The 57,671-nt window shown below is 60.0% G+C and carries 49 protein-coding genes, 3 tRNA genes and 7 pseudogenes (2 of these 59 cut by a window edge); 37 read left to right on the top strand and 22 right to left on the bottom strand.

What is annotated here, in order from left to right:
• Nucleotides 1-624, top strand: the 3' portion of a protein-coding gene (locus QFZ54_RS13275) for a MarR family winged helix-turn-helix transcriptional regulator (protein WP_307087785.1). It extends 318 nt beyond the left edge of the window; 624 of the gene's 942 nt are visible here — the last part of the coding sequence; its start codon lies beyond the left edge, outside the window; it ends in the stop codon at nt 622-624.
• 63 nt (nt 625-687) lie between these two features.
• Nucleotides 688-763, top strand: a tRNA-Val gene (locus QFZ54_RS13270).
• 169 nt (nt 764-932) lie between these two features.
• On the opposite strand, the gene QFZ54_RS13265 is transcribed toward QFZ54_RS13270, so the two are convergent.
• Nucleotides 933-1,529, bottom strand: a complete 597-nt coding sequence (locus QFZ54_RS13265) for a hypothetical protein (protein WP_307087783.1) — start codon at nt 1,527-1,529, stop codon at nt 933-935.
• 1,071 nt (nt 1,530-2,600) lie between these two features.
• Here QFZ54_RS13265 and QFZ54_RS13260 point away from each other — a divergent pair.
• Both QFZ54_RS13260 and QFZ54_RS13255 read left to right on the top strand, forming a co-directional pair.
• The gene (locus QFZ54_RS13260; RefSeq protein ID WP_307087781.1) at nt 2,601-3,152 is read left to right on the top strand and encodes a helix-turn-helix domain-containing protein; all 552 of its coding nucleotides are present in this window, start codon (nt 2,601-2,603) and stop codon (nt 3,150-3,152) included.
• Nucleotides 3,153-3,558: 406 nt separating this feature from the next.
• Nucleotides 3,559-3,635: transfer RNA gene (locus QFZ54_RS13255), tRNA-Pro, on the top strand.
• An 897-nt stretch (nt 3,636-4,532) separates the two neighbouring features.
• Here the strand turns inward: QFZ54_RS13255 and QFZ54_RS13250 are convergent.
• The 5 genes and pseudogenes from QFZ54_RS13250 to QFZ54_RS20415 form a co-directional block, all read right to left on the bottom strand.
• Nucleotides 4,533-4,625 (bottom strand): annotated as a pseudogene (locus tag QFZ54_RS13250) (sugar phosphate nucleotidyltransferase); the annotation flags it as partial.
• A complete protein-coding gene (gene rfbD, locus QFZ54_RS13245) occupies nt 4,622-5,524 on the bottom strand; it encodes a dTDP-4-dehydrorhamnose reductase (protein WP_307087779.1) in 903 nt (300 codons plus the stop codon). The gene rfbD and the pseudogene QFZ54_RS13250, both read right to left, overlap by 4 nt.
• A complete protein-coding gene (gene rfbB, locus QFZ54_RS13240; protein WP_307087778.1) occupies nt 5,521-6,576 on the bottom strand; it encodes a dTDP-glucose 4,6-dehydratase in 1,056 nt (351 codons plus the stop codon). The genes rfbD and rfbB overlap by 4 nt, the downstream gene beginning before the upstream one ends.
• 11 nt (nt 6,577-6,587) lie before the next feature.
• Nucleotides 6,588-7,139, bottom strand: a complete 552-nt coding sequence (rfbC, locus tag QFZ54_RS13235; RefSeq protein ID WP_307089450.1) for a dTDP-4-dehydrorhamnose 3,5-epimerase — start codon at nt 7,137-7,139, stop codon at nt 6,588-6,590.
• 509 nt (nt 7,140-7,648) lie between these two features.
• Nucleotides 7,649-8,044 (bottom strand): annotated as a pseudogene (locus QFZ54_RS20415) (transposase); the annotation flags it as partial.
• 614 nt (nt 8,045-8,658) lie between these two features.
• Between QFZ54_RS20415 and QFZ54_RS13230 the strand changes: the two are divergent.
• From QFZ54_RS13230 to tnpC (QFZ54_RS13205), 5 genes and pseudogenes are all read left to right on the top strand, one after another.
• Nucleotides 8,659-9,825 carry a nucleotide sugar dehydrogenase gene (locus QFZ54_RS13230; protein WP_307087776.1) on the top strand — a complete coding sequence of 389 codons (1,167 nt, stop codon included), beginning with the start codon at nt 8,659-8,661 and terminating at the stop codon, nt 9,823-9,825.
• A 4-nt stretch (nt 9,826-9,829) separates the two neighbouring features.
• Nucleotides 9,830-10,843: a GDP-mannose 4,6-dehydratase gene (locus QFZ54_RS13225; RefSeq protein WP_307087774.1), complete on the top strand. Its 1,014-nt coding sequence runs from the start codon at nt 9,830-9,832 to the stop codon at nt 10,841-10,843.
• Between the two features lie 133 nt (nt 10,844-10,976).
• Nucleotides 10,977-11,402 carry a transposase gene (locus QFZ54_RS13220; protein ID WP_307087772.1) on the top strand — a complete coding sequence of 142 codons (426 nt, stop codon included), beginning with the start codon at nt 10,977-10,979 and terminating at the stop codon, nt 11,400-11,402.
• 16 nt (nt 11,403-11,418) lie between these two features.
• Nucleotides 11,419-11,745 (top strand): IS66 family insertion sequence element accessory protein TnpB, encoded by a 327-nt coding sequence (gene tnpB, locus QFZ54_RS13215; RefSeq protein ID WP_307087770.1) that lies wholly within the window; start codon nt 11,419-11,421, stop codon nt 11,743-11,745.
• Nucleotides 11,746-11,827: 82 nt separating this feature from the next.
• A pseudogene (gene tnpC, locus QFZ54_RS13205) lies at nt 11,828-13,097 on the top strand (IS66 family transposase); the annotation flags it as partial.
• Between the two features lie 54 nt (nt 13,098-13,151).
• On the opposite strand, the gene QFZ54_RS13200 reads toward tnpC (QFZ54_RS13205), so the two are convergent.
• From QFZ54_RS13200 to tnpA, 4 genes are all read right to left on the bottom strand, one after another.
• Nucleotides 13,152-13,403: a hypothetical protein gene (locus QFZ54_RS13200; protein WP_307087767.1), complete on the bottom strand. Its 252-nt coding sequence runs from the start codon at nt 13,401-13,403 to the stop codon at nt 13,152-13,154.
• The gene (gene tnpC / locus QFZ54_RS13195) at nt 13,403-15,067 is read right to left on the bottom strand and encodes an IS66 family transposase (RefSeq protein ID WP_307087765.1); all 1,665 of its coding nucleotides are present in this window, start codon (nt 15,065-15,067) and stop codon (nt 13,403-13,405) included. Before tnpC (QFZ54_RS13195) ends, QFZ54_RS13200 begins: the two co-directional genes overlap by 1 nt.
• An 88-nt stretch (nt 15,068-15,155) precedes the next feature.
• On the bottom strand, nt 15,156-15,503 hold the full coding sequence (gene tnpB / locus QFZ54_RS13190; RefSeq protein ID WP_307087761.1) for an IS66 family insertion sequence element accessory protein TnpB: 348 nt from the start codon (nt 15,501-15,503) through the stop codon (nt 15,156-15,158).
• Complete coding sequence (gene tnpA, locus QFZ54_RS13185) at nt 15,500-15,859, bottom strand: IS66-like element accessory protein TnpA (protein WP_307087759.1); 360 nt, start codon at nt 15,857-15,859, stop codon at nt 15,500-15,502. The genes tnpB (QFZ54_RS13190) and tnpA overlap by 4 nt, the downstream gene beginning before the upstream one ends.
• 83 nt (nt 15,860-15,942) lie before the next feature.
• Between tnpA and QFZ54_RS13180 the strand changes: the two are divergent.
• A pseudogene (locus QFZ54_RS13180) lies at nt 15,943-16,241 on the top strand (transposase domain-containing protein); the annotation flags it as partial.
• 93 nt (nt 16,242-16,334) lie between these two features.
• On the opposite strand, the gene QFZ54_RS13175 reads toward QFZ54_RS13180, so the two are convergent.
• The 3 genes from QFZ54_RS13175 to QFZ54_RS13165 all read right to left on the bottom strand — a co-directional run bounded on the left by QFZ54_RS13175 (nt 16,335) and on the right by QFZ54_RS13165 (nt 19,424).
• A complete protein-coding gene (locus tag QFZ54_RS13175; protein WP_307087757.1) occupies nt 16,335-17,177 on the bottom strand; it encodes a beta-1,6-N-acetylglucosaminyltransferase in 843 nt (280 codons plus the stop codon).
• A 14-nt stretch (nt 17,178-17,191) separates the two neighbouring features.
• Nucleotides 17,192-18,238 (bottom strand): glycosyltransferase family 4 protein, encoded by a 1,047-nt coding sequence (locus tag QFZ54_RS13170; RefSeq protein ID WP_307089446.1) that lies wholly within the window; start codon nt 18,236-18,238, stop codon nt 17,192-17,194.
• Nucleotides 18,239-18,365: 127 nt separating this feature from the next.
• Nucleotides 18,366-19,424, bottom strand: coding sequence for a glycosyltransferase family 2 protein (locus tag QFZ54_RS13165; RefSeq protein ID WP_307087755.1), 1,059 nt, complete (start codon nt 19,422-19,424; stop codon nt 18,366-18,368).
• A 540-nt stretch (nt 19,425-19,964) separates the two neighbouring features.
• On the opposite strand from QFZ54_RS13165, the gene QFZ54_RS13160 reads away from it, so the two are divergent.
• The 11 genes from QFZ54_RS13160 to QFZ54_RS13110 all read left to right on the top strand — a co-directional run bounded on the left by QFZ54_RS13160 (nt 19,965) and on the right by QFZ54_RS13110 (nt 33,426).
• Nucleotides 19,965-22,262, top strand: a complete 2,298-nt coding sequence (locus QFZ54_RS13160) for an O-antigen ligase family protein (protein ID WP_307087753.1) — start codon at nt 19,965-19,967, stop codon at nt 22,260-22,262.
• 51 nt (nt 22,263-22,313) lie between these two features.
• Nucleotides 22,314-22,940: an acyltransferase family protein gene (locus tag QFZ54_RS13155; RefSeq protein WP_307087751.1), complete on the top strand. Its 627-nt coding sequence runs from the start codon at nt 22,314-22,316 to the stop codon at nt 22,938-22,940.
• Between the two features lie 28 nt (nt 22,941-22,968).
• Nucleotides 22,969-23,385, top strand: coding sequence for a hypothetical protein (locus QFZ54_RS13150; RefSeq protein ID WP_307087749.1), 417 nt, complete (start codon nt 22,969-22,971; stop codon nt 23,383-23,385).
• A gap of 197 nt (nt 23,386-23,582) precedes the next feature.
• Nucleotides 23,583-25,775, top strand: a complete 2,193-nt coding sequence (locus QFZ54_RS13145; RefSeq protein WP_307087747.1) for a GumC family protein — start codon at nt 23,583-23,585, stop codon at nt 25,773-25,775.
• A 58-nt stretch (nt 25,776-25,833) separates the two neighbouring features.
• Complete coding sequence (locus QFZ54_RS13140) at nt 25,834-27,069, top strand: glycosyltransferase family 4 protein (RefSeq protein ID WP_307087745.1); 1,236 nt, start codon at nt 25,834-25,836, stop codon at nt 27,067-27,069.
• Nucleotides 27,066-28,373 (top strand): O-antigen ligase family protein, encoded by a 1,308-nt coding sequence (locus QFZ54_RS13135; RefSeq protein WP_307087743.1) that lies wholly within the window; start codon nt 27,066-27,068, stop codon nt 28,371-28,373. Before QFZ54_RS13140 ends, QFZ54_RS13135 begins: the two co-directional genes overlap by 4 nt.
• A gap of 33 nt (nt 28,374-28,406) precedes the next feature.
• Nucleotides 28,407-29,537 (top strand): acyltransferase family protein, encoded by a 1,131-nt coding sequence (locus QFZ54_RS13130; protein ID WP_307087741.1) that lies wholly within the window; start codon nt 28,407-28,409, stop codon nt 29,535-29,537.
• A 166-nt stretch (nt 29,538-29,703) separates the two neighbouring features.
• Nucleotides 29,704-29,979 carry a hypothetical protein gene (locus QFZ54_RS13125; protein WP_307087739.1) on the top strand — a complete coding sequence of 92 codons (276 nt, stop codon included), beginning with the start codon at nt 29,704-29,706 and terminating at the stop codon, nt 29,977-29,979.
• A gap of 225 nt (nt 29,980-30,204) precedes the next feature.
• Complete coding sequence (locus QFZ54_RS13120) at nt 30,205-30,864, top strand: polysaccharide biosynthesis/export family protein (RefSeq protein ID WP_307087737.1); 660 nt, start codon at nt 30,205-30,207, stop codon at nt 30,862-30,864.
• Nucleotides 30,865-30,939: 75 nt separating this feature from the next.
• Nucleotides 30,940-32,151 (top strand): glycosyltransferase, encoded by a 1,212-nt coding sequence (locus QFZ54_RS13115; protein WP_307087735.1) that lies wholly within the window; start codon nt 30,940-30,942, stop codon nt 32,149-32,151.
• 576 nt (nt 32,152-32,727) lie between these two features.
• Nucleotides 32,728-33,426, top strand: coding sequence for a class I SAM-dependent methyltransferase (locus tag QFZ54_RS13110; protein ID WP_307087733.1), 699 nt, complete (start codon nt 32,728-32,730; stop codon nt 33,424-33,426).
• A 1,257-nt stretch (nt 33,427-34,683) separates the two neighbouring features.
• Here QFZ54_RS13110 and QFZ54_RS13105 read toward each other — a convergent pair.
• Nucleotides 34,684-35,874, bottom strand: a complete 1,191-nt coding sequence (locus QFZ54_RS13105; protein WP_307087732.1) for a glycosyltransferase family 4 protein — start codon at nt 35,872-35,874, stop codon at nt 34,684-34,686.
• Between the two features lie 50 nt (nt 35,875-35,924).
• Complete coding sequence (locus QFZ54_RS13100) at nt 35,925-36,974, bottom strand: polysaccharide pyruvyl transferase family protein (RefSeq protein WP_307087729.1); 1,050 nt, start codon at nt 36,972-36,974, stop codon at nt 35,925-35,927.
• Nucleotides 36,975-37,148: 174 nt separating this feature from the next.
• On the opposite strand from QFZ54_RS13100, the gene QFZ54_RS13095 reads away from it, so the two are divergent.
• Both QFZ54_RS13095 and QFZ54_RS13090 read left to right on the top strand, forming a co-directional pair.
• The gene (locus QFZ54_RS13095; RefSeq protein WP_307087727.1) at nt 37,149-38,675 is read left to right on the top strand and encodes a lipopolysaccharide biosynthesis protein; all 1,527 of its coding nucleotides are present in this window, start codon (nt 37,149-37,151) and stop codon (nt 38,673-38,675) included.
• Between the two features lie 650 nt (nt 38,676-39,325).
• The gene (locus QFZ54_RS13090) at nt 39,326-40,480 is read left to right on the top strand and encodes an acyltransferase family protein (protein WP_307087725.1); all 1,155 of its coding nucleotides are present in this window, start codon (nt 39,326-39,328) and stop codon (nt 40,478-40,480) included.
• A gap of 143 nt (nt 40,481-40,623) precedes the next feature.
• Here the strand turns inward: QFZ54_RS13090 and QFZ54_RS13085 are convergent, their stop codons facing one another.
• The gene (locus QFZ54_RS13085; RefSeq protein ID WP_307087723.1) at nt 40,624-40,929 is read right to left on the bottom strand and encodes a hypothetical protein; all 306 of its coding nucleotides are present in this window, start codon (nt 40,927-40,929) and stop codon (nt 40,624-40,626) included.
• A gap of 10 nt (nt 40,930-40,939) precedes the next feature.
• Nucleotides 40,940-41,071: pseudogene (locus QFZ54_RS20410) on the bottom strand (hypothetical protein); the annotation flags it as partial.
• Between the two features lie 115 nt (nt 41,072-41,186).
• Here QFZ54_RS20410 and QFZ54_RS13080 point away from each other — a divergent pair.
• Both QFZ54_RS13080 and QFZ54_RS13075 read left to right on the top strand, forming a co-directional pair.
• Nucleotides 41,187-41,917, top strand: a pseudogene (locus QFZ54_RS13080) (M13-type metalloendopeptidase); the annotation flags it as partial.
• A gap of 210 nt (nt 41,918-42,127) precedes the next feature.
• Nucleotides 42,128-42,192 (top strand) — tRNA-Val (locus QFZ54_RS13075).
• Nucleotides 42,193-42,198: 6 nt separating this feature from the next.
• On the opposite strand, the gene QFZ54_RS13070 is transcribed toward QFZ54_RS13075, so the two are convergent.
• On the bottom strand, nt 42,199-42,759 hold the full coding sequence (locus tag QFZ54_RS13070) for a helix-turn-helix domain-containing protein (protein ID WP_307087721.1): 561 nt from the start codon (nt 42,757-42,759) through the stop codon (nt 42,199-42,201).
• 85 nt (nt 42,760-42,844) lie between these two features.
• Between QFZ54_RS13070 and QFZ54_RS13065 the strand changes: the two genes are divergently transcribed.
• From QFZ54_RS13065 to QFZ54_RS13055, 3 genes are all read left to right on the top strand, one after another.
• On the top strand, nt 42,845-43,306 hold the full coding sequence (locus QFZ54_RS13065; protein ID WP_307087719.1) for a DUF6456 domain-containing protein: 462 nt from the start codon (nt 42,845-42,847) through the stop codon (nt 43,304-43,306).
• A 39-nt stretch (nt 43,307-43,345) separates the two neighbouring features.
• Nucleotides 43,346-44,284 (top strand): diaminopimelate epimerase, encoded by a 939-nt coding sequence (dapF, locus tag QFZ54_RS13060; protein ID WP_307089444.1) that lies wholly within the window; start codon nt 43,346-43,348, stop codon nt 44,282-44,284.
• Between the two features lie 83 nt (nt 44,285-44,367).
• Nucleotides 44,368-44,922 carry a fasciclin domain-containing protein gene (locus QFZ54_RS13055; protein WP_307087717.1) on the top strand — a complete coding sequence of 185 codons (555 nt, stop codon included), beginning with the start codon at nt 44,368-44,370 and terminating at the stop codon, nt 44,920-44,922.
• Between the two features lie 203 nt (nt 44,923-45,125).
• On the opposite strand, the gene QFZ54_RS13050 is transcribed toward QFZ54_RS13055, so the two are convergent.
• Nucleotides 45,126-46,391 carry a NupC/NupG family nucleoside CNT transporter gene (locus tag QFZ54_RS13050; protein ID WP_307087715.1) on the bottom strand — a complete coding sequence of 422 codons (1,266 nt, stop codon included), beginning with the start codon at nt 46,389-46,391 and terminating at the stop codon, nt 45,126-45,128.
• A gap of 139 nt (nt 46,392-46,530) precedes the next feature.
• Here QFZ54_RS13050 and QFZ54_RS13045 point away from each other — a divergent pair, with 139 nt between their 5' ends.
• From QFZ54_RS13045 to QFZ54_RS13020, 6 genes are all read left to right on the top strand, one after another.
• Complete coding sequence (locus tag QFZ54_RS13045) at nt 46,531-47,178, top strand: queuosine precursor transporter (protein WP_307087713.1); 648 nt, start codon at nt 46,531-46,533, stop codon at nt 47,176-47,178.
• A 256-nt stretch (nt 47,179-47,434) separates the two neighbouring features.
• The gene (gene argB, locus QFZ54_RS13040; protein ID WP_307087712.1) at nt 47,435-48,352 is read left to right on the top strand and encodes an acetylglutamate kinase; all 918 of its coding nucleotides are present in this window, start codon (nt 47,435-47,437) and stop codon (nt 48,350-48,352) included.
• A gap of 222 nt (nt 48,353-48,574) precedes the next feature.
• Nucleotides 48,575-48,877: a YggT family protein gene (locus QFZ54_RS13035; protein ID WP_093398362.1), complete on the top strand. Its 303-nt coding sequence runs from the start codon at nt 48,575-48,577 to the stop codon at nt 48,875-48,877.
• Nucleotides 48,874-49,185, top strand: coding sequence for a DUF167 domain-containing protein (locus QFZ54_RS13030; RefSeq protein ID WP_307087708.1), 312 nt, complete (start codon nt 48,874-48,876; stop codon nt 49,183-49,185). Before QFZ54_RS13035 ends, QFZ54_RS13030 begins: the two co-directional genes overlap by 4 nt.
• On the top strand, nt 49,182-50,057 hold the full coding sequence (folD, locus tag QFZ54_RS13025; RefSeq protein WP_307087707.1) for a bifunctional methylenetetrahydrofolate dehydrogenase/methenyltetrahydrofolate cyclohydrolase FolD: 876 nt from the start codon (nt 49,182-49,184) through the stop codon (nt 50,055-50,057). The genes QFZ54_RS13030 and folD overlap by 4 nt, the downstream gene beginning before the upstream one ends.
• A complete protein-coding gene (locus tag QFZ54_RS13020; RefSeq protein ID WP_307087706.1) occupies nt 50,054-50,674 on the top strand; it encodes a MarC family protein in 621 nt (206 codons plus the stop codon). The genes folD and QFZ54_RS13020 overlap by 4 nt, the downstream gene beginning before the upstream one ends.
• Before the next feature lie 136 nt (nt 50,675-50,810).
• Here the strand turns inward: QFZ54_RS13020 and QFZ54_RS13015 are convergent.
• Nucleotides 50,811-52,599, bottom strand: a pseudogene (locus tag QFZ54_RS13015) (AcrB/AcrD/AcrF family protein).
• 124 nt (nt 52,600-52,723) lie between these two features.
• Between QFZ54_RS13015 and QFZ54_RS13010 the strand changes: the two are divergent.
• Nucleotides 52,724-53,149: a GtrA family protein gene (locus tag QFZ54_RS13010; protein ID WP_307087704.1), complete on the top strand. Its 426-nt coding sequence runs from the start codon at nt 52,724-52,726 to the stop codon at nt 53,147-53,149.
• A 15-nt stretch (nt 53,150-53,164) separates the two neighbouring features.
• Nucleotides 53,165-53,893, top strand: coding sequence for a class I SAM-dependent methyltransferase (locus QFZ54_RS13005; RefSeq protein WP_307087702.1), 729 nt, complete (start codon nt 53,165-53,167; stop codon nt 53,891-53,893).
• 199 nt (nt 53,894-54,092) lie between these two features.
• On the opposite strand, the gene QFZ54_RS13000 is transcribed toward QFZ54_RS13005, so the two are convergent.
• Both QFZ54_RS13000 and QFZ54_RS12995 read right to left on the bottom strand, forming a co-directional pair.
• Nucleotides 54,093-55,130, bottom strand: a complete 1,038-nt coding sequence (locus tag QFZ54_RS13000; protein WP_307087700.1) for a glycosyltransferase family 2 protein — start codon at nt 55,128-55,130, stop codon at nt 54,093-54,095.
• Between the two features lie 47 nt (nt 55,131-55,177).
• Entirely contained in the window at nt 55,178-57,283 is a 2,106-nt protein-coding gene (locus QFZ54_RS12995) for a RelA/SpoT family protein (protein ID WP_307087698.1), read from the bottom strand.
• A gap of 185 nt (nt 57,284-57,468) precedes the next feature.
• Here QFZ54_RS12995 and QFZ54_RS12990 point away from each other — a divergent pair, with 185 nt between their 5' ends.
• A protein-coding gene (locus QFZ54_RS12990) for a winged helix-turn-helix transcriptional regulator (protein ID WP_307087697.1) crosses the window boundary here: on the top strand, nt 57,469-57,671 show its 5' end (the start). 277 nt of this gene lie beyond the right edge of the window; 203 of the gene's 480 nt are visible here — the first part of the coding sequence; its start codon is at nt 57,469-57,471; its stop codon lies off the right edge, out of view.

Below are 57,671 nucleotides of genomic sequence, written 5' to 3'. Positions count from 1 at the left end.
ACGCTGGGCGGCAGCACGCGGCTGCTGGTCGATCCGACGGTCGGCGATTGCGTGGCGGCAATCGTGGTCGCTGCCGAGGCGGCGCGTATCCCGGCAGGCGTGTTCGATGTTCACCGCGAGACAGACGGTAGGCGGCTCGAAAGACTGAATACCGAAGTCGCGCGGATCGCCGAGGCGCTCGCTCGACTGACGCGAGCGGAGATCGAGGGGGACGCACCCGCTGCGCCGATTGTCGGCGACCGTACCAATCGTTACGGCGCGCCGCCCGCTTTGGCCGAGCCGAGCGCGGCGGATGTCCGTCGAGCGATCCGCGCACGGCGATTGCGCGACCAGTTCTTCGGCGCGACGCTGTTTGAGGATCCCGGCTGGGACATGCTGCTCGATCTCTACGCTGCCGAACTGGAGCGGGGGCGTGTTTCGGTGTCGAGCCTGTGCATCGCCGCCGCGGTTGCGCCCACCACCGCACTGCGCTGGATCGCACGAATGACCGACACCGGATTGTTCGAACGCCGCCCCGACATGCACGACCGACGCCGCGCATTTATGGTGCTCTCCGACCGCGCGAGCGAGGCGATGCGCGGCTATATTGTGGCCACCAAGCGAGCCGACCTGCGAATTCCGTGACGACCCGCGCCCTTTTAGCTTGCCCCGGCCGCCCGGCTTTGGCATCCGACGTCCACCCGAGAGGGGCGATTAGCTCAGTTGGTAGAGCGTCTCGTTTACACCGAGAATGTCGGCGGTTCGAGCCCGTCATCGCCCACCAAATTCCTAAGTAAAATCAATGGCTTGGTTACTGTAGCAGGTCGGCTCTGATTTAAAAAATCTGCCGATGGACAGCAAATGGACAGCAAACGGACCGACGATTGGAATGCGTCGCGTAGAGTGCGACTTGGATTTTGCGCCGCGACGTTGCGAGATCGCTAACCCTGTCTCTATATTTGGATCGCCGTCGGACCGCCTCCGAGAATGATCACGATGGTTGCTGGTCGACGACGTCCACCGCGATGACCGCTACCGGCGCGTTCCCGATCTTCACGACGGTGTCGCGCGGACCAGTTTTGGGCATTCTGGTTCACCTCCATCAGTAGCGCCTGAAGCGTGGTGACCGCTTCAGCGAGATAGCGCGGATCGTATTTGGCGTAGACGGCAGTCATACGTTCCAAATCGGCCGGTCGATGACCAAGCAGAACCGAAATCTGTTCCGCCGGCACACCTCTGCGCCGCAGTTCTGTGGCCACGGTGTGCCGGATCGTTTTCGGAATGTACTGGACTGGCAGCTCCAACGCCCGGCGCATGGTCCGCCAAGCCCTGCCTCTCGATTTCGGCGGCGGACTATTCTCACCTTCGGCCAGAGTCTGTTGGCGCCAGTCGTCAAGCATCTTTGCAAGTGCGGGCGCGGCGGCGACAACGGGATTGTGCTTCTTCGTTCGAGGTGCACCCTCTGGATGAGTATATATAAGTCCATCTTTCCACTGCACGAGCGGATCGAAAGCTAGTGCGGCTTCCGGACGGCAAGCGGTTCCGATCATGAGCCATAGCCAACGGCCGAAGCCCTTCGTCGGAGTCCGACGACACCTGCGAAGCGTACCCGGCAACGGCGCCCAACTCATCGAGCGACATCCTTACGTCTCTCGGAGGCGAGCGATGTTCCTTCGCTACGCTGGGCACTTTTGGCGCGGACGGTACCCGCTCCATCTCCACGGCGTGGTTCAGGGCGGCTCGAACGTCGTCGATGTTTCGCTGAGCGCTCTCGCCCTTAACGCCCTTCGAAACGAGGCGCCTTTCTTGCCCTAGCCAATCGACGGTGAAGGAGTGGGGCTCCATCCGCCAATTGATGAAGCGCCTGAAGACAGTGCGCGTGAGTTCGGAAAACCGCACTCGAACGCGGACCGGGTTCTGTAGAAGGAAACCGATAAACGCCCGGAGGCTTCAGGCAATCGTGTCCGGATTTCGTGTGTGTCGACCGTGTTCCTTCCAGTGAAGGAACAGATGGGGGAGAACCTCAGCGTCTTCGCTGCTCTGAAGCCCCATGGCGCGTTTGGTCTCGACGAACGCATGGATCGCCGCCTTAGCGGCCGCTAGGTCGCGAGTCCGAGTGCTTTTATATACGACCGATCGTCCGTCGGCGGACTTTGTCGCGATCTGCCAGATGCCGGCTGCATTCCCATCGCGGCGTTGGTCGAGCCAGTGTTCCCCGGCGGAATACGGGCTAGTATCTCTTGCCAATTCGTGAGTTCCTCATTTTCTGCGCGGGTCACGAGATTCAGAGCGCCCAGGTGTGCGAGCAACTGTAGTTCGGCGAGCGTCAGGTGAGCTCCGGTTCCGTTCTTCAGTGCGTGCCGATACTTGTGCGCTATCGTCGAAGCGGTTGCTTGGCCGGATGCCGGACCGGCTGACGCTTGCAGCGCGCTGACCTCCTTCCTTCTCCACTCTTTCATCGATCCTGTTTCCATGCCCGACCCTTCCAGACCACGCCTCGGCGGGTGCATCCTTCTAGCAACAAGGGTTGGCTTCTTCGGGCCTTGTGTAAGAAAGTCCGGTCTGATATGTCATTTTTTTGGGCTTGAGCCATCTGCCCGAACCATTTTCGGCAGGGTGCTATGATGTTGAAAGCGGAGAAGCGCGTATTTTCCGCGGTATCCAGCGGCACGGCAGTAGTTGATTCAGGCACCACCTTTGCCGACCGCGTAGCCAAAGCAAGATCGCGCCTCGGTCTGACGAAGCGCGAGCTAGCGTCGAAGGCGGGCTTGGCGCCCCGTACCGTGACGAGAATCGAGGCGGGTGCTCCCGTGTCGTCGGAAAGCAAGCTGGCACTGGAGCATGCGCTGGGGCTTCTGCCGCCGACCGGCGAAGTCGGTGGCGACGCAGATCGCGACATGAGCGACGTCGCAATCGGCCGACGACTGCGCGATCTGCGTCGTGCCCGCGGATCGCTTCCTCTGACCTATCTGGGTCATGCCCGCGAGCCGCTACCTCTGTCCCATCTGGCCTGCATGCTCGGGAATCTCACCGAGGCATCACTCTCGCGGATCGAACGGGGCGTTTGCCGTCCTCGACAAGGATGGTCCGACTTCTTGACCGACGACTATGCGAAAACTCTGGGATTCGCCTGTGCGAAGGATCTGGGGGACGAAATCGGCGTCGAAACCTGAACGACTAAGCGGAAGAGGTGGCCCCTCGAAATGCCGACCTGCCCCTCGAGGTATGGATCTTCAGCGAGGGCAATAGGGCCCCTCGCATGCCGAGGCTGCGGGCCATCGCGGAGGCGAAAGCGTGGCTGGTTACCGAGCTTCTAAGGATCGAACCGTCGGCGGCTGTCAAATTCGTGAAAGTGGGGCGGACCTAAGCGGCGACAGACGCGTCCTGGCTGGTCCAGGGCGTCGCTATCGTCTGACCCGTATCCTTACCGCCTTCGCGCAGAAGGCGAAGGGGTAGCGGCAGAAGCGAGGGAGTGTACGGCATCTTTGACGCGACCCGCGGAACGTCATCGCAGCATTCTGGCATTGCAATGACAGGACGCTTGCGTATTTGGCCATGTTTCCCTAACCGCATCGCTGTCGGGGAGTGGCGCAGGCTGGTAGCGCACCTGGTTTGGGACCAGGGGGTCGCAGGTTCGAATCCTGTCTCCCCGACCATATTATGAAAGTGATTATTTTTCAGCATCTTAACGTCTGCCGCTGTGGCAACTGACGTGGTATTTGCTGTAGCAAGTCTGTATGATCCGCGCATTAAACGATAAAGACCTCGGTCCAGACTCCGCGCTTTGGTTGTCGATCCTACTGGCAGTTCGAATTGCAATTATGCGTGGCCCCTTCCTCACGCCGATTTTGACGGATGGGAACGTCATTGCCGTGAAGAACATTGTCTGGCGATAGAGACGACGCGGTGGATGGATGACGCTTCCACGCATGCTCATGCCCAATGGTCGACCACCCACTCAATTCTCACTGCCGAAGAGGTAAGAGCAATCTATGAAGCGCGCGCGACCCTTCGTCGGCATTTCGACAAGGGAACTGACTGGCGCGCTTTGTGTCGTGCGACACGCACTTACTGCACCACTGGACGACACAATAGCATCCTGTCCTATGAACCCTTTACCGCACGAATCATCGGCGGGGAGTAAAACGACTATGGGGACGACCAACACCGCCGCGACGGTCACGACGGCCGACATTCTTGAATTGAATGCGATCGGGGATGTCACATTTGCCGATTGGTTCCCGAGCCACCGCCCCGGCGACACTGTCCCACCGACGCCGCCTCAACACGTTGCGCTTGTAGCGAGTGCCATTGGGCTGCGCCAGAGAGCGGCGCTGCGACCTATCAGCCAAGTAGTTGCAATTGGAACGGCGCGCTTACCCCGGTCTTGAAAGGGCATACCCTAATTGAACCAGGGCGGAATTCGCCAATATCGCGCCGCCACCTGTTATTCTATTTAAGTTGTAAATCAAAAATTGAAGTAAATTGACTACCTTACGAATAATTAGAGCTGTGTAGAATTGACAACTATCGTGGCGGTACGGTTATTACAACTTGTCGTAGACCGGCAGCAGCTGCTTGTTGACCGCCAGCGTTGCCGGATGGAGGCGCGTGCCCGAACCGCCTGCGAGAATGATGCCCTTCACGCGCGTGTCTCCTTGTTGGGTGCCCCGAGCAGTTCGTCGAGGATGTTGCCGAGCGCGGTCTGCCACGCTGGCGGATGAATGCCGTAGTCGCGGCTGATCGCGTCATGGCTGAGCAGTGAATTGGCGGGCCGCGTCGCCGGCGTCGGGTATTCCGCGGTGGTGATACCCTGCACCTCGGCGCTGGCCCCGCCACGTGCGGCGCTCTGCGCGAAGATCTCGCGGGCGAAGCCTGCCCAGGTGACCGCGCCCGCGTTACTGAAGTGGTAGGTCCCGGTCGGCGCCGCGGGATCCTCGACGAGGCGCATCGTGATCTTTGCAAGCGCGGCTGCAAGATCGGTCGCCGATGTCGGGCTGCCGTGCTGGTCGTCGACTACGCGCAACGTAGGGTTGGTCGCACCGACGCGGAGCATCGTCTTGACGAAATTGTTGCCGTGGGCGCTGACCACCCAGGCGGTGCGGACAATCGCGTACCGTGCGCCCGAAGTGCGCACCGCGAGTTCGCCGCCAAGCTTTGAGCCACCGTACACACCGAGCGGGGCGACCGGATCGGTCACCTCCCAAGCACCATCGCGCGCGCCGTCGAAAACATAGTCGGTCGAGACCTGGACGATCGGGATATTGGCCTTGGCGCAGGCTTCCGCAAACGCCGCAGGCGCCATCGCGTTGACGGCCCAGGCGGTGACGATGTCGCTCTCGGCCTTGTCGACCGCGGTATAGGCGCCGGCCGAAATGACTGCAGCCCATGGCTGTGACGCGACCATCGCGGTGATCGCTGCCGTATTGCGCAGGTCGAGTTCGTCGATGTCGATCGCGGTGACTGCCCAGCCTTCGGGCCAAGCGTAGCGCTTAAGCTCGGTGCCAAGCTGGCCATTACCGCCGGTGACGAGGATCTGTTTCATACAGACAGTCCGCGGCGTTGATCAGCCTTGTGCTCGGCAACGATCGCTTCCCACCAGCCCTGGTTGTCGAGATACCAGGCGACGGTCTTCTCGATCCCCGTCTCGAACGTCTCCGCAGGCTCCCAGCCGAGCTCGTTCTTGATCCGGCTCGCGTCAATTGCATAGCGCTTGTCGTGACCAGGGCGGTCAGCGACGTACGTGATCTGCGTCGCATACGACTGACCGTCAGCACGCGGGCGCAACCGATCGAGGATCGTGCAGACGGTCTTCACGACCTCGAGGTTCTGCTTTTCGTTGTTTCCGCCGACATTGTAGGTCCGGCCAGGCTCACCCTTTTCGAATACCGCATGCAGCGCACGAACGTGATCCTCGACGAACAGCCAGTCGCGGACCTGATCGCCCTTGCCGTATACCGGAAGATCGGCACCGGCGAGCGCCTTGACGATCATCAGCGGGATCAGCTTTTCGGGGAAGTGATACGGCCCGTAATTGTTCGAGCAGTTGGTGATCAGCACCGGCAGCCCGAAGGTGTGACCCCAAGCGCTGACGAGGTGGTCCGAGCCGGCCTTCGACGCCGAGTAAGGCGAACGCGGATCGTACGGCGTCTCTTCGGTGAACAACCCGGTATCGCCGAGCGACCCGTAGACCTCGTCGGTCGAGATATGATGGAAGCGGAACGCTGCCTTCGCTTCGTCGTCGAGGCCGAGCCAATAGGCGCGCGCCTCGCTCAGCATCGTGAAGGTGCCGACTACGTTGGTCTGGACGAACGCGCCGGGTCCATCGATCGAACGGTCGACATGGCTTTCGGCTGCGAGATGCGTGACAATCTCGGGCTTGAACTCGGCGATCGCGGCCTTGACGGCGTCTGCGTCGCAGATGTCGCCCTGGACGAAGCGGTAACGGTTCGAACTCGCCACGCGCTCGACCGTCGACAGCGTGCCGGCATAGGTCAGCTTGTCGAAGTTGAGGACTTCGTGCTCGGTGTTCTCGATCAGGTGCCGGACGAGGGCCGAACCGATGAAGCCGGCCCCGCCGGTGACGAAGATGCGCATGAAACTATCCTTCAGGCGAGCGGCGCCAGCGGGCGGCCGTCATAGGGAAAGGGGCTGTCGAAATCGGCGAGCAACGGCTGCACCGCATCCTTCGGCGAAAGCTCGGGCGCGGTGCCGGCAGGCATCGGCCAGTCGATGCCGATCGCGGGGTCATCCCAGCGGATGCCGCCATCGTTCTCGGGCGCGTAGGTGTCCGAGCATTTGTAGCTGACTTCGCAATTGTCCTCGAGCGTCACGAAACCGTGCGCGAAGCCGATTGGAATAAACAGCTGGTGACCGTTCTCCGCCGACAGCTCGGCACCGACCCACTGGCCGTAGGTCGGCGAGCCCTTGCGGATGTCGACAGCCACATCGAAGATCGCGCCCCGCACGCACCGCACCAGCTTGTCTTGCCCACGGGGCGGTGTCTGGAAATGCAGACCGCGCAACGTGAATGCCGGCACCGACAGCGAGTGATTGTCTTGCACGAAGGTGCACGGAATACTGAGCTTTTCGAAGGCAGGCACCGAATAAACCTCGGTGAACCATCCGCGGCTGTCGCCGAAGCGCTTAGGGACAAGTATCTGAACAGAGAATTAGGAAACGACCATAGGTAAGGCTAGCGCGATTAGCGTCCTCCTGCAATGGTCACTCTAATTCTCGCAATACTAAGTCAGAGGTCACATCATATGCCGAATGTATAAAGCGTTCGGAGTATGTCGGAGGGGTCGTATTGTCAATTTAAGCCGCGATACCATTGGTTTGCATCAGCATGATATTAATCTTCGGCTTCAGCGGACGGGATTTTGCCGATGGGCGCGATCAGTCGGCGATGGCGGAAGTGGCCGATCCATTCGGGCACGGCATATTCGGCAGCTACGAAGCTGCGCTATGGCCTGCGCCGGTGAGTCGCCACGGATATGTAAAAGCCTGTTGATCGCCCCGGTCGGAGTGTCGTTGTCGCTGTCTCCGACATTACCGATCAAGAACTTAATACTGATTCGATAATGCGCTCGGTGTACTTCATTAAACAGTATTGAAAGAATTTAATAAGTCACTGCAACGCTTTAGAAGCGAGAAAAGGCGATTGAAATCAGGAAGCTGCCTGAGTAAAAATGTAACGCCCAAAGCATGCTCGACGCTGGAGGTAAGACCGCCGGTTAACGTGATGAGGCGGGCATAGCGCCGTTTTGACGCGGTATCGTACGCGCCCGCCTGCTACGGAGTGCTTCACGCCTGCTCTCGACTGCCTCACAATAAACATCACCGTGTTTGCCGTAGTTCGACACCGGCTAGTGACCTTCCGATAGCCGCATGCCTCCAGCACCGCGTTAATGAAATCGAGCTGGCCGTTGTCGCCCATCCGGTGGAAATGATATTGCACCGTCGTGATGGGCGGTAAGTCCTTAGACAGTTGCGCCCATTGGCACCCTGTCGATGCGATATACCGGATCGCTTCCCACAGGTTCTGCGCGCGGGCGTCCCATCTTGGAGGTTCGCCTCAATAATGGCCGGACAATAGCCCATTCCTCGGCGGTTCAGTCGCTTGCGTAGCGCAGCTTGCTTTTGTCATACTCGCGCCGAGCGGTTTTAGGCTAGCCCATGTGGGCCCCGCCAGCCCCCGGTGAAACACAAGTTATTGAAATCGCCTAACACAGTCTTCGGTCAGGCTCCAACATATCGATATCGTCCTGACGATTCAGTACTGCCAAGTGTCCAAGTGGCCGCCCTGTAATAAATTGCATACAATTAGGGCTTGATGGCCTGCGGCCAAGATTGTGTGGTCGAGAGACGGTTCTACAAAACAAAATATGGGCTAATCTGAACGCGTTGGAAGGATTATGATGCCTTTTCCTTCCTACGATACTGGTGTTCGTCGCAGCCTTTCCTGTAAATTGGCGATTATCTACATTCGAGATTAACAAGTTTCTGTTCTCACCAAATGCAAACTCGTATATGTCTCGATTATGCAGTTGCAGCATAGTGCAGTGTGTCTGTCGCATTTGGCATCGAGAACCATGTGGCAATCGAGCAAGAATAGACGAGCGATCGTGGGGGGCGGTGAATGCGGCAAGAAATTTCGAGTGATGCGGGGAACGATGGATGAAGATCGCAGTGTTTGGGCTCGGCTATGTCGGACTGTCCAACGCAGTCCTCCTGGCTCAGCACAATGAGGTCGTCGCGGTCGATATCACTGCCGGCCGGGTCGATATGGTCAACGCGCGGAAATCGCCCATTGTTGATGCCGAACTGGAAGAGTTCCTCGCGACCAAGCCGTTGAACCTGACTGCCACACTCGATCCGCAAACGGCGCTGGCCTGGGCAGACTACGTAATCGTCGCCACCCCGACGAATTACGACGTCGACAGCAACCAATTCGACACGTCGTCGGTCGAAGCAGTGATCCGGACTGCTACGGCGGGCAACCCGCAAGCCACCATCGTCATTAAGTCGACCATCCCCGTCGGCTTCGTCAAGGACGTGCGTCAGCGGCTGGGGACCGAGCAAGTCATCTTCAGTCCCGAGTTCCTGCGGGAGGGCAGGGCACTGTACGACAACCTCTACCCCTCGCGCATCATCGTAGGCGAGCGGTCCGAACGCGCGCGGATCTTCGCCGACTTGCTGCTACAGGGCGCGCAGAAAAGCGATGTCCAGGTCCTGTTCTGCGATTCCAATGAGGCCGAGGCAGTCAAGCTGTTCGCCAACACCTACCTTGCCATGCGCGTGGCGTTCTTTAACGAACTGGACAGCTACGCTATCGGCCTCGGCATGGACACCCGCCAGATCATTACCGGCATCGGCCTCGATCCGCGTATCGGTGCGCACTATAACAACCCCAGTTTCGGTTACGGCGGCTATTGCCTGCCAAAAGATACCAAGCAGCTGCTGGCCAACTACTCCGATGTGCCCCAGAACCTGATCCGTGCGATCGTCGACGCCAACCGCACCCGCAAAGACTTTCTCGCTGAAAAGATCATCGCCAAGTCACCCCGCAGGGTCGGCGTGTTTCGCTTAGTGATGAAGGCGGGATCGGACAATTTCCGCGACTCGTCGATCCAGGGTATCATAAAGCGGATAAAGGCCAAGGGCATCGAAGTGGTGATCTACGAGCCGGCAATGCAGGAGAACGAGTTCTTCGGCTCAAAGGTTGTTCGCGATCTGGCCGCGTTCAAGGAAGACTGCGATATCATTCTTGCCAACCGCATGGCGCCCGAGATTGAAGATGCCGCCGAGAAAATTTTCACCCGCGACTTGTTCGGATCGGATTAAACCCATGCGTACCGCCCTCGTCACCGGCTCGGCCGGCTTCATCGGGTCCTTCGTCTGCGAGCGATTGCTCCGCGACGGGTTCCGCGTCATTGGCCTCGACGCGATGACCGACTATTATGAGGTGTCGCTCAAGCAACGGCGCCAGGCCCGGTTACTCCAGTCTGAGCACTTCCAGGCGATCGAGGACTATGTCGAGACGCCCGATCTGCTGATGGAGATTTTTGCGCGTGAAAAGCCCGACGTGGTGATTCACCTCGCCGCTCAGGCGGGCGTGCGCTACTCGATTGAGAACCCGCGGTCCTATCTGGAAAGCAACATCGTTGGCACGTTCGAGTTGCTCGAAGCCGCGCGCGCTCATCCACCTGAGCACCTGCTGCTCGCCTCTACCTCTTCTGCCTTTGGCGCCAACACCGAGATGCCTTACCGGGAAACCGATAAGGCCGACCACCAAATGTCGTTCTATGCGGCCACCAAGAAGGCGACCGAGAACATGTCGCACAGCTATGCGCACCTGTTCGGCCTGCCGGTGACGATGTTCCGATTTTTCACTGTGTACGGCCCGTGGGGCCGCCCGGACATGGCTCTGTTCAAGTTCACCAAGGCGATCCTCGCAGGCGACCTGATCGACGTTTACAACTACGGTGATATGAAGCGCGACTTCACTTACGTCGAGGATCTTGTCGAAGCTATCCGCCTGCTGATCGACACCCCCCCCGTCCGCCCCATCAATGGCGAGGCCGTTCCCGAAGGCGACAGCCTGTCGCCCGTCGCCCCCTGGCGCGTGGTCAACATCGGCAACTCCGACGCGGTGCAACTCACCGATTTCATCCAAACGATCGAAGATGCCACCGGACGCAAGGCGGAGCGCAACCTTATGCCGATGCAAGCCGGCGATGTGCCGGCAACGTGGGCGGACGCGAACCTGCTAAAGTCGCTCACTGGATACTCGCCCAAGACAGGCGTGCGCGAGGGTGTGACGAAGTTCGTTGAGTGGTATCGAGAGTATTATGGCAAATGAAATGGCGTGGCGTGCTTAAATGCCGCCGATTGAATATCTCTGCAAAATTCTAATCGTAAGTAAGCGTGGTCTGAAGGTCGCCTTGTAGGGGAGCGTTCAACGGGTTGATGGCGGCTCTTTGAACGGGGCCGTAATGTCAGACGAGATCACCGAACCACCCGCAGATGTAGTGACCGGTCGTATGAGTGGTCGTATCGAGATTGTCGGGCGGGTGTCGGGCCGGCGCCGCTGGACGGTCGAGCAGAAGCTGGCGATCCTGCGCGATGCATTTGGGCCGGATGGATTGGTCCGGGCAGCGGTCGAGCGCCACGAGATTGGCAACGGCGCGATCTACACTTGGCGGCGCCAGGCGATGTCGGGTGCACTGAGTGGAGTGCCGGCCCGGCCCCAGACCGCATTTGCCGAAGTCCGGGTCAGCGATCCGCCCGTGATGCTGTCGGCGCCGCCGTCGAGGTGGCAGCGGACGCCCGGACCACGGGGCATATCGGCATCGAGCTGCCGTCGGGTGTGCGACTGGCGGTCGATGGCACGGTCGACGCCGAGGCGCTATCGCGCGTGATCGGCGTGCTGGCGCGATGATCCCGCAGCCGACATCGACGCGGATATTCCTGGCGTGCGGCGTCAACAACATGCGCAAGGGCTTTGATGGCCTGGCGGTATTGGTGAAGCAGTTGCTCCGGGAGAAACCACATTCCGGTGCGCTGTTCGCGTTCCGTAGCAAGCGCGGCGGCCTGATCAAGTTGCTGTGGTTCGACGGTCAGGGCCTGTGCCTGTTTTCGAAGCGGATGGACCGGGGGCGTTTTGTCTGGCCAGTGACCGCGACCGGCACAGTGACGCTTACATCGGCGCAGGTATCGATGCTTCTAGAGGGCGTCGACCGGCGCCGCCCAGAGCGGACATAGACACCAACATTGGCAGGCTAAAAACGTAGCTTTTCCGCCATTTTTGCTCGGGTGAAAGTGCGCGAACTGCTATAAAAATGAGGTGTCGCAAGCCCCTCTTGCCCCATCTGATGCCGAGGCCCGGATTGCCGTGCTGGAGGCGTCGCTCGCCCGGGCCAATGCAGCACTTGCCGCCCGCGACCTGCTCATCGAGACACTGCGTGGACAGATCGCCCGGCTGCGGCGGATGCAGTTCGGCGCATCCTCCGAGAAGCTGACGCGCGAGATCGCCCAGCTCAAACTCGCGCTTGAGGAACTGGAAACCGAGAGCGCAGTCCCGGACGGAGATCGGCGCGACCTTGTCAGACACGCCCGTGCGGCTCGCACCAGTCCGTGTGTTGCCCGACCACCTGCCTTGCCAGGAGGTCGTCCACGAACCCGCGTCCGGCGCCTGCACATGCCCGGACTGCGGGGGTGCTCTACGCCGCCTCGGGCAAGACGCCCATGAGATGCTCGACGTCCTGCCGGTGCACTGGCGCTTGGTGCGGAACGTCCGACCGAAATATAGCTGCCGGACCTGTGAGAAGATCGTCCAGGCGGCTGCCCCGGTGAAGGCGGTCGCCCGCCGGAAGGCGACATTTGCAACGCTGGCGCATGTCGTCGTCTCGAAGTTCGACCATCATCTGCCGCTTTACCGGCAGTCCGAGATGATGGCCGCCCAAGGCCTGGACATCGACCGCTCGACGCGGGCGGGCTGGGTCGGTCAGGCAGCAGCGCTGCTCGACCCCATCGTCAGCCGCATCCGTGAGGAAGTGCTGCAAGGCGACAAGATCGACGCGGACGACACGCCAGTTCCCGTGCTCGACCCCGGTCGCGGACGCACCGCGACCGGGCGGCTGTGGGTGTATGCGGTCGACGACCGGGCCTCGGGCAACACGACCTCGCCTGCGACATGGTATCACTTCACGACCGACCGCACCGGTGCACATCCGCAAGCCCATCTCGCCGAATTTCGAGGTTTCCTCCAGGCCGACGCGTATGCTGGTTACGACGCGCTCTATCGAAGCGGCGTCACCGAAGTCGCGTGCTGGGCCCATTTCAGGCGCAAGGTGTTCGACCTGCACGAGCGGGTTGCCACGCCGCTGACCACCGACATTCTTGAACGCATCGGTGCCTTGTACGGCATAGAAGCCGAGGTCCGCGGCAGGCCGCCCGACGTGCAACTGGCGGCGCGGCAGAACCGGACGACGCCGCTGGTCGATGCGCTGCGCGAGGCACTGGACGCGGCACTGCGCCGGCTGTTGCCAAAGTCCGACATGGCCAAGGCTATCGCCTATGGCACAAAGCGATGGCCCGCGCTGTGCCGCTTCCTCGTACGCATCCGATAGAGGCCGCGGATTGACGGCTATCGGAGCGGGGCTGGTGCGTCAGTCCTTGTCGAGGAAGGCCTCGCAACCTTCTTCGGCCAGCGCGCTTTGGAAGGCTGCATCAGCGTCGCGATCGGTTTCGAACTGGTCGTCCCAGACGATCGAGGTGTTGTGATCGTTGACCACTTCGAGAGACCACCCTCGCTCAGTTGCTAGACGGACGATGTGGACTTCCAGTCGCCTGCCACCTCGCTCGATCGACCGGTTCAGCGAAGATTCGATCAGTTCGGGTTCGGGTTGGGGATCAGTCATCAGGCAGCCTCTTGCACGAGCGGCGTTTTACGAAAGCGAATCCATTCCCAAGGCAGCAGCTCATGAAGCCGGGACTGCGGCAGATCAGCGATGCGGACAAGGACGTCGGTAAGCCACGCGAGCGGATCGACGCCATTGAGCCTGGCGGTGCCGATGAGGCTGTACATCATCGCAGCGCGCTCACCGCCGCGATCCGAGCCGACAAACAACCAGGCTTTCCTGCCGCGCGCTACGCTGCGCAGCTCTCGCTCGGCCGCGTTATTCGTCAGGCAGATCCGACCGTCCACGAGGAATGTCGTGAACCCCGCCCAGTCGTTGAGCAGATAGGCGATCGCTTTGGCGACGGCATCGTGACGCGACAGAATGCCGCGCTTTTCCCGCATCCAGGTTTCCAGTGCTCGGATCAGGGGTGCGACGCGTTCCTGGCGCACGCTCGGGCGCTCGCCGGCAGTCCGCCCGGTGATCTCTCGCTCGATCGCGAAGATCTGGTCGATCCATTCGAGAGCCTCCTTCGCCAACGGCGAGACGAGCGGCACGCCGCCCTTCTGGCGCTTGAGTTGACGCGCCACATCGGCCAGCTCGAAGAACTGCCGGCGGGCGTGAGCCCAGCAGTTCGCCCGCGTCATCGGTTTGTCAGCCCAGCCATCGCGGAACAGGTCGTTGAAGTCGGCATAGCGGTCGACCTGCAGAATACCGGTATAGCCAGCGAGATGGCCGCGGGGATGTTCGCCTTTCCGGGGCCGCGAGTAATAGCACAGCACTGCCGGCGGTGCTGGACCGCCGAACGGGCGGTCGTCGCGCACGTAATCCCAGATCCGCGCGACGTCGGTCTTGTACTTCGCCAGCCGCGGAACGGTGGTGTCATCGCCGTGGAGACGCTCGGCCGCCAGGACGTGCGCTTCAATTAGCAGGAACAAGGGCCTGGCAGCTACGCTCACTGCGCCGATCTGATCTGCGAGCGTCGACAGGCTCAAGGAGATGCCCTCGCTCTCGAGGCGATCGCGCTGACTGTTGAGCGGCTGGTGCAGACCATATTTCTGAAAGACCAAACTGGCCAGAAAGTGCGGCCCGAACATGCCCCTCGGGGTGACGTGGAACGGCGCCGGTGGCTGGCTGATCTTCTCGCACTGACGGCAAGAGACCTTTTCCCGTACGGTCTGAATTACCTTGTGGCGGGCGGGCACCTTTTCGAGTGTCTCGGTAATATCGGCCGGAAGATGGCTGAGGTCGGCCGACCCGCAGCAAGGGCACAGCTCGGGTGCCGGGATGACGACCTGTTCGCGCGGCAAGCCTGGATCGAAGTCGCGGCGGGTGGACCTTACGCGGGTGAACGCGGTCAAAGTCGTCGCTTTGGCGGCAGCTATTGCGCCCAAGCCCTCCGCCTCGGTGGCGTCCGCCTCGAGCTCCTCGAACGTCAGTTCCAACTGGTCGATCAGCCGACGGCTGCGTTCCGAACTGGCGCCGTATTTGTCGCGCCGCATCTTCTCGTTCATCAACTCGAGATGAGCATTGCGGGCTAGCAGATCGGCATTGATAGCTCTGACGCGGGCCGTTTCGGCTTCGGCATTGAGCGCGTTCGCCTGGGCCTTTTCCGCGAGATCACGAGCGACCGCCAGTTCGGTGCGAAGCTGCAAAAGCTCGTCGGAGGCATCGCTCGAAAGCATGCCAGATTATACCAGAACACCCTTGAGAAACCTATGGTTTTTGGCGGATTTCCGCCGCTTTTCTCATCCTGACTGCCGCTGGAGGTAGTCACCCAACCCGGGTCGGACGCCACGTTTCCTGCGGATTGCGCCAGTCGATACCTTCGAGCAGGCACGCCATCGCCGAGCCCGAGATCGCGACCGTGCCGTCCTTGGCAGCCGGCCACACGAAGCGCCCGCGCTCCAGCCGCTTGGCGTACAGCGACATGCCCAGCCCGTCATGCCACAGGATCTTACACAGTGACCCGCTTTTCCCGCGGAACACGTACAGGTCGCCGGCATGGACGTCCTTGTTCAGCGCTTGCTGAACCTGCAATGCGAGCGAACGCATGCCACGCCGCATGTCCGTGTGACCCAACGCCAGCCAAACTTTCACGCCGTTCGGAACAGGTATCATCGGATCACGGACTTGAGCACCGCGGCCACCTGATCGGGCGACGCTGATGCGAAGACGCTTACGCGTCCGCCCCGCGCCAGATCAACGACGATGGTCGGCTGCACGGTCGGCAATTCGACCGGGCAATCCTCAACGACCACCGCTTCGGCAAAGCCGGCGACCGCAGTCGGCGCATTTGACCGTCGGCGAAACTTGCGGCGCCAAGTATAGATCAACCCCGTCGAGACATCATGCCGCCGAGCGACCTGCGCAACAAACGCGCCCGGTGCAAAGGCCTCCGCCAGGATTTGCACCCGCTCCTCATCGCTCCACCGGCGACGGCGCTCAGGCCCGCCGAAAACCGTGATCTGACCCACAACACCTACTCCTAAGCGTACTCTTAAGAGCGCGCTTAAGACCGGTCCTTCGCCTGACCGGCAAGGCGGCCGCTACCGGAGGCGTACGCTTCCTCGATGACGGACGCCTGGAGATCGATAACAACATCGCCGAACGCGCGTTGCGCGGCGTTGCCGTCGGACGGCGGAACTGGCTGTTCGCCGGTTCGAAGACGGGCGCGAGCGCGCCGCAGCGATCTACACCGTCATCCAGACCTGCCAGGCCAACGCCGTCGACCCGCAGGCCTACATCGCCGACGTCACTGGGAAGATCGCAGCGGATTGGCCAGCAGCGCGATGGGACGAACTTATGCCCTGGAATTGGTCCGCGCAAACCGCAAAGCTAGTGGCGCAAGCCGCGTAATCTGCGGTCTGCCGGCCACGCTTACAATCGTAATCAGTTTAATACGTATCAATCAGTACTGGGAAAATCACAAATACCTATGTCATACGTCGGCTATGATTTTCCGTATTCAGCCTCGAGCCTAGTTACCACCGAGTCCGACTTCTCAGTGCTCACCTTTCGGGCGAATACATCCCCGGAATTTAAAATTGGTCCAAAATCGCTATCGTCCAAAAATGCGGGCCGCCCCCGACCTGAATGCCAGTCAGTATACCGCAAGTTACGCTGATTGACGCGCGACGCATACTCCCAGTTCATGATCACGGACTGGAAGAAAAACTCTTCCGGGATATATGTCGTACGCAACTCGTGAAGAAGGGCGTGCGCTTCGCTGGATTCCACGATTCTTCGGCATATGGCGAAAGGCATGGACAGCCAGACTTCACCTTTGTGAAGCGGCGTCTGGCTTAGTAACTGCGATCTAGCCAATCCGGGGAGCGCCTGGATTTTCTGAAGCAGAAGATCTGCTGTTTGCCACACACGTCGCCGTTTTTGCCAGCTATGCAGCAGGTTGCGATGCGCAATTCTGGCCTCTACGTTTTCCGGAAAATCGTGTCGTGGGATTGATTTCATGTAGATAGTCCCATCCCAATATTCGGTAAAGGATGAAAGTGGCTTTATGACTATGTCCTGCCCGGACAGCGTGTGAACGTAACCGTAGGGCTCTCCGGAAAGGACGGCATCACGCATCAAGCCAACGATAGCCTGGATATGCTCATGGCCTCCCCACGGAATGTCGTAACAGGTCTGAACAGTTCGACACAGTCCCTTGAGAATTTCCATCTCGCTGTTGGCGAATCGAGTCTTGCGATCGACATGGAGGTAAACGTCGACATCGAACATCCGTAGGCGACGCAGCGACCGCACGAGCATCGCGAAGTCCTTATAAGCGGTCATTATCGCAACATGTCTCATGCCGCGATTGCCTCGAGTATGCCCGCTGCCCTCTGATCCCACGTGAAGCGATTCAAAAAGGTCGACAGCGCATTTCGACCCAGTTTCTCACGCAATCCCGGATCCTGTGCCAATCTGTCTAGCGCCAAGATCCAGTCTTCTATGTCGCGCGGATTGCAAAGCAGGACCTCTTTGTCGTTCTGAACGACTTCCCGGATAGCGGGCAGGTCCGACACCAGGATTGCCCTTGCATGCGCCATGTACTCGAACAGTTTCAAAGGTGACATCCAGCGAGCAAGGTTGAAGGTGACACTAAGGCCGCCGACGTTCTCGAGATAAGGGGCCAGGGCAACGTCGAAGGTGTTGATCAAAGCGTCAACGTCTCGATTAGGAAGATGTCCGAGGAATTCAACGCGACCTTCGACCTTTTGTTTCCAGTAAGCGATACTTTCAGCATCTCCACCAGCAACGACAAAGGTATAGTCAGTCCGCATGGCCAATTCGGCGATCAGCTCCATCCCTTTTCCGGGAAACATCGAGCCGACATATCCGACGCGCAATTGCTGGCCCGGCACCGGCTGAACCGGATGTATCGGTTGCTTTACTGGATCCGTTCCGCTTGGAGCTACATAGAGAAGTGGCAAAAGTCTTGGGAACATTGTGATATAATATTGGGCGAGAGCACCATTTATCGTCACAAGCCGTCGGAAGCGCGAGAACCTCGCTAACTGGCGAAATACAAAATTACCACTCTTCGAATAGGCCTCCACCGGGCCGTGAGCTTCATGCACAACTGATAATCCAAGTAAGTCCGCAAACCCGCAAGATCTGATGCAGCGGCTATAGACGATATCACTATGTCGCCTCCGGGCCCTGAGGGCAGCCTTAATAGCGAATTCGATCCCACTGGCAAACCGGAGGCGTTGATGGTGGACTGTGAATCGATCCGTGCAGCCATAGTACTCGAATAAGTCATCATCGGAAGGAGGCGATATTTTGGTGAACAGGGGAATTATTAGCTCTAGATCATGCCCAGCCCTCGTGAATGCTGAACACATTCGCATCACCTGTACCGTGCTGGCTCCGCTTGCCGGCATTTCAGCATTGTGGATGTAAGTCAGACGCATAGCCGAGGTCAGTCCCGAAAGTTACGGATATGTAGCAAGCGATGAGTGATGCGGTATCTTTCGCTCATTTCGGCTGCAACAACAGTTGGGACCGAGCGATCTCTCCCTGGTTAGGATGAGCGACAATCGCGCCCAAACCGTCCATCATCAACTTCCGCCAAGTACTCCCGCTACCCACCGGGCCTCGATAAGCGCCACGAAAAACACAGACGCTAAGGTTCCACAATCTAAGGGGTCGGAAATCCGCGCACGCGATCCGGAAGCGGCGTTCATAATGCTCCTCATATTGCTTCAGAAAGCGCAAACTACGCTCGAATTTTTGAGCCGAGAATATCGTGGGGTCTAGAGAGTTAGGATCAATCGTAGCCGCAAGCTGGTTGAGCGATCGCAAAACACTAAGCCGCTTCAGAATGTAGAAGCCAAACCTGTTCCGCATCAAGCTAAGCATGTCGGACTGGCTGCGTCCTGATCTCATCCATCCCGCTGCATTATCGTCATGTTGACGGTATAACGCGAGCGGGTCGGGTAGATTGGCGATCGACCCGACCAACGTGGCCAGAAAGCATATCCACCGGTCATGCGAAAAAAGCCGGTTGGTTTCGATGATATCAGCCGGCCGTTGCCCTGCTGGTATAAGGGCGAGCATGCTCGTAGGAAACGTACAAACGAACCCTGAAAATGCGTTTAGGGGATCAAATTCTGCTAAAAGCCCCTTGGGCACCCCGCGGCGCGTTTCGAGGCCGATGGGCTCAAGCTGCTCGTTCACCTTGGTCGCGTCGTGCACGCACAGGACGACGCCGGGCTGCGCCAGTGCGTCCAGCGACAGTTCTATCTTGCGGGGATCCCAGATGTCATCCTGATCGGAAAAGGCGATGAAGTCGCCTTCGCACAGAGACGCGGCCTTCATGAAGTTCGACGAGAAGTAGAGCCGATCCTCGTTGCGGATGAAGCGGATGCGGAACGGCGCTTTTTCGGCGAAGGCGTTAACGATCTGCTCGGTCGCGTCAGTAGACTGGTCGTCGGTGATTACCAGTTCCCAGGGCAAGTGCGTCTGGGCGAGAATCGAATTTAACTGCTCCTGAATGAAGCGGGCGCCGTTGTAAGTCGCCATCGCGATCGACACGCGAGCTTCACGCGGAGAGGACAGATGTGCCGGAAGGCTCACGGGACACGAACTCCTAAGAAATGACATGCAACGATAATAACGTTTTCGGACTATGTTGCTTTAGCACTTGTGATGCCGACAAGCCCGGGCTGGAAGAAGTCGCTTCAAATACCTTGCTGCAATGCGGTAGAGTTGGCAAGTAAAAGCACGTACGAGCCAGTCCCATGAAAGATGCGCGATCAGGGTTTGGCCTTATTGCGGCGTCCCTGAGGGAGCTAAATCTTTCTAGCGATGGTCTTTTTTGGGCGTTAAAGAGGATCTAAAGCATGTCGACACGGACCGTTAGGGGCATTGCGAAAACATCTTGGCAAAGCGCCGTGACTGCCCAACCCGTGCGCCTGAAGGTGCTGTTGGTCATCGCAGCGCTTCTCGGTGGGGCGGGCGCGCTCAATCCTTGGCGTGATCTGGCCCTGGAAATTTTTGCGCTAGTTGTGCTGGCCGGCATCGCTTGGTTCGGTCCGCGTCGGCGCGGGCAGCGGCAGGGTGGTTCCGGTTGGTTTGGCCTTGCTTGTCGCCGTGCCCCTTTTGCAACTCGTTCCGCTGCCGCCCGCGGTATGGATGAAGCTGTCGGGCCGATCGTTCGCGGCAGAGATCGCGAGCAGCGTCACCCCTGGGGCGTGGTATCCACTCTCGCTCGATGCGCCGGCGACCTGGCAGTGGCTGGTAGCGCTGTCGGTGCCGGTTGCGGCGTTTCTGCTGGCGCGTGGGACGAGCTGCGATCAAGGCCTGCCCGTGCTCTGGACTATCATCCTGATAGGGTGCCTGAGCGGCCTGCTCGGCCTGCTGCAGCTAGCGGCGGGGGGGCTTCACCTTTACGTTTCAGCGCATAACAATTTTCCCGTCGGTCTGTTCGCCAACCGAAACCACCAAGCGACGATGATGGCGATCACTGCTTCCGTCACGCTGCTGCTGGCGGTTCGACGTATCCGCGATCACCCGGGCTCAGACCTGTTGTGGCCTTATATGCCGATTCTGTTTCTGGCGGCGACGGTTTGCCTGCTGACCCAATCCCGGGCTGGCGTGGCGCTACTGGCTCTCGGGATCATACCCGCGCTGCTGATGTTGCGGCGGACCGTTCCCAAGTCGATCGCGTTGGCGGGCCTAGCCGGGATCGTGCTGGCGGGAGTGTGGCTGCTGTTCACCGGGAGCGGTCAGGGGGTGTTCGCGCGGCTCTCGCGCGCCGGTGGGGATGAGCGTTTCGTCAGCTGGGAAGGTGTCTGGTTCATGGCGACCCACCATTTCCCTTATGGTACAGGCCTCGGTTCGTTCGTGCGCGCGTTTTCCCCGGTCGAGAGCCTGAACACGGTTTCACGCAATTACCTCAATCACGCGCATTGTGATTACCTCGAACTGATCGCCGAGGCCGGAATAGTAGGCGTGCTCGCGATCGCAGCGGCGCTGGTTTTCGTTGTGCTGGCGGTGCGTCGCGTTGCGGCCTTGTCGGCGACGCAAGACCGGGCCTTTGTCGAGGTAGCGGCAGTTACCGTTCTCGTGTTGTTGCTCTTGCATTCGCTGGTGGACTATCCGGCCAGAACCTTCGCGATCGCTGCGATTGCCGGGGCTATGGCGGGCTTGTTGACACGCCCTTCCGGGGATGAGGTCGGAGTCGAGATGTGTAGATTGCCGGGCTTCGTCCGGTTCGCCGTGCCCGCGTTGGTTTTGGTGGCGGCCGCTCAAGTCGTGCGTCTGACGTTGGGCGCGATAGTGGCGGCGGCGGGCGGCACGGTAGCATTGCCTGCCAGCATGCTGCTGGGATCGGACGCAATGGCACTGACAGCGCGCGCCGAACTCGCCGCAGGCCATCCCGCAACTGCCGAGCGCAGTGCCGTAGCCGCCCTTCGCGCATCAACGTACAATGCCACTGCGCTGCAGACGCTTGGAGAAATCTTTGGCGCGCGCGGTGACGAGGTGGGGGCTTATCGCCTGCTGAGCCTTGCTGCGCGCGCTACTTGGCGCAATTCGGACGTGCAGTGGTGGGCGCTGCGCCAGTCACTTCGCGACAACAATCCCCAAGGTGCGGTCGACGCCGGAGATGCGCTGCTGCGGCGGGGTCGTTACACCCCGCAAGTGCTGTCAGTGTTCGTCGCTATGGCGGCAAATGGACCGGCGCGAGCGGTACTGGCCCAGCGCGTGGCACAATACCCACCATGGTCCGACACGCTTCTGCGCACGATGGCGCGGCCTGACTTGAACCGGACGAGCAACACGCTGACCTTACTGGCCGACGCAATGGCGCGCGGCTATCGGCCTAACGACGCGCTGCCGCAGACTTTCCTTACTGCCGCGCTTGAGCAAGGGTACGGCGATGCGGTTCTGGCACTGGTGCGCACTGCCAATCCCAAGGTTGCTCTCGATCCGCGGGAGGGGCCAGTCGATGGCGACTTCAGCAGAATCGCCGCGAACCGGATCTCTTGGGGACCAATCGGTTGGCGGTTCGGCGACCGAACTGCCTACTTCGATGACGTATACGGGGGGCCCGGTCAACGCCTCCACGTCGGACGAACCGCGGGCGGGGATGTGCTGACTCAGCGCCTGCTGCTCAAAGCCGGAACCTACACACTGCGCTTTGTCGGCGGCATGAGTGACCCAAGCGGCGGGGAGGCCCGCTGGACGATAGGGTGCAGGACAACCAGTGCAAAGCTTGTGCAAGCTACAATCGGCAGAATGCCGGACAGTGTAGTATCGGTGCGCTTTACCGTGCCGCAACAATGTCCCGTCCAGGTGCTGACACTCGAGGTTCTGCCGTCTTCGAATGACGCAATTGCAGACCTGAGAGATATGACGATCAATAATTAAAATTGGGTTCACCAGCAGCAGCGCTGCCATCTATTAAGGGTGATAAATTATATGCCCAATAAGGTTATTCTAACCAACATACAGCAGGTGAGGGCTATCGCTGCTGCTCTCGTCATGGTTGCTCATGTCCTTAACAGCATAATGAAGCGTATGTTTGGCGTCGATGAATTTCTTATCGATGGCGGAATAGGGGTTGATATCTTCTTTGTGATATCCGGTTTTATTATGGTAGGGGTTACGCACGATAAATTCGGGAGTCTAAGAGTCACAAAAGACTTCCTAATTCGACGCATATCTCGAATCGTTCCAATTTATTGGATTCTTACCTTCGTAATGGCAGGCTTGCTGATAGCGACACGCCACCCGATTGGCATGTACGATCTGATCACTAACCTAAGTTTCTACCCGGTGGCCGGGCCGGAGGGAAAGGTTCGTCCTATACTTGGACAAGGCTGGACTCTCGAGTTGGAAATGATGTTTTATGTTATATTTTCTGCGTGCCTTGCATTCAAGAAGCGAGTGGGCATGCGCATTCTCTTCGTATCTCTAATGATCTTGCCAATTATGGGCATTCTAGAACTACCTTATCCATTCGAATTCTGGACAAGTGGACTAATCATTGAGTTTCTGCTTGGTATAAATTTGGGCCTACTTTACAGAAATTTTCAGGACAATTAGTATACCTGAGCCATTAATGCTTATAAGTTTGCTGATCGTCGTCATGATTTGGGGGTATCACGGCCTGCTGCTGGGGTGGGGCCGACCTCTGGCATGGCTTTTGGCGACTGCGGTGGTTGCCATTGCCTGCTTCTCCCGACAGGCGAAAGGTGCAAATTTTGTAAGTAAATCGCTGATAAAACTGGGGGATTGGTCCTATAGCTTGTATCTAGTGCACATAATCGTGCTTGCGATGTTTATGGGGGTGTCCGACAGAGTGTTCGGGAAGTCCATCGGGATCCCGCTTGGGATCGCTTTGTTCGTCAGCATAAATATTGTCAGTATCCTGTGTGCGTACCTGTCCTACGCATTTCTTGAGCGCCCCCTCGAGCGGAAGTCGATCGTTTTTCTCAACGCGCTGCCTTTTTTCCAGGGAGGCGTCTTTGGCAACGCAAAATCGCGTTGACCCCCTTTGGGCCAAGTTTCCGCAGGCAAGTATTAGCTTCACCAAATTTGTTGCTCTGCGGCACAGAAGAAGCTAGCTACCTGCCAGTAGTTTTAGGCCGCACAGTGGTAACGATCACGTGTGGCTTGACAGATGTTTCCGGCATGACCCGTCGCGGCAATCGTGGGAAGATCCGAACAACATGACGCGGGGGTAATGTGGCGAACACGATAGCGAAACTCTCGAACCAGCAGCAGGATACGATTCTGACCGGATCTACAGCGTTTTCGGTTTCCGACCCGAGCGATGCTTTCAGCCTAGGGCTTTCGAGCTTCTGGCGGGTAATCAAGCGCAGCTATAAGCTCTTGGCTGCTATTCTAATTATCGCCCTGCTGATCGGCATCGCCGCCACGCTGTTGGCAAAGCCCGTTTATCGCGCAACCAGCGTAATCCGCTTTGAATCGGCCGCCTCGCAGACGATCCAGATCAGCAACACCGGGACTACGATCGGTTCGTCTGGCGATTTCGAGCGTGAGTCCCAAACGCAAATTGATCTGATCAGAAGTCGTGCGATGGCCCAGGCTGTTTATGAACAGGCCAAGCTAGGGTCGAATGCGAAGTTCCTTGAGGTTGCCGGGATTTCCACAGGAAGCGACAGTCAAGAATCGGCCACGGCTCCGTTGGCCAAGCAGAATGCCGCCATTGGATTTTTGCGATCATCGGTTCATGTCGAGAAAATCGCCGGTACTCAGCTCACCAATATACAGTTCGATTCGAGGGACCCGCAACTGGCCGCATTAATCGCGAATGCCTATGCGCGGGCGGCTGTGCAGTTAGATCTCCAGCACAAGTTCGACGGTTCCAGCTATGCTCGCGACTTCCTTACCAACCAACTGAAACTGGCGCGGGAGCGGCTTGAGCGATCCGAAGTGGATCTCAACTCCTATATTGCCGAGAACGGCTTGATTTCGGTCAGGGCTGGTGCCGAGGGCGGGGAGACAACCACTATTGCCTCCAATCTAGCCAGCTCGGCCACCACCGCTAACGATGCTACCAATCAGCGGATTGCTGCTGAGCAGGCATGGCGCGCTACGCAAGCGGTTCCATTGATGAGCGTGCCGCAAGTTCTTGCCGACCCACAAGTCCAAGGTCTGAAGGGCCAGCTGGCGGCAGCAAAGGCAAAGTTGCGTCAGGATCGAGCGACTTACGGCCTATCCCATCCGACAGCTGAGGCTGACCAGGAAGCTGTCAATGGCCTGACGATAGCCGCGCAAACGGCTGCGCGTGACGTTGTAAACGGTCTGCGCGCACAGTTCGAAACCGCGCAACACCAGGAAGCCGCGTTGCTCGAACGTGTCAACGGCCTTAAGGGGAGCGTTATCAGCGAAGAACGGCTTGGCGTTCGCAGCAATATCCTCAAGCGCGACGTCGATACCAACCGCTCACTCTATGACGCATTGTTGCAGCGGCAGAAGGAGGTGTCTGCCACCGCAGGCGTTAACAGAAGCAGCGTCTCGATTATCGATGACGCGACCGTCCCGGGCAAACCCGTTTCGCCCAACCTTCCGGTCAACCTCGCTGTCGCACTCGTCGCGGGCTTGTTTTTCGGCCTGCTCACGGTGCTGATCAAATCGCAACTCGATCAGAAGCTTCGCACGCCCGAGGATATCTCAGCTGCGACTGGGCTGCCGATCCTCGGCGTCATTCCCAAGTCGGACGTAGCGATTTCCATTCCAGACGAGCTCGACAACCCACGATCGGCGCTATCCGAGGCCTTCTTTTCGGCGCGTACACATATTGCGTTGTCGCGACCGAATGGCCTTTCAAAGACCTTGTCGGTCACCAGCTCGCGCGAGGGAGAGGGCAAGTCGACGACAGCGTATGCGCTCGCCCGCACCATCGCCAAGATGGACTTGCGCGTACTGGTGATCGATGCCGACTTGCGTCGTCCGGCCACGCACCGGTTTTTCGGGCTCGCCAACAAGCTTGGTCTTGCCGAACTGCTCTCCGCCAATGCTGTCTTCGAATCAGTGATCCAGGCCACCGACTTCGAGAAGCTGCACGTCATCACGTCGGGCACCGCCCCACCGAGCCCGACTGAATTGCTGTCGCATTCAACGCTGGACGATATCCTAGCCAAAGCGCGCGAGTCCTACGATGTCGTCATCATCGACGGGCCGCCGATCCTGGGTATGGCCGATGCCTTGCTGCTGGCGGCCAAGGTGGATGGCGTTATTTTTGTCGCCGAAGCCGAAGGCGGCACGCGCGCCTCGTTGCGCCGCGCCCTGTTGCGCCTCGCCACGGCAAGTCCGGACGTGCTGGGCGTGATTGTCGAGAAGTTCTCCGCCGAGGGTAACGACGATGACTATTATTATTCCTACAACTACTCCTACACGCCCAAGCCGAGCTGAACGTGGCTCCTGACGTGGGATACTTGGGTTCAACCGCTGTACACAGGTGTGAGAGACGATGAAGCTTGTCGTCGTCCACGACTTTGCGAATGCCGAGCTTGGCGCCGGCGCGACCCGGTGCGCGCTCGACACCGCGATCGCCTTACGGGCGCAGGGCGTCGATGTGACGTTCCTCGCCGCCGCAGGGGAACCCGATCGCGAGTTGCTGGATGCCGGCGTCAACGTAAAAACGCTGGGCCAAGCCGACCTCCGTCGCAATCCGTCGCGAGCCAAGGCGCTCCTTCAGGGGCTTTGGAATGAGGATGCGGAGCGGGCCATGCGCAAACTCATAGCCGAAGTCGACCTGAACGACACAATCTTCCACGTCCACACTTGGTCCAAAGCACTGTCACCGTCCATTTTGCCACCGTTGATGTCGCCTGGGGTGCATGCAATCTTTCACATGCATGAATACTTCGCCGCCTGCCCAAACGGGGGCTTCTTCGACTATCCTTCGCTTTCGATCTGTACGAGAAAGCCGCTCGGCCTTGATTGCCTCACAACGCAATGCGATTCACGCTCGGGCATCATCAAGGCCTGGCGGGTCGGGCGTCACGCTATCATGCATGCCCGCGCGCATTACCCGGCGAAAGCGCGTAACTTTATCCTGCTGAGCGAAACTCAGCGCCGTGTTCTGCAGCCCTACCTGCCGGCGGCCGCTAACATCGTGCTAGTGCGCAATCCGATCGCGGTAGATAAGCAGCCGCGCGTACCGCGCGGGCCAGACGCACGCTACCTGTTCGTAGGCCGTATCTCAAAAGAGAAGGGCCTGTCCGTGCTGGCGCAAGGCTTTGTCGACAGACAGCACCAGCTCGTCGTAATCGGCGACGGCCCCGATCTCGATTGGCTCAAGGCCAGCCTACCCAACGCCGACTTCCGCGGGTGGCAGGCAAAGAACCAAGTCCAGGAAGCGATGCGCGAGGCACGCGCGCTGGTCTTCCCCTCGCTCTGGTATGAAGGCATGCCAATGGTCGTGCTCGAAGCGCTTGCCTGCGGAGCACCGGTGATATCGAGCAGCTGCTCCTCTGCCGCCGAAGTCGTAAGCCACGGCAAAACCGGACTCGTCTTTGATGCCAGGGAAGCTGCTTCATTGTCTGAAGCCACACGCGTCCTGGACGATGACGCTACAGCGGAAGCCATGTCCGATAGCGCTTATCAAGATTATTGGGCCGCCCCGTGCGACATGCTCCGCTTCGCAAATGAAATGACGGTGCTTTACCAAAACGTCATGAAACAGGGGTCATTCGGGGCATGACTGCCGCTCGGTCACAGCTTCCGGAAACCTTTCCAAGCACCCGAAAGGTTCTATCAACGAGCCAGTACATCCCATTCGCCTTATTCTTCTTGCTGATTTGTACTCCCGGGGTTACCAATATCGCATCGATAAACTTCTCGATCGCGTTATTCCCATTTGTTCTATACGGATACTCAACAACAGCAAGAGACGCATTCTACAGCATGTTGCCGGGAGCTCGCAATCTCGGAGCGATAATTCTGAGCCTCACGTTGCTCATCTGTGGATGGAGCCTGATCACCGCAATCGGAGTCGACTCCTTTGTGCGTGTTTTTAGACCGATCTATGGCCATGCAAGTGGGATCGCGATTGTCCTGGCGATTTTCGCGCTTTCTCGTTCAAGTCAATCAGCAAGGCGCACACAAATATTGTGCCTGGTTATTTTGACACTATCACTTTCTGCAACGTACTTCTTGGGACAACGCGGCTACGGCGATCGCTATCCCGGTTTTTTCAAGCATCCAAACCAGCTGGGCCCCGTAGCTTCGATGGCAGGATTGTTTTTCGTTTGCCAAGCACTCTCAAGCCCCCTCCGCAAAGTTTCCTTGCCGCTCGTTGGGTTGCTTGTAGCAATTTATGCTATCTTCCTAAGCGGATCAAAGACCAATCTTGTAAGTTTTGCCGTCCTTTTCCTTATCTCCGTCCCGCTCATGGCATTTCAACGCCTCGACCCAAGACAGGCGCTCGCTGAACTGTCTCGCAATATCAGTATCGCGCTGGGAGCAATTATCGGTGGCGCACTCATTCTCCCGCTAATTAATGCGCGGGCCTTTACTGTGCTCGATACGATTTTTGCTGGAGATGAGGAAGTTAACCAATATGGCTCCGTTCTCGCACGGAAAGGTCTATGGCAGGAATCATGGGATATGGCGCTGGCCCATCCGATGACGGGCGTTGGTGCGGGGCAGTTGATGTCGGATGGGACCGAACATGCGCATAACGTATTTATGGACGCCGTCCGCACGACGGGTTTTCCCGGCCTTGGCCTAACCATTACCTTTATTCTTGCGGTGCTATGGTACTTTCTCGGAGCTTATGGTGCGGCCAGGCAAGTCGGCCGTGACGATAGCTCTCGTCTTTCAGAAGAAGGGGCTAGGGGCCCGTTTATCGGTTCGCTTATGGCTTTGATCTCTTACATAGTTTCTAACCAAATGAGCGATTCTTTTGGACCTTCGACAATCCCATTTTTCTATATGTTTCTTGCTTTCTCGATGACATATTTTCTTCCCCGATATTACACGAAGCCTGATAAGGACTGGGTATAATACTCCTGGATCGTTGGATTAGGGAATTTCGCGTTGCATGATAATCGCGATCGATACAGCTTGATTAAGCCAAGCGTTTTCCCTGAAGCCGATCTTATTGTACGAGGCATATTAATAGTTGCCATCGTTTTGGGTCACAATAGGCTTTTGACTACGCATTCGTCGTGGTTTTTCGGATTTGTCTATAAGTGGCACGTTCACGGTTTCTTTTTTCTGGCGCTCGCCTCCCGTGGTTTGCGCAGCAGATCATCAAGAATTGCCGATGTGCTGGTGCGGTTTCTAGTGCCGTTCTTTATGTTCTTGACACTTGGCACGGCGGCCATCGCAATGCGGGGCGAGTTCTCTTTGAATGCGTATCTGCAGGCCGCGGCGATCGGCAGCGCACGCTTGATCAATGCAGCATGCGATATCTCTTTATTTTGGTTTCTGCCGGCGTTCGCAGGGTATCTGCTCTTTGTTGGCGGAGTTGGGCAATTCTTGGCTCGACGTCGCGTACCGCTTGCGTGGCTCAGTGCAATTTGCGTTGCGTGCCTTATAATCACCTATCTTCTGCCAAAAAGCGTTGCCCTTTTCGTTCCTCTCGGTATCCCAATCGTTCTTTATATATTTCCAGGCGCGGTACTATTCGGAGCATTCAATCAACGGATTGAGAGGTTCGGGATTAAACTGAGAATATTAAGTGCCTTTACATGCTTGATTGTCTTCTCACTTGGTCTTTTCTATACCTACCGAGATCATTTGGATATTTCGCTGTTTAAATACGGTCAAGGGACGGTTATTGTCTTTATAGCTGGGATTGTGGTCAGCGTTTCGGCTAGTCTATTGTTGAAGGCGGTGGCTTTGAGCATGCCCAAAAGCGCGTTATCGTTGATTCTCGCTGCTATCGGTAAAGCGTCGTTGGTCATATTCCTTGTACACAGCTTTATACAGGCGCCCCTAGTAAAGGGCGTCCAATCGCTCCTGCCGCAAAGCGCAAACGCCGTGAACCTTGCTGCAGCGCTTGCGATCTCGAGCATCTCGGTAGCGGCAGGCTTCTGGGTGGACGCCCTGCTTCGCAGGCTTCCCAACTTGCGCGAACTTCTTCTTCCGCATGATCGTAACGCCTACGTCAGTGTCCTTGACAGGATTCGCCGCGATCCGCGGAGTATCATACGGCGGAGCTGATGGATCCAAGTCGTTATCAAGGCGTAGATTCTCGATTGAGTATCACCAAGTTATGGATCGTTTGACCGGGCTAGTTCGCAACTGCAAAAACATCTAGGAAAATGCGCTTATCTCTGTTAGCTTAAAGTTGATTTATTACTTCAGCCGTTTCTTAAGGGGAACCCGCATGGCGACTTTTGGTAAGGTTACATTCGGATTGGCTATGGCCAGTCTATTGGTGGGGCAGTCAGCTGTTGCCGCCTCACCGCGCGCTTTTGATACGCGGGTAGGCACTGCAACGACCGGCAAGGCGGTGGGCTTCCGCCAGTCGCCTAAAGCCGCTAGCAGCGATCTGGCTGGTTCGGGGTTTTTGTTTCCGGGACTTGCCTTCTTAGTATTTATCGGTGGCATTCTTGTCATTTCAGGTGTTTTTGACGGCAACGACACGCCCGCAAGTCCCTGATAAGTCGGCCACTCTCTTTTAGAGGGGGTGGTGAGACTCTAACAGTGGCGCACCTGATGATGCGGAACGGAACTTTGATTCCAGTTTTGCTAGTAAATGTCAGAAATATACATCGTTGAGTTGGGTGGAATTTTATGCCTGGGATCAATCGTTTAGAGTCTCAGCTTAATTGCTGCGCTGCGGGGTAACATGCGGTTAAGGGTGCTGGGGAAATGCGGATATCTGATGTCTGCTGCGTTGCTTTCTGGTTGCGCTGGCGGAGCTAAAGATGTCCCGAGCGGCGCTTTAGCCTATGCTGCAATGCAGTCGGCTGCGCCGCAGCAAGCGGATGATAGTTACCTCCTTGGGCCGGGCGATAGGATCTCGATCCTTGTCTACGGACAGACGGACATGTCGCTCGAGAGCGTCATCATCGGCCCGCAGGGCTTGGTGAGCATGCCTTTGCTCGGCCCGGTCAAGGCAGTAGGTACTACCGCAGCCGGGCTTGCCAAGGGCGTCGAATCGAATCTGCGGCCCGCTTATTTGCGGAACCCGCAAGTGACGGTGAACGTGCTCGAATACACATCCAAGCAGGTCGCGGTTGGTGGCCAGGTTAATTCCCCTGGTGTGATCACTATCTTCGGAAACTCGGATCTTACAACGGTACTGGCTAAGGCCGGTGGGCCGGCGCAGTTGGCCAAGTTAAATGAAGTGATTGTTGTTCGTCAACGCGACGGACAGCGCATGGCTGCACGTTTCGACATTCGCGCCATTAATGAAGGTAGTATGGCTGATCCCGTTATTTACGGCGGGGACAAGGTCTTTGTGGGCTATAATAGTGCCAAGGGCTTTTATCAGGACGCCATCCGCACTCTTCCGCTTTTTGCGTTGTTCCAAAGCTTCTAGGCTGACGGCCAGACGTAAGGCGGGCATAGTCTCTGGCCGTCATACCTGATGGCCATTCGTCGAAGGTAACCCGCCGTGACCAACGCTACATCTCTCGAGTCTGGCCCTAAAATGCCGGCAGAAAGGGAGCTACCTCCACAAAGCCGCATCGTCCATGTGATCACCCGCTTTATCCGCGGTGGCGCGGACGAGAACACGCTCTTCACGTGCAATGGCCAGGCGGCGCAGGGCCACGATGTTCACCTGATCACGGGGCGCTATCATCCCGAGATGGTTGCCGGGTTGGATTCGCGGGTGCACTGGCATTTTGTGCCATCACTAGTCCGAGATCCATCTTTGCAGGACCTCGCTTGTGTAATCGCGCTCAGCCGCAAATTCCGTGAGCTCAAGCCGTTGATTGTTCATACGCACGAGAGCAAGGCAGGCATTCTCGGCCGCCTCGCGGCTTGCTTGGTCCGGGTGCCACTGATCATACATGGCGTCCATATTCTGCCTTTCCTCAACATGTCCGGCACCAAGCGCCTGCTCTACCTCGGCATGGAAAAGGCGGTCGCGCCGTTTACGGATGCCTTTCTCAGCGTCAGCGAGGAGATGCAGCGGATTTGCATTGTTGAGGGCTTGGGCAAGCCCGACCGCCATTTCTGGGTGCCCAGCGGGATGGATACCGAGCAGTACCGACAAGCCGAAAAGCTCGACTGGTCCACGATCCTGCCCGAAGGCCGAACGGCTGTCGGTCGCACGGTCGGCCTAATCGCCGGGCATCTCGAGAAACGTAAACAGATCGGAGATCTGGTCGAGGCGCTTGGCGTCTATAGCGATCGGCAGGACTGGATGCTCGTTATCGCCGGAGAAGGACCCGAGCATGCCGCGCTCCAGGCACGGATTGGGGAACTGAACCTTGTCGAGCACGTGATCGTGCTCGGGTTCCGCAAGGATTTGCCCAACCTACTGGTCAGCGCTGATATCGTCCTGCACGCCGCGGGCAACGAAGGGCTGCCTCGCGTAGTTGTTCAGGCAACGTTAGCCGGTCGGCCAGTGGTAACGCCGGCCCTGCCCGGGATCGACAAGGTGGTGGCGGACCAACGCAACGGCCTGTTCTGCGCAATCAATGATTTTCCCGCGCTCGCGGCCAATTTCATTGCCCTCGTCGATAACCCAGCACGGCGGGATAGCATGGCGGCCGTCGCACGCGAGGTTGACCTGTCGCCTTGGGGTATCAACGCCATGGTGAAGCGGATCAACGAAGCATACAAGAAGGCGCTGTCGTCCGTGAAAACGCCTAGTTAAAGGCGGCCATCTATCTCGATACATCGAGTTACCTGATGGGTTTTGCGGGTGTCCCAGCGTCTAAAATATAGGACTCAGCATTTTTGCCCCAACGCTGCCTGCTGCGATTACGCAATTATGTACTAACCTTACGCCAGGAATAATAATCGCGGCAGCTACGATCCCAAACACCACCACTAACATGTGGAGATGTTGTAATAGCTCTCTACTGTAATAGCTTTGTTACCGCAGCGCCCGAATGGTCGACGCTTGTAAGGTGTGGTTAATATTTAGTGCTCTATGGTCATAAATACTGAAACCAGAGGTAATGCGACCCTGACCATCCATTAGCGAAGCGCGGTCTAATGCAGGGCGATATGCCGCGACGGCTGCCGAGCAGCTGGCGGTGGTGAAACAGGCGGAGGCGGGGACCGCCGCGTTCGAGGTCGCTGCTGGCAGATAAGCGCCTCGTAGCTGCGACGGGCCATACTGTGCCATTTGCGCTCGGCGCATTCTATGCTTACCCCCTTCGTGTGTGCTCGGCCGCCGATGCGAAGAACTCACAATTGGAACCGTCACACGTCTTAAGGGGGATGTATGGCCGAACCAACAGTGCCTATCTACGCGCAGTCCGATAGGGCCGGGATAACCGAGCTTTGCCCATCTACGGTTGGTACAATCCTCGACGTGGGTGGCTCGACTGGCGAGTTCGCCGCGCATATGAAGAGGCATCTGGGTGCCGAACGGGTCTATGTAGCAGACTATTCTGAGAAGGCCTTGGACGTCGCCAAAAGCAAGGTAGACGATGTAATTCTCGTCAATCTCAACAAAGAGGGGCAGCTTGCCAACGCGCTGGCTCGTCGCGCTCCTGTTGATCTGGTTTTCTGCCTTTGCGTCTTGGAGCATTTATATGATCCCTGGCGCGTGGTCGCAGAGTTGCACACGGCTTTGCCTATCGGCGCGACAATCGTCACATCAGTCCCTAATTCGCAGCAGCTGAGGTTCGTCTGGACAATCTTGACTGGGAACTGGAAGTACAGAAATACAGGTCTTTTTGATAGAACTCACATCCGTTTTTTCTCCGAGGATTCCGCTGTAAAGCTGATGACTGGAACCGGGTTGCAGTTGGTTAAGGTGAAGCGACGCATCTTGAGCAAAAAGCTGGCGAAATTGAATACGCTAACGTTGCGGCGGTTTGAGCTATTCTTCGCTTTCCAAATCGAGATCGCCGTCCGAAAAGTAAGTGATGAAGTATTTGATCCGGGTTTTTGCGGTGCACGTATCGCGGGTGCGTAAAATCTGAGATCTGGCGGAAGCGGACAATTAACAGGAACCGCGAACACGACCATAGCGGTGGTCGCCGCCGCTTCGTAATGACCATGGGCGAGCCGAGCGGGTCGCCCCGTTCGACTAGGCTCTCCGAAGACAGCTTTCCGCATGCGCCGCATTGCAACAGATGCTTCATCCCTGGCACCTCGTAGGCCCCAAGTTTTTAGCAACGGATCGGTCACAGCGATCTTGCGCCATGTTCATAAGGGATTCTAGCTTCTTTCTCCGAACGGAAGAAGAATGTAGTGTTGCACTGTTGGGCTGACGGAACGAACTGCCCCCTGTCCGTTATGAAAGTTTTAATAAAGACCCGAGGTCGTCAGTCTACGTATTCGCCATCGCTAGCCGTACTCTTACCAAGTGTGGGAGCAGGCTTGGGCATGACGTTGATTCGACGAGCAAAACGTCTCGTCAGCTCCCGCTGTATTTCGCTGGGAAGGCCGTATCCTATTTCTCGATATTGTCCTATTATCGAACCATGCGGCTGCGAACCTCTACATGTTGCCCACAGGCGTATAGGAATTGTTGGCCGGTGCGATCCTGGCGATCTATGGCGTGCCTTCCGGAGGCCATCGTCGCGAAGAGACGGGGCAAATAGGGGACGGATGCACAGCGATGAATGCGGATTTTCTTCAGGAACTGCCGCGATCCGATGACATGAGCTAAGTCATACTGATAGGCCGATAGGCCCGTGCCTTCTTCCCGCCTGAGCACATCGAGATGCAACAATTACTGGATGCCACCGGTCGCATCCTTCAAACAGAAAGTGCGCTGCGCGGGTCATTTGCTACCATCGTCGGAGCTCGGAAGGGCTAACATAAAAGTAAGCGTATTTCGCGATGTTCGCGAGCTTCAAGTGCCAGGACCGGAATGCCTAGCGCAACTCAGAATGCACGACTTGCCCCCATCGTTCTGTCCGTTCGTGCCTGAAACACTGCCAAGATCTCGATCTCAGCGTTTTTTTTCCAGGGCTTAAGATAGCTCTGCCTGGCGCGTCCTATGTCGAACCCCGAAAATCATTCTGTCTGGGGGACGAGTGCACGCGGTGGCTCAGCGTCTACCCTGTCCATCATGACACCGATCATCTAGCGACAAGGGCCGGCGAGTATGTTTTGCAACATTCGGGGGTGATGGCAGGTTTTTTGAACGCCTCATCATAGGCACGGCAAAACATTTCGAAATGAGAACGTTTCCAGGTAGCGGTCACTGTTGCCCTGATCGCGTTCACGCCGTCGCCAGCACATCCCGATATACCGACTCGTATGCATCGACCACGTAGTCTGGATCAGTACGGCTGACGATCGCATCGCGGGCCGTGTTGTCCAGTGTGTCGAGACCCATGGGGCTGGGCAAGGCAGTGATCAGGCGGGCGAGTTCGTCGACATCACGCCCTTCGTAGAGCCATCCGCTGCGGCCTGGATCGACTACTTCGGGGATGCCACCGGAGCGGGCGGCGATAACCGGCAGGCCGTAGCGGTAGGCTTCTAGGATGCTGCGGGGGAGTGGCTCGGGGTAGAGCGAGGGCACTACCACCAGATCGACCTTGCGGTACAAATCTTCCGACTTGCACCAACCTAGGAACGTCGTGCGAGCGTCGCCCAAGTCGTGCATCTCGTCCATGTAGGCGGCTTCGCCGTCGCCGGCCACGAGCAAGCGTACGGGCACGTCGGCGGGTACCTTGGCCATGGCTTGCAGCAGCACGCGCAGCCCCTTAGCTTCCTTGATCCGGCCGATGTAGCCGATCGTCACACCAGAGCGGTCAGGTACCCCGCCCTTGATCGACTCCACCGGCGCCGTGGCGCTCAGGATCGCACGAGCGACCTTGGCATTGGGAAACAGACCCGCAGCCAGATGCGTGTCGAGCACGTACTGGCCCACCGCGACGACGCCATCAACATCGGCGGTCCGACCGCGGCGTGGACGTGTGACCAGCGCACAATCAAGGCATTTGCGCGAACAGGGATCGTCGCCGCGAAAATAGCCCGACCGCGCGCACAACAGCCAGTAGTCACGCAAGTTGTGGACCACCTTGGCGCCGGCGTCCTTGGCCGCGCTCCACACGCCACAGGTGAGCAGCTGCATGATGTTAGTATGGACGATCTGCGGCTGCACTGCTTCCATGATCGGCCGCAGCCGCGCGCGCATAAGCGGATTATAATTCTCGATCGCGTGATAGCCCAGCTTACGCAAGCTGCTGCGATCGGGTTTATCGAAGGGATAGTCTACGAAGCGAGGCTTGATGCGGTGCACCACCATGCCGTGCTCATGGTTCACACTTTCCCTGTCCGGCACGACGGTAATGACATGCACCTCATGCCCCCGCTCGACCAGAGCCTTGCCAAGGTTGAACGTCGATACCTCGGCGCCGCCCTTGATTATGGGCGGAAACAAGGTGTTAGTCAGGATGATACGCAAGCCGGGCGCCTTTATGGTAGACTGATGAGAACAGTTCGTACATGGCGCAGCTAAGCTTGCGCGGCGAGAATCCTGTCTATGGCATCGTAGTGAAGAAGAGCGTTGTCGTTTACCTGCTGGGGCAGAATTTCCTTCCCATCCGTCTTGAAGCCGGAAGGAAACAGAAACAGTAGTGAAAACTTGTAGAATTCATAGCTTTTCCAAAAGAACTTTTGGCGACCGATTCGGTTGTAAAGCAGCTTCGTCTTCGTAACTGCTGCGTAGGCCACGCTCGGAACGCCGTAGCTCATTGCCATAACCCCGAGGTGAAGCCGCGTGGTGATTAACAGATCCAGAGATGCGACATCATCACACGATTCTTGAATATCCAGGGCGAACTTTTTCTGACAGTTCGGACCCTCAATGTAAAAGGCATTGAAAGCACCATCGGCATTCGGGTGGATATCAAAAAATATAAAATTGATATCTCTCCTGATCTTGGTAGCCGCTGATATCAGGAACTTCGTAGGATAGAACTTGGGCGAGTCTCCAAGATAGAGATTTATGCCGATTCGGTACCTTTCTTTGCCCTTCGGCTTGGTTCGAGCGGGAATCTTGTTGGCGACGCTCCAGACGATATCGTCCAGGAACTCACCCTGGATATTCGCCTGCTCGAGAAGTTGCAGGTCTTCCCTGTTGCGAAGCGTCACGTATTTCATCTGGGAAATCAGATCGCGTCGCTGCGAGGGGACGATCTGAGTGAGGGGAACGCCGGCGCCGCCCAAGGAAAAACCATAGAGGGGAATATCGTTCTCAGTCGAAACCTCGAGCATTGCCTTCAGGTCTTCGTTAAAATCCTGGCCAATGCCCGACAGTCGCGGACGAGGGATTAGCAAGCCTCCTCCGCCCAGGAAAACGATGTCGCAGTTCGCCATGAACTCGCGAACGTCACCGAAGACGGGAATGCCCCATTCGGCCATGTCCGCCGCATTCTTCGAGAAGACGACGGGCAGATGGCCGCGTTCCTGCAAGTGCCTCGATATGAGATACGCCATCAGGTTGTCGCCCAGGTTCCGGTAGCTGTAAAATCCGAACACTCCGATTTTCAGAGGTTTGCTCATCAAAATCCCTATCGTCATGATCGTCTGAATGGTGGCAATGCTTCCGAGGGCATTCGTCCGGTGAATGTGTTACCTCGCCGGCGAACCTTTCCTTGCTGCAGTGCATCATCCCGGTGTACATTGCCCGTAGCGTTCGGCAAGTGCTCTCTCCACAATCTTTAACTTAGGCGGGATATGACTGACAAAACTTCCGCTGTCCCGAACTCCTCGATTTCACACCAAACGGTTCGCGGTTTTGCACAACTTGCCTCGAGCACGCTTGCCACAGCCCTTCTAAGGATCGCAGTCGTTGGCGTCATGGCGCGGCTTCTGGCACCAGACGATTTCGGCGTGGTGGCGATTTCGAACATCTTTGTCGAATTTGCTAGAATGATCGCGACGACCGGCATGTCCCAGTCCATTGTCCATATGAAAGATCTTACTACCAATCATATCAGAACAGCCTTCACCTCGTCCTTGGCAGTTGGCGTTGTGACAATGATGATGGTGATCGTAGCAAGTTCTACCATAGCGGCGTTCTTTTCTCTTCCGGACCTTGAGGGGGTACTTTACGTAAGCTCAGTCATACCGCCAATCATGGCGGCCAGCACGATATCGAGTAAATTACTAGAGCGTGCTCATATCTTCAAGCCGATCGCTAAAAGTAACATAATAGCCTATGTGGGGGCGCAGGTGGTGGTCGGGATTCCAATCGCATTCGCTGGGGGCGGTTATTGGGCGCTCATCATTCCACAAGTAGTGGGCGCACTCCTCCAGAGCATTATCCTAATGCGAGCGCAGCCGCACGATATGTCGCTGCATTTCGGACGCTTGGAATACAAGGATCTGATGAAGCTAGGCACTGGCTTCGGATTGCAGCGGTTCGCGAACTTCTTTGCACAGCGAGGCGATTATTTCGTCGTGGGCAAGCTGCTGGGACCAACCGAACTCGGGCGGTACGAGCGGTCCTACGTATTGATGAATCTGTCCAACTCGCTGTTGGCGAGCATGTTGAATACCGTCCTGTTTCCCGCGTTCGCGCGGGTCGCTCACGACCATGCGCGGTTTCGCCGGGCATATATAAAATGCATGCAGCTTACCGCGTCGATTACACTGCCGATATCCGTCGTTTGCGTCGCTCAGGCGAGGGAGATTGTCGAAACGCTTTTAGGCAGCCGATGGCTGGACGCCACCACCCCATTCGCAATTCTCGCGGGAGGGATCTTCGCGCGCACGTGCTACAAGGTAGCAGGCAGCGCTGGCAATGGTCTGGGGCTGGCCTACCAGAATGCATTTTCGCAGGTTTTATACGCGGTATGCGTCATCGGCGGCGCTGCCATTGGATTAATCTGGGGCATCAATGGCGTGGCGGTCTCCACCCTAACATCGATCGCGATCGTCTTTATCCTGCTCAACAACTCCGTCATCCGCCATGTCGGCCTGACCTGGCTCGATATGTTAAAGGCTTTCCTGCCCGGCATTGCGTCCGCCGCGTTGATCGGTACGATAGCAATGATCGCAGCAGAGTTCTTGCGTGCGCAGACCGCACTGCCGGTAGTTATTCGCTTGACGGGTTCTTCATCGCTCGCCGGAATCGTGTACTTCGCCTGCGCCACGCTCTTACCTAACGTCTTCCTCGGCCGTGGCGTGCTCGAACTGCTCGACGAACGCCTGTCCCGGACCGGCCCTGTTGCACGAGCGTTCAGGTTCATTCGCCGCTGAAGGTCCCGTCGGCGGAAGCGCCGAGCACGTCTACAGCGTCATTAGAGCACTATACCGATTTCATCGCACTGATTGATTGGGTGATGTTGCCCCCCTTAGGGAGGGCGGGGCAAGTGCAGCGGTCGCCCGCATCGCCTTCCTGATATAGTCGGTCGTGGCTGTTGCAACCATGCGTCATCCTTTCCCGCGACAACGGAGGGTTACGTGACTGTTGTTGGTCAAAGGCAGGCATTAATTTGTGCATATGCGAAGGTTTTCACTCGCCAGACCGGTCGGGTAACGCCACTACCACGTCGGTATCCCAGTCGCGCGTAAACCCAGTCTCTCTGACACCTTCAGCGGAGTTCGCTCATGCGCATTTTTAAACGCCTCAAGTGCATCCTGATCACAGGCCACCATTTCACGACGAGCTATTCTCACCCGGGCATGAAAACGTGCAGGCACTGTCGGTTGCGGCTGGCTATCTAGCGAGACCCTACACCAGCCGGTTGCGGCGATTTGCCTTCGCGCCGAGTATCGAATTATCCCAAAGAACGGGGACCTCCAAGTGTTGCGTGCCGGTCTTGCCGTATGCGGCCTTCGCTATTGTTCTCGCTTGCGGGGCCAGTACAGCTAGGGGCCGGCAGGGAAGCCAGCGGGGGGAATTGATGATGGCCTATACGATTGAGATAGTGGTCGCAGTGGGCCTCGCGTTAATTGCCGCTAACTTATGCGGGCGGGTAATAGCGGGAATTGGCTTCCCTCTGCCTGAAGGTCGAAGGATTGGACATATCGATAGCCTCCGCGGTTTTCTTGGAGTGTCTGTCATGTGCCATCACTTTGTCGTCTGGATGTCGGCAAAGGCGAATGGAAGTTGGAATGAGCCGCAAGTTCCGTTCTTCAACCAATTGGGACAGGGAAGCGTGGCCCTCTTCTTTATGATAACCGGACTGGTGTTTTATCCAAGAGTGCTTGCGGGATTTCGTAATGTCTCTTGGTCTCAGCTTTATATGAAGCGTATTTTTCGGATTGTTCCACTACTCCTCCTCTCCATTCTGATCGTATCGGCGGTGATAGCTACGACAACCAATCTTCGGCCAACCGTACGATATCCGCTTGAGGTCGTGAGCTGGATCAGCGGAAAGCAGACGCTTGATATTTTCGGATTTAGGCAAAGTAAGATGGTCAATGCTTCCGTTTTGTGGTCCATCTACTACGAGTGGATATTTTACTTCGTCGTCCTGCCGGTCTGCGCTTTTGCCCGCTTGTTCGTCGGTAACCGGACGTGGCTTGTGCCGGTAGCGCTCTGCGTCGGCGGCATCATCGGACGGATCACAGACATATCGCTTTTTACCTACATCCCACTTTTTGCCTTGGGGATGCTTGCTTACGAACTGAAGTCGCACGCAGTAGTTGTACGGTTGATGCGGTCCCGTCCCGCCGCCGCATTGGCATGTGCGTGGTTGCTCGCGTCGGTGATGATATTCAGAAATCCTTATAGCTTCGCCATGCCAGCATTTGGCTTCTTTTTTCTCGCGGTGGTTTGTGGAAACTCGATATTTGGCATCTTCGGTTCGACATCATCAATTGTTTTGGGCGAATGCTCGTACGGAACCTACCTTCTGCACGGATCCCTTCTCTATTTGGGGTTTACCCTCCTGAGACCGGAAACGAAGCCTGTAATCGCAATGCCGCTATTTGCTGTCGCGGTGACGATACTAACTGCTTTTACGTACCTGCTCATCGAGCGGCCGGGAATTATTACAGGATCCCGACTTAACGCAAAATTGACTTACAGCCGAAAGAAGGTGGCTATTGCGCGGTAGGCGCTTGGGAACTTAGTTTACTGAAAGTCATGCCGGCCCAGCCCCGAGCGACACTCAAGCGCCGTCAAACTCCCAATCACGTTTCGCGACGACGCGGACGTCACGACATACACTTGGGCGCTGGATCAGAGGCGCATGGCGGACTACACGGCCGCAGCTTCTGCCTGCTTCAGCGCGTCAAGTTGCTCGTCAGCCGTCGCGGCATAGCGCGCTGCCAGCAGGCCGCGTTCCGCCAGCGACATCGCGAGATGGATCCGCGCTGCGTGATCTGGCGACAGGAACGGCAGCACGATCTGGGCAGCCGCACCGATTCGATCATACGCGGCCTGAGCCCGATCAATCGCGGATTCGATCTGCGCGGCCTGCGCGTTCGACGGGGTCGGCATCGTCGCGCAGCTGGCGAGCATTATCGAAGCCGCGCATAGCGCAGCGGTGAGCAGCTTCTTCACGGTGGTCCGGTCAGGTGACGGCGTTGAAGGTGAGGCGCGCGAGGTTTGCCACGTCCTCGCGGTAGCGAGCAACCTCGGCAGTGCGCCTGCGCACGAGGCCGAACATGACCTTGCCATTCGCCTTGGTCCACGAGGCGAACGCGAGAGCCGCGGCGTCTTAGTTGCTTCAGTACATCCGGCTGGCGGAAGCCCTTCTGCAAGGCGGGCAGCCAAACGCGGGGGCCGGTGCCGAGTTATAGGCAAGCGACCATAGCGCCGATCCGCTCGGCAACGGGATACGGTCGGGCGAGTTCCAGCACCAGCTGTACCTCTCGCGCCTCGGCAAGCCGGTCAATCGCACCCCTGTGGGGCATGACGCCGCAGACCGTGAACGCCTATTACAATCCGCCTAACAACCAGATTACCTTCCCGGCCGCGATCCTGCAGCCGCCCTATTTCGACCCGAAGGCGGATGCGCCGGTCAACTACGGCGCGATCGAGGCGATCATCGGCCGCGAAGTGGGTCACGGATTTGACGATCAGGGTAGCCAGTTCAGCGCGTCCGGCAAGTTCGAGCATTGGTGGACGCCGGAATCACGCACCACCTTTACGCAGCGCGCCGTAGCACTGTCGAAGCGGTATGACGCGTATGAGCCGATCCCCGGCGTCCACGTGAAGGGCGCGTTGACACTTGGCGAGAATATTGGTGATTTCGGCGGCGTCGAAACGGCGTATTCCGCCTATCGGAAGTATCAGGCGGAACACGGCAAGGGCCAGGCGATCGGCGGGCTGACCGGCGACCAGCGGTTCTTCCTAGCTTATGCGCAGGCGTGGCAGGCCAAGTTGCGGGAAGGCGCGGCGCGCGCGGTTGTTGACTGATCCGCACCCGCCGCTGTTCTCCCGCGTCAACGGAATCGTCCGGAACGTTGCCGCATGGTACGCGGCGTTCGGCGTGAAGCTCGGCGATGCGTTGTATCTCGCTCCTCCCAACCGGGTACATATCTGGTGAAACTGAAAGGCGCGCAGCAACCCTGCGTGCCCTTTTCCGCGTAGCGATTACCTAGACGGGCGCAGCGTTGTCGTGAGCTCGCAACAACTATGCGACCTACGTTCACCGGGATCGCTGGTGCCGATCGGTGGACAGCAAATGAACAGCATGGACTTGAAATGTCTCACGTACGTTCTCGCTATGCTCCGCCGCTAGAACGGGGCTGAAGGAGGGGAAGCTGTGGAAATCTCTCGTTTACACCGAGAATGTCGACGGTTCGAGCCCGTCATCGCCCAGCATTCCTACAGTTCGCGGACAAGCCGCACTGCGACCGCGATCCACGCCGGGTCTGCGACTGTCGGCGACTGCATGCACGCGCCCAGCGGCAGGATGGTAACGCCGCCATCGCACCCAGTCAGCCGTCCGAACGCGAAACGCCCCGCCGGTTGCGGGACAAGCACGTCGCGGTTGAGCGCACTTGCAAAATCGGCAGGGCTCAACGTCGCTGCCCATATCACGTCGCCCGCGCGGTAATCGCCGGTGCCGTTCGCGACGGTGATCGCGATCTGGCCCAGCGCGACCCGGGGCGGTGGGGCCGTCGTGGTTCGCCGCGGCGCATGGGCTCCGCGGCCATCAAGGATCGCCGCGACGGGCAGGTCGGCACGATCCGGCAGGGCCACGAGGTCGCCCGCCTCTACGCCCAGCGCGGCGGCGATCCGGTTGAGCCAACCGATCGAGACGGTGCGCGTGCCGGTCTCCAGCCGCCCGATCGTCTGTGCGGTCGTTGGCGGATCGCAGCGTCGGGCGACGTCCTCCAGCGTCAACCCCTTGGCACGCCGGACTTCGCGAATGGCGGTAATCATCTAATGGCTCCAAACCAGATGGGTTATTCTTCTGTCCTACAACCGTGCCGTTGTGGCAACCGGCATGCGCAACAGGAGATGGCGGATGCGCGAACTGGAAGAGCGGTCGATCGATTCGGAGGGTGTTCCACAGCCGGTCGGCGCGCGTCGTGGTCGTACCGTAACCGTGAACCTCGCGGAGTCTCCGCTCGGCTGGTTGCGGTCTCGCGTGTTGATTACCTTGGCGCAGTTCGAGGCGGGCGAGCGGTTGCGGGCCGATTACGAACGCGCATCGATCGCGCCGAGCGTGACGATGTGCTGGGCGGAGCGGGTCGATGGCGGGCATGACGGGCTCGGTCCGACATCGGCCCAGATCGCGGCGAAACGTCGGTTCGACGCGGCGCTGGCGGCGGCGGGGCCGGGCCTGGCGGATATCCTGTGGCGCGTGGTTTGTGCGGGGGAAGGGCTGCCTGCGGCCGAGAAGGCGTTGCAATGGCCGGCACGGGCGGGGAGGCTGGTGCTGACGCTCGCGCTCGATCGACTGGCCGCGCATTACGGCATTCGATAGGCGCTCGCATTGGTGCGTGGGCGTGACTAGATGGCCAGCATGCGCTTCGACCTCATCAAATGTCACGGCTCCGGCAACGACTTTCCGCTAATCGACGCACGCGCGTCGACGCTTGACGATCCGGTCTGGGCTGCCGTTGCGCGCGCGCTGGCGGATCGGGATGGACCGGTTGGCGGTGACGGACTCCTGTTGCTGACCGCCGGCGACGAGACCCATGCGTTCGGCATGCGGATGTTCAATTCGGATGGCAGCGAGTCGGAGACGTGCCTCAACGGGTTGCGCTGCGTCGCGCGCGCCGGGTTCGAGGCGACTGGCTTGGGGGCCGCGACGGCGTTGCTGAAGACGAGCGATGCGGCAGTGGAGCACGATGCCGATATCGCCGCAGGCGTCTTCACCGTGCGCGAGATCGCAGGGCCGGCGTCGCTCGACGTCACGGCTTGGCCGATGAAAGTCGGCGCAGATCACATCGTCGACACGCCGATTGCCGGTTTGCCGACGGACCGCGCCTTCACCGCCGTCGCAATGCCGAACCCTCATCTCGTGACGTTCGTGGATGCCATCGACGAGGCCGAACTCGTATGCGTCGGCGAGGTATGCGAGGCAGCGCCCGACTGGCTCCCCAACCGCGCCAATGTCAGCTTCGTCGAAGTCCGCGGCGCCGATCTGTTCGTCCGCACCTTCGAGCGCGGGGTCGGACTAACCGACAGTTGCGGCAGCGCGATGGCGGCGTCGACCTACGCCGCGTGCCTGACCGGGCGGATCGCGTACGACACGCCGACCACCGTCTTCAACAAGGGCGGGCTGGTCCGCGCCGAGGCGAGCGAAGCGGCGATGGTCACGCTGTCGGGTAACGCGACGTTCGAATGGAGCGGGTCGATCGACGTCGATTTCGCGACGGCAACGGCAAGCGATCTGACCGTAACGAAGCGTCACGACGATGAGATCGCGGCATGGGACAGGCTTCTCGCAACGATCTGAAACACGGCTGCATCATTATCCCGATCCGGCCGTATCTTCTTGCGGTTGCGCCGAATGAACGGCGCCGTGAAGGAGAGCATGCCGTGAATCACGTGTTTCGTACCGCGATCGTTGCAGCCGCAGTTGCCGTCAGCGGCAGCGGGACCGTCGCAGCCCAGACCAACCCGAGGGTCGGCGGTGCTGCGATGTACCCGACCAAGACCATCGTCGAGAACGCCGTCAATTCAAAGGATCACACGACTTTGGTCGCCGCGGTAAAGGCCGCCGGCTTGGTCGAGACGCTGTCGGGGCCGGGGCCGTTCACGGTGTTCGCGCCGACCAACACCGCATTCACGAAACTGCCCGCCGGCACCGTCGACACGTTGCTCAAGCCGGAGAACAAGGCGCAACTCGCCGGCGTCCTGACCTATCACGTCGTCCCCGGCACGATCACCGCCGCCGACATTGCCGCCAAGGCGAAGGCAAATGGCGGCACCGCGACCTACACCACCGTGCAGGGCGAGCCGCTGATGTTCATGAAGGCAGGCAGCGGCTGGAGTATCATGGACGGCAAGGGCCACAAGGGCCGCGTCACGATCGCCAACGTCATGCAGTCGAACGGCGTGATCCACGTCATCGACACGGTGATGCTGCCGTAATCGCGCGCCTTTACGCGAGATAGCTGCCTCGATCCCCCCAAGAGGCAGTTTCGTCGGGCCCGTCGCCGGAAGGTGGCGGGCCCGATTGCGTTTCGGGGCGCCGTCGCCCCAGTCCCGTCATCCTGACGAAAGTCAGGATCCAGAGCCATGAAAGGTGGCGCTTGTTACCCTGGATCCTGACTTTCGTCAGGATGACGGACGGCTCAGCCGATCAGCAGACCCGCGAGCGCCGCCGACATGAGGTTCGCCAAACTCCCGGCCGCCAGTGCGCGCAGACCCAGCTTGGCGATCATCGGCCGCTGGTTCGGCGCAAGGCTCCCGGTCACCGCCATCTGGATCGCGATCGACGAGAAGTTCGCAAACCCGCACAGCGAGAAGGTGATCACCGCGATCGTCCGCGCGCTCAGCCCCTGCTGCGTGCCGAGCGAGATATACGCGACGAATTCGTTCAGCACGATCTTCTGCCCGAACAGCCCGCCGGCGATCCCCGCCTCGCTCCACGGCACGTTGAGCAGGAACATGATCGGCGCGAAGACATAGCCGAGCAGCCCCTGGAAGCTCAGCCCCGGCAGCCCGATCATGTTGCCGAGCCCGCCGAGCAGCCCGTTCGCCAATGCCACGAGCGCTACGAACGCCAGCACCATCGCACCGACTGCGACGGCGAGGCGGACGCCGGTCTGCGCGCCCTGGGCTGCGGCCATGATCAGGTTGGCGGGTTTTTCCTCGTCATGCGTCGCCTGCGGCATCGGCTCGCCGGCGGACGATTCACCCGGCAAATCGCCAAGCGCCAGTTCGCCTTCGGGCGGCATGACGCGGTCGGGCATGATGATCTTCGCCATCAGGATGCCGCCCGGCGCGGCCATGAAGCTCGCCGCCAGCAGGTAATCGATCCGGATGCCCATCGACGCATACGCCGCGAGGATCGTACCCGCGACGCCCGCCATGCCGCTGGTCATCACGGTGAACAGCTGCGCCGGGGTGAGCCCCGCCAGATACGGCCGGATCACCAGCGGCGACTCGCTCTGGCCGACGAAGATGTTCGCCGCCGCGCACAAAGATTCGACCTTCGAGACGCCAATGACCTTCTCGATCCCGCCGCCGACCCAGCGCACCACCAGCTGCATGATGCCGAGATAATAGAGGATCGAGACGAGGCTGGCGAAGAAGATGATCACCGGCAGCGCGGCGATCGCAAAGCTCTGCCCGCCGATTTCCGGCGTCGCCATCTTGCCGAACAGGAACTCGGTGCCCTTCTGCGAATAGCCGAGCAGGTTGGCGACGCCGCCCGACATCTCGCCGAGCACGACCTTGCCGAAGCTCGAATACAGCACGAGGACCGCGATCCCGGCCTGCAACGCGAACGCGGCGCCGACGATGCGCAGGCGGATCGCGCGGCGATCGCTCGACAGCAGCACAGCGATGCCCAGAATGACGGCGATGCCTGCAAGGCCGATGACTAGTCTTTCCATGGACGCCCTGCATTTTTGACTGACACGCGTGGCCCCCCGGCCGCGCAAGCGACCGACATGACACGCGAGCGCCGCACTCGCCAGTCATTTGAGGTCTAGTCATTTGACGGCGTGGCGGTTTTCGCTAGCGTCCCGCGCGATGGACAAACCACTTCCCGCGTTCCCGCGTTCGCTCTTCGTTTTCTCGGTCCTGTACGGCGGCATGGTGTGCATCGCCGGCGTGCTGGGGGTGAAACAGGTCGCGCTCGGGCCGCTCGCGGTCGAGGCGGGGATCTTCGGCTTCCTGCTGCTGGTGGTGCTGAGCAGCGCGATTTCGGAACTGCACGGCCAGAAGACCGCGACGTTCCTGGTGCGTTTGGGGTTCATCCCGTTGCTGGTATCGGCCGGGCTGATCCACCTGGTGCTGGCGCTGCCGCACGATCCTGGGATGTACCCGCCCGCGGTCGACGCATTCCCGATCGTGGTCGGGCAAAGCTCGCGGATGATGATCGCCGGGCTGATCTCCTACGGCATCTCGCAGACGCTCAACGTTCTGATCTTCTCGAAGCTGTCGGGACAGGTCGGCAGCGGCGAGGGCAAGCTGGTCTGGCTCCGCGGCATGATCGCGAGCATCATCTCGCAGATCATCGACACGATCTTGTTCATCACCATCTCGTTCCTCGGCGAACGGCCGATCCTCGCGCTGATGGAGGGGCAGATGCTGACCAAGGTCGTGCTGTCGATCGTGCTGGTACCGTTCATGATCACGTTCTTCGTGCGATTGGGCCGCCGGCTGGACCGCGTTTGATTTGAAGGCTGCATCCTAAACCTGTCATCTTTTAAGCCCGCCCCCCCAAAGCCCGCCCCCCCAAAGCCCATCGCCCCCCAAGCCCGTCACCCCAGCGAAAGCTGGGGTATCCCCATTGGCTGGCGCTGAGACCCGAACCGGGAGATCCCAGCTTTCGCTGGGATGACGGATGGGGCCGCGTGGGATGTGTCACGCCACGCCACGCCACGCACGTTCCCCGGATGACGAACCGATTGCGACTGGCTAAAGCGCGGGCATGACCGATCACACGCCCGATCCCGCCCTGCTCGCCAAGGCGGAAACGCTCACCGAGGCGCTGCCGTATCTGCAGCGCTATGCCGGCAAGACGTTCGTCGTGAAATACGGCGGCCACGCGATGGGCGACCCCGAGCTCCAGCGCGATTTCGCCGAGGACATGGTGCTGCTGAAGGCAGTCGGCATCAATCCGGTCGTCGTCCACGGCGGCGGCCCGCAGATCGGCGCGATGCTGAAGCGGCTGGGCGTGGAGTCGCGCTTCGTCGACGGCCTGCGCGTCACCGATGCGGAAACCGCGCAGATCGCCGAAATGGTCCTGGCGGGCTCGATCAACAAGGAGATCGTCGGCTGGATCGGCCAGGCCGGCGGCCGCGCGGTCGGCATCTCGGGCAAGGACGCCGGCCTCGTGCTCGCGCAGAAAGTCGGCCACGGCCGCGAGCCCGACAAGCTCCAGGGGATCGAGCGCCACGTCGACCTAGGCTTCGTCGGCGAGCCGATCGCGGTCGACCGGACCATCCTCGACACGCTGATCAAGGCCGATATCATCCCGGTGATCGCGCCGATCGGCATCGGCGCCGACGGGCACACCTACAACATCAATGCCGACACGATGGCGGGCGCGATCGCGGCGGCGATGGGCGCGGCGCGCTTCTTCCTGCTGACCGATATCGTCGGCGTGCTCGACAAGCAGGGCGAACTGCTCACCGACCTCGACCCCGCGCGGATCGCCGAACTCCGCGCTGACGGCACGGTGACCGGCGGCATGATTCCCAAGCTCGACACCTGCGTCGCGGCGGTCGAATCGGGCGTCGATGCCGCGGTGATCATCGACGGCCGCGTCCCCCACGCGATGCTGCTTGAGATCTTCACCAAGCAGGGCGCCGGCACGCTGGTCAGCGCAAACGGGCGTTCGCGGTAAGGGGGCGTCCAACCCCACGATCCTCCCCCGCAAGGGGGAGGTGGCACCGAAGGTGACGGAGGGGGAGGACACGGAACAGCGGTCATCGCTTTCCTCCCCCTCCGTCTGGCAAGCGCCAGCCACCTCCCCCTGGCGGGGGAGGATTGTGTCAGTGACACCACAGGGCTTCTCGTTCTCCCCCCGCCACCTTATATCGGCAATACACCAGCGGAGACCCTTGCCTTGATCGCCCTTCTTCAGATCGTCCAGTTGCTGCTCAACCTCGTCTGGTGGGTCATCGTCATCCAGGCGATCCTGTCGTGGCTGATCGCGTTCAACGTCATCAACACGCACAGCGATTTCGTCCGCACGGTGTGGAACGCGCTGCAGAAGATCACCGAGCCGCTGTATCGCCCGATCCGCCGCATCCTCCCCGATTTCGGCGCGCTCGATCTGTCGCCGCTGGTCGTGCTGCTGATCCTCTACATCCTGACCAACATCGTCATCCCGAACATCGCGCAGAACTACCTCGTCGCGGCCTATTGATCGGGCCGGCAGCTTGGCGCGCGGTCGATGACGGCCTCGCGATCGCCGTCCGGGTAACCCCGCGCGGCGGTCGCGACGCGCTCGCCGCCGGAACGCCCGAGCATTTCGCCGCGCGACTGGCAGCCGCTCCCGTCGATGGCGCCGCAAACGCCGGGCTGGTCGCCCTCGTCGCCAAGACTTTCGGCGTACCCAAGCGCGCGGTAACGATAATCTCCGGCGACACCGCTCGCTTGAAGCGCCTGCACATCGCCGGAGACTCCACTACGCTGGCGGAAATCGCGTCCGCGCTCTATGGGCCGCGGGCATGAGCGCGACCATCATCGACGGCAAGGCCTTCGCCGCCGGCCTCCGGGCCCGTATCGCAGACGGCGTCACCGCCTTCAGGGCACAGGCAGGTCGCGCGCCCGGCCTTGCCGTGGTGCTGGTCGGCGAGGACCCCGCCTCGAACGTCTATGTCCGATCGAAGGGCAAGGCGACGCGCGAGGCCGGGATGGAGAGCATCGAGCACCGGCTCCCCGCCGACGTCCCCGCCGAAGACCTGCTCGCGCTGGTCGCGACGCTCAACGCCGACCCGACGATCGACGGCATCCTCGTCCAATTGCCCCTGCCGAAACATATCGACGAGCAGGCGGTGATCGCCGCGATCCACCCCGATAAGGACGTCGACGGCTTCCACCCGATCAACGCCGGCCGCCTCGCAACCGGCCTGCCGGGCTTCGTCCCCTGCACCCCGCTCGGCTGCGTGATGCTGTTGAAGAGCGTGCTGCCGAGCCTGAGCGGGCTCGAGGCGGTCGTCGTCGGCCGCTCCAACATCGTCGGCAAGCCGATGGCGCAACTGCTGCTCCGCGAAAGCTGCACCGTGACCGTCGTGCATAGCCGCACGCAGGACGTGCCCGCGCACATCCGCCGCGCCGACATCGTCGTGGCCGCGGTCGGCATCCCGCAGATGATCAAGGGCGACTGGCTCAAGCCCGGCGCGACCGTCATCGACGTCGGCATCAACCGCGTCGACGCGGGCCTCGTCGGCGACGTCGACTTCGCGAGCGCGGTCGACGTCGCGGGGGCGATCACGCCGGTGCCGGGCGGGGTGGGGCCGATGACGATCGCCTGCCTGCTCCGCAACACATTGGTCTCGGCAGGCCGTCGCGAAAGCGTTACGGTCAACGAGGCCGGCCTATGATCGAACTCTATATCTCGTCGCTGATCACGTTCTTCGTGGTCATCGATCCGCCGGGCTGCGCGCCGATCTATGCCGGGCTGTCGGCAGGTGCCTCGACCGTGCAGAAGCGAGCGATGGCAATGCGCGCGGTCGGCGTGGCTGCGGCGATCCTGTTCGTGTTCGCGCTGTTCGGCGAGGCGCTGCTCAAGGGCCTCGGCATCAGCCTCGCCAGCTTCCGCATTGCCGGTGGCATCATGCTGTTCCTGATCGCGCTGGAAATGGTGTTCGAAAAGCGTACCGAGCGCCGCGAGGACCGCGCCGCCAAGGTCGCGAACGATCCCGAGGTCGAGGACGTCTCGATCTTCCCGATGGCGATGCCGATGATCGCAGGGCCCGGCTCGATCGCGTCGGTGATGCTGTTGATGAGCCGCAACAGCGGGCTCGAGCGCTCGGCGGTCGTGCTCGGCGCGATGGTGACGATCCTGCTGCTGACCTTGGTCGCACTGCTCGCGGCGGGGCCAATCATGCGGATCCTGGGTGCGAAGATCGAGGCGGTGATCACGCGGTTGCTCGGCGTGCTGCTGGCCGCGCTGGCGGTGCAGTTCGTGATCGACGGCCTGACCGAGGTGCTGCGCTAAGTCCCCCGTAACTCCAGCCGTCATCCCCGCGCTGGCCGTCATCCCCGCGAAGGCGGGGACCCATACTGGCTGACCGTGTGATCTATCACTGACTTCAGAGGATATGGGTTCCCGCCTCCGCGGGTATGACGGGGGTTCAGTCCACCTTGAACAACCGCAGCGGCGACTTCGCGGGGAGCGGTAGCGGCGTCATCCACGCCGGCACCTGATTATTCGCCATCTGCGCATAGAACCCCTTGGGGCTGCGCGCCTTGTAGTTGGTCGATTCCGCCGCGTTCGGGCACAGCAGCAGCATCGTCGCGCCATGCCGTTTTATGATCGCATGCGCCTGGTCCGGTGTCCCGCCGAACGCGTGCTGCACATCTAGGATAGCATCGCCATTGCGGTGATACGGCCCCGCGATCGCGTCGTGATGCGTGATCGTGATCAGCCGCGGCCCCATGTCCACGAACGTGAACACGGTCTGCGCGGGATATTTGTCCAGCGCGAGCAGCACGGTCGTCCGCAGGCAGTTGCCCGTCGCCGAATTGACGCGCTTCTCATACGGCTTCGGCCGGTCGATCGGGAAATACTGGATCAGCATCCCGGCAAACAGCCCCGACACGATCAGGAAAGCGCCGACCGTCCCCAGCACGCGCACCGCCACCGACCGATTGCCGAGCAACCGCGGCAGGATCAGCCACCCGAGCGCGGTAGCCCCTGGAATCGCCAGCAACTGCGCTGCCGGCCCCGCGCGGACCTGCCACAACAGCATCGCGCACGCGAACGCGGTGAACAGCGCCACCGCCGCCCAGCCGACCGCACGGTCGTCGCGACGCGCACGCCAGGCGGCAAGGATCGCTCCGATCAATCCGATGATCGGCAGCGTCGCCAGCGCGAACCCGACCCGGAAACTATGCTTGTAGATCGGCTTGGCCTCGCGGACATTGTCCAGCCAGTTGCGCTGCAACTCGGGCGAGATCCCCTCGGGCCGCCCAAGACACTGCGGAAACACCAACGCAAAGCCGGCAACGATCGCCGCACCCGCAACAACCGCCAGCGCAAGCCGAGCCCCCCGCGAAGCCGGCCCAAACCGCGCGAGCAAAAACAGCAACATCCCCGCCGCGATCATCACGCTCAACCACACCGGCGTCAGCGCATCGCATCGCATCGCCTGGTTGGCGTTCGACGCGAACAGCGCGAACCCCAGCGTGCTCCCTCCGCCAAGCGTCAGCGCATAGATCGACAGCCGCTCCGCCTCCGACCGGTCCCCACACCCAGCGCAGGGCGATGATCGCCCCCGCCATGGCGGCATAGGGCAGCAGTTCGAGCCCGATCGACAGCGACACCGCACTCGCGAGCCCTACCATCGCGCCACCGCGACGCCCGTTCGTATCGCACAGCCCGGCGACCGTCAGGCTCAGCATGGCTAGCTGCCAGCCGTGATGATCGATCCGCTCGGGCATGAACATCAGCATCGTGCCGGTCGCACCGACCATGATGACGACGGCAAGTGGCCAAGCGTAAGGGCTGATCAGTCGCCGCACGGTCGCGCCGATGCCGAGCATCGCGATCGACAGCGGCAACAGCGGCGCGATCCCGCACGCGAGCCGCTCCGCCCAGCTATTACCCACGAACAGCCGGAAGAACAGGATCAGCCCCGCGATCGGCAGGTCGACGATGCGGCTCCAGTGGATGTCGAAGCCGACCGGCGGGTTCAGGCGATAGTTGCGCAGATCGTACCAGCCCTGGCCATCGAGCAGCGCGCGGACCTGCATCAGCCGCATGTTGTCGTCGGTATCGCCGAGCGACAGCCAGCGAATCTGACCCCAGCGATCGAACATCGACCACGCCGCCACCGCCACCCACGCGAGCAGCGTCAGCGCGATCCAATGCCGATCGAGTTCGTCCAGCAACGTCCGCCGCTGAAGTGGTGCCTGATCCAAAACGCTTTCCTCCAGCCCGCACGCACTCTAGATGCGCGGGCGTATCTCAAGCGTCGCTCTATCGCGGTGCCCGTAAAGAACAAGGCACCGGCGCGATCGCCGGAGGGTAAAGAACAAGGCGGGCATGCAGGCGATTTGGCGACACATGGAGCAGATGCGGGCGAGCGGCGTGCTCGGCCAGCTCGTGCGCTTCGGGATTGCCGGCGGTATTTCCAGCGTCGTCTATTCGCTCGTCTACCTGCCGCTGACCGCTTATGTCTTCCCGCCGCGCCAGGCGGTCGCCGCGGTGCCGTTCGCATTTGCCGTCGCGGTGGTGGTAGGCTTCTTCCTGCACAGCCGCTGGAGCTTCAAGGGGCACGCCAAGGAACCGGGGGCAGGGCGGCATTTCAAGTTCGTGATCGTCCAGGCCGCGGGGCTGAGTCTCAACGCGGTCATCACCTGGATCGGCACCGCGCTGCTTCATCTGCACCCGTGGATCCCGCTGGTTCCCGCCGTTCTTCTTGCCGCGATCCTGAGCTTCGTGCTCAACCGTCTCTGGGTTTTCAACTGAAATGGCCGACAAGTAATGGACCGCATCGTCTACGACCGGATGGCCGCCCACGATTCCACGCACTGGTGGTACCGCGCGCGCCGCGACATCCTCGCCGATTACCTGACCCGCTACGGCGCGTTGCCGAAGAATGCGAAGATCCTCGAGATCGGCTGCGGCACCGGGCATAACCTGCCGATGCTCGCCGAGTTCGGCGAGATCGACGCGACCGAGATCGACCCCGCCGCACGCGAGATCGCCAGCGAACGGCTGGGCAAGCCCGTCGGCGCGGCGCCCTTGCCCGAACTCCCCGGCGTGCCCCGCAAGCATTACGACCTGATCGCGGTGCTCGACGTGGTCGAGCATATCGAGGACGACGTCGCCGCGCTGAAGGCGATGGCCGATTGCCTCGCGCCCGGCGGCAAGATCCTGATCGCTGTGCCGGCGCATGCGTGGCTGTGGAGCGCGCATGACGTCGTGAACCATCACCATCGTCGGTATTCGAAGGCGACGCTGAAGTCGGCGATCGAGACGGCGGGGCTGAAGCCGGAGAAGCTCGGCTATTTCAACTCGCTGCTGTTCCCGCTGGCGGCAGCGGCGCGGATTGCCGGGCGAATGACGGGGCGCGACGACAGCGACGACTCACCGCCGCCGAAGCTGGTGAATGCGCTGTTCGAGAAGATCTTTCGACTTGAGCGCCATTTGGTCGGCCGCGTGCCGATGACGCCGGGGGTGTCGATCGTAACGCTGGCGGTGCCGCGGTAAGCTTGCTTCGCGATCCTCCCCGTTCCCTAATCCGTTCGTCCTGAGCGAAGTCGAAGGACAGGCCTCGCGCTCAGGTGCTTCGACTTCGCTCAGCACGAACGGGAGGGGGGATCTGGAGCGCGCCTCCAAACACCACCCCGGCCTTCGCCGGGGTGGTTCGGGGATTGGGGTGGTTCAAGAATCGGGTGAGCGGTTTTCGTCAGTCGGTGCGGATGGGAAGTGACGCGTCAGGCAACCGCACCACGTCCACCGGCTCCGCGCGAAACCCCAAGGTCGCCTTCCCCTGGATCGGGCCCGCCACATCCGCGACGATATACAGCGGCCGACGCTTCGACTCGACGTACAGCCGCCCAAGATACTCGCCGATCATCCCCAGCACGAACATCTGCACCGCGCCCAGGAACACGGTCACGAGCATCGTCGAGGTCCAGCCCTGCACCGCGCTCCCCGAGAGCCAGCCGATCGCGATATAGACGAACAGGAGCAGCGAGACGCCGGTCAGCGCGAGCCCGGCATGGCTGGCAAAGCGCAAGGGAGCAGTGGAGAAGCCGGTGACGGCGTCGAACGCGAGGCGGATCATCTTCGCCAGCGGGTAGTTCGTCTCGCCCGCCAACCGCTCGGCGCGGTCGTAGGGGAAGGGGACCTGGCGGAAGCCGATCCACGCGACCATGCCGCGGATGAAGCGGGCCTGTTCGGGAAGCGACAGGAACGCATCCAGAGCGCGCCGGCTCATCAGGCGGAAGTCGCCGGTGTCGAGCGGGATCGGCGTCTCGGTCATCCGCGTCAGCAGACGGTAGAACGCGGCGGCGGTGGCCTTCTTGAAGACCGTCTCGCCTGCGCGCCGGCGGCGGACCGCATACACCACGTCGGCCTGGCTCGCCGCCATCGCCGCGCGCATGTCGGACAGCAGTTCGGGAGGGTCCTGGAGATCGGCGTCGATGATCAGGATCTGCTCGCCGGCGCACAGGTCCAGGCCGGCGGTCAGCGCCAGCTGGTGGCCGTGGTTGCGCGACAGGTTGATCGCGACCAGCCGCGGATCGGCGGCGGCGAGGCGCTGCATCACGCTCCAGCTATCGTCGCGCGAGCCGTCGTTGATCAGGACGATCTCGTAATCGTCACCGACCGCGACCTTCGCCGCGCCGGAAATGCGCGCGTGCAGGATGTCGAGGCACGCGGCCTCGTTATAGCAGGGGACGACGATTGAAAGGGCCGGGATCGAAAGGGCTGGACGGTTCATCGCCCCCGTCTAGCGTCCGTCGCGCCCGCCGTCATCGTCGGATGTTTCTACACGCGCTCCACGGTATGCACCGCATCCGCCGCACGCAGCCCGGCCATCAGCCGCATCAGCTGCTGCACGTCGTGCACCTCGACGTCGATCTCGTTGGTGTGGAAGCTCTTGTCGCGCGTATCGAGCCGCAGGTTGATGATGTTGGCCTTGTGCCCGCCGATGATCGTCGAGACGATGCCGAGCGAGCCCGGCTCGTTCTTCACCATCACCGAAATCCGCGCGACCGCACCCTCGGTCTCGTCGCCCCACGCCACGTCGACCCAGTCGGTCTCGTTCTCGGAGCGTTCGGCAAGCTCGGCGAGCACGCGGCAGTCGATCGCATGCACCTCGATCCCCGCATCCGGCCGACGCAACCCGACGATCCGGTCGCCCGGCACTGGATGGCAACACGTCGCGAGATCGTAGGCGACGCCTGGGGTCAACCCCTTGATCGAGATCGCGCTCGATTGCGGCGCCAGCGCATGCGCCACGTCCGCACCCGCCGAGCCCGGCATCAGCGCCTCCATCACTGCCGCATCGGACAAGGTCCGCCGCGCGATCGCGACCATCAGCGACGATTCGTCGGGCAGTTTCAGCCGCTTCAGCGCGTGGCTCAGCGCATCGGTGCCGATCTGCGCGGGCAGGCGGGTGACGATATCCTCGTACAGCGTCTGGCCGAGCGCAGTCTGCTCGACCCGCTCCTTCTGACGCAGATGGCGACGGATCGCGGCGAGCGCCTTGCCGGTGGTCGCGACGTTCAGCCATTGCGGCTGCGGCGACTGGCCTTTCGAGCGCAGGATCTGTACTTGGTCGCCATTCTCGATCACCGTCGACAGCGGCACGACGCGGCCGTTGACCTTCGCGCCGACCGCCTGGTCGCCGAGATCGGTGTGCACCGCGTACGCAAAATCGATCGAGGTCGCCCCCTTGGGCAGCTGGATCAGCTCGCCCTTCGGCGTGAACGCGAAGATGCGATCGGTGTACATCGCCATCCGCGTGTGCTCGAGCAGCTCTTCCGGGCTCTCGGCGGTGTCGAGGATTTCGACGAGGTCGCGGATCCAGCTCACCTGACGATCGCTGCCGTTGATCTGCTGTTTGTACGCCCAGTGCGCGGCGAGGCCGAACTCGGCCTGTGCATGCATGTCGGCGGTACGGATCTGGATCTCGATCCGCGCGCTGTCGGCGTGGATCACCGACGTGTGGAGCGACCGATAGCCGTTGCGCTTCGGCGTCGAGATGTAATCCTTGAACCGTCCCGGCACCATCGGCCAGCGCTGGTGGATGATCCCGAGTACCCGGTAGCAATCCTCCTCTGTGGGCACGATCGCGCGGAACGCCATCACGTCCGACAGTTGTTCGAAGCTGATGTGGCGTTCGGACATTTTCCGAAAGATCGAATAGGGGTGTTTTTCGCGCCCCGAAATATCCGCTTCGACGCCGGCGCGCGACAGCACCAGCTTCAGTCCCGACGCGATCTTGGCGATCCGGTCGCCGTCGCCCTTCTTCAGCTGTTCGAGGCGACGATTGATCGATTCCGACGCTTCTGGCTCGAGCTGTTCGAACGCCAGCGACTGCATCTCGCGCATGAACTCGTACATGCCGATCCGCTCGGCGAGCGGCGCGTAGATGTCCATCGTCTCCTTGGCGATGCGACGGCGCTTCTCGGGCTTGGCGATGTGGTGCAGCGTGCGCATGTTGTGGAGGCGGTCGGCAAGTTTAACGAGAAGTACGCGGATGTCGTCGGACATCGCGAGGAGGAATTTGCGGAGGTTTTCGGCGGCGCGTTCGTTTTCGGTCTGTGCTTCGATCTTCGAAAGCTTGGTGACGCCGTCGACGAGGCGCGCGACCGAAGCACCGAACAGCCGCTCGATCTCCTCGGGCGTCGCGACCGTGTCCTCGATCGTGTCGTGGAGGATCGCGGTGGCGATCGTCTCCGCGTCGAGGTGCAGGTCTGTGAGGATGCCGGCCACCTCGATCGGATGGCTGAAATATGGATCGCCGCTCGCACGCTTCTGCGACCCGTGCGCCTGCATCGAGAAGACATAGGCGCGGTTCAGCAGCGCCTCGTCGGCGTCGGGATCGTAGTCGAGGACGCGATCGACCAGTTCATATTGGCGCAACACAGTTCATAGATGGGGCCGTACGAGGAGTTTTGGCAACAAAAAGCGTCCCATCACTGTGATCTAGTGGATGCATCCAAGGGGTGCGTCATCCATTCGTTGGGTCAGTGGCGTATAACGCAGGATAACCGAGGCGTTTCGCTTCTCCGGGTTATGCGGTACGTTCGCCCACGGACGAGGATGACGTGATGGGCAAATTGCGCGAACCATTGCTGGAATGCAGCCTGCCCGCCGCGCTGGAGGCGATGGGCGAGCGCTGGTCGTTCCTGATCCTCCGCGCGGCGTTCAACGGCCTCCATCATTTCGAGGAGTTCCAGTCGGAACTCGGCATCGCACGAAACATCCTGGCGAACCGGCTGGCGCGGCTGGTCGAGCACGGTATCCTGGAGCG

The sequence above is a fragment of the Sphingomonas faeni genome, from assembly GCF_030817315.1.
GTDB lineage: Bacteria > Pseudomonadota > Alphaproteobacteria > Sphingomonadales > Sphingomonadaceae > Sphingomonas > Sphingomonas faeni_C.
The sequence above is the reverse complement of the archived record's forward strand: the minus strand, read 5'-3'. Positions and strand labels throughout refer to the sequence as shown.

Coding starts and splice junctions, on each gene's coding strand:
- folD (WP_307087707.1), top strand. CDS start 49,182: ATGAGCGCGACCATCATCGACGGCAAGGCCTTCGCCGCCGGCCTCCGG.
- QFZ54_RS13220 (WP_307087772.1), top strand. CDS start 10,977: ATGTCAGACGAGATCACCGAACCACCCGCAGATGTAGTGACCGGTCGT.
- QFZ54_RS13260 (WP_307087781.1), top strand. CDS start 2,601: ATGATGTTGAAAGCGGAGAAGCGCGTATTTTCCGCGGTATCCAGCGGC.
- QFZ54_RS13140 (WP_307087745.1), top strand. CDS start 25,834: ATGAAGCTTGTCGTCGTCCACGACTTTGCGAATGCCGAGCTTGGCGCC.
- QFZ54_RS13135 (WP_307087743.1), top strand. CDS start 27,066: ATGACTGCCGCTCGGTCACAGCTTCCGGAAACCTTTCCAAGCACCCGA.
- QFZ54_RS13265 (WP_307087783.1), bottom strand. CDS start 1,529: ATGATCGGAACCGCTTGCCGTCCGGAAGCCGCACTAGCTTTCGATCCG.
- QFZ54_RS13100 (WP_307087729.1), bottom strand. CDS start 36,974: ATGAGCAAACCTCTGAAAATCGGAGTGTTCGGATTTTACAGCTACCGG.
- QFZ54_RS13000 (WP_307087700.1), bottom strand. CDS start 55,130: ATGAACCGTCCAGCCCTTTCGATCCCGGCCCTTTCAATCGTCGTCCCC.
- QFZ54_RS13045 (WP_307087713.1), top strand. CDS start 46,531: ATGGACAAACCACTTCCCGCGTTCCCGCGTTCGCTCTTCGTTTTCTCG.
- rfbD (WP_307087779.1), bottom strand. CDS start 5,524: ATGAAACAGATCCTCGTCACCGGCGGTAATGGCCAGCTTGGCACCGAG.
- QFZ54_RS13095 (WP_307087727.1), top strand. CDS start 37,149: ATGACTGACAAAACTTCCGCTGTCCCGAACTCCTCGATTTCACACCAA.
- QFZ54_RS13125 (WP_307087739.1), top strand. CDS start 29,704: ATGGCGACTTTTGGTAAGGTTACATTCGGATTGGCTATGGCCAGTCTA.
- QFZ54_RS13225 (WP_307087774.1), top strand. CDS start 9,830: ATGCGTACCGCCCTCGTCACCGGCTCGGCCGGCTTCATCGGGTCCTTC.
- QFZ54_RS13050 (WP_307087715.1), bottom strand. CDS start 46,391: ATGGAAAGACTAGTCATCGGCCTTGCAGGCATCGCCGTCATTCTGGGC.
- QFZ54_RS13065 (WP_307087719.1), top strand. CDS start 42,845: ATGCGCGAACTGGAAGAGCGGTCGATCGATTCGGAGGGTGTTCCACAG.
- QFZ54_RS13170 (WP_307089446.1), bottom strand. CDS start 18,238: ATGCGAATGTGTTCAGCATTCACGAGGGCTGGGCATGATCTAGAGCTA.
- argB (WP_307087712.1), top strand. CDS start 47,435: ATGACCGATCACACGCCCGATCCCGCCCTGCTCGCCAAGGCGGAAACG.
- tnpB (WP_307087761.1), bottom strand. CDS start 15,503: ATGATACCTGTTCCGAACGGCGTGAAAGTTTGGCTGGCGTTGGGTCAC.
- QFZ54_RS13070 (WP_307087721.1), bottom strand. CDS start 42,759: ATGATTACCGCCATTCGCGAAGTCCGGCGTGCCAAGGGGTTGACGCTG.
- QFZ54_RS13200 (WP_307087767.1), bottom strand. CDS start 13,403: ATGACTGATCCCCAACCCGAACCCGAACTGATCGAATCTTCGCTGAAC.
- QFZ54_RS13020 (WP_307087706.1), top strand. CDS start 50,054: ATGATCGAACTCTATATCTCGTCGCTGATCACGTTCTTCGTGGTCATC.
- QFZ54_RS13110 (WP_307087733.1), top strand. CDS start 32,728: ATGGCCGAACCAACAGTGCCTATCTACGCGCAGTCCGATAGGGCCGGG.
- QFZ54_RS13090 (WP_307087725.1), top strand. CDS start 39,326: ATGGCCTATACGATTGAGATAGTGGTCGCAGTGGGCCTCGCGTTAATT.
- QFZ54_RS13120 (WP_307087737.1), top strand. CDS start 30,205: ATGTCTGCTGCGTTGCTTTCTGGTTGCGCTGGCGGAGCTAAAGATGTC.
- QFZ54_RS13175 (WP_307087757.1), bottom strand. CDS start 17,177: ATGACCGCTTATAAGGACTTCGCGATGCTCGTGCGGTCGCTGCGTCGC.
- QFZ54_RS13155 (WP_307087751.1), top strand. CDS start 22,314: ATGCCCAATAAGGTTATTCTAACCAACATACAGCAGGTGAGGGCTATC.
- tnpC (WP_307087765.1), bottom strand. CDS start 15,067: ATGCTTTCGAGCGATGCCTCCGACGAGCTTTTGCAGCTTCGCACCGAA.
- QFZ54_RS13230 (WP_307087776.1), top strand. CDS start 8,659: ATGAAGATCGCAGTGTTTGGGCTCGGCTATGTCGGACTGTCCAACGCA.
- tnpB (WP_307087770.1), top strand. CDS start 11,419: ATGATCCCGCAGCCGACATCGACGCGGATATTCCTGGCGTGCGGCGTC.
- QFZ54_RS13010 (WP_307087704.1), top strand. CDS start 52,724: ATGCAGGCGATTTGGCGACACATGGAGCAGATGCGGGCGAGCGGCGTG.
- dapF (WP_307089444.1), top strand. CDS start 43,346: ATGCGCTTCGACCTCATCAAATGTCACGGCTCCGGCAACGACTTTCCG.
- rfbB (WP_307087778.1), bottom strand. CDS start 6,576: ATGCGCATCTTCGTCACCGGCGGGGCCGGCTTCATCGGTTCGGCCCTC.
- QFZ54_RS13005 (WP_307087702.1), top strand. CDS start 53,165: ATGGACCGCATCGTCTACGACCGGATGGCCGCCCACGATTCCACGCAC.